At 62.8% G+C, this 56,838-nt stretch carries 47 protein-coding genes and 4 pseudogenes (1 of these 51 only partly in view); 26 read left to right on the forward strand and 25 right to left on the reverse strand.

What is annotated here, in order from left to right; genetic code table 11:
• Positions 1 to 456: 456 nt before the first annotated feature.
• Together EGJ22_RS02175 and EGJ22_RS02180 are read right to left on the reverse strand one after the other, a co-directional pair.
• Positions 457 to 1,620, reverse strand: a complete 1,164-nt coding sequence (locus EGJ22_RS02175) for a PAS domain-containing sensor histidine kinase (RefSeq protein WP_029885783.1) — start codon at positions 1,618 to 1,620, stop codon at positions 457 to 459.
• 10 nt (positions 1,621 to 1,630) lie between these two features.
• Positions 1,631 to 2,443 (reverse strand): alpha/beta fold hydrolase, encoded by an 813-nt coding sequence (locus tag EGJ22_RS02180; RefSeq protein WP_029885782.1) that lies wholly within the window; start codon positions 2,441 to 2,443, stop codon positions 1,631 to 1,633.
• Between the two features lie 581 nt (positions 2,444 to 3,024).
• On the opposite strand from EGJ22_RS02180, the gene EGJ22_RS26055 reads away from it, so the two are divergent.
• On the forward strand, positions 3,025 to 3,702 hold the full coding sequence (locus EGJ22_RS26055) for a DsbA family protein (protein ID WP_029885781.1): 678 nt from the start codon (positions 3,025 to 3,027) through the stop codon (positions 3,700 to 3,702).
• Positions 3,703 to 3,773: 71 nt separating this feature from the next.
• Here EGJ22_RS26055 and EGJ22_RS02185 read toward each other — a convergent pair.
• From EGJ22_RS02185 to EGJ22_RS02195, 3 genes and pseudogenes are all read right to left on the reverse strand, one after another.
• Positions 3,774 to 4,038: pseudogene (locus tag EGJ22_RS02185) on the reverse strand (AMP-binding protein); the annotation flags it as partial.
• 425 nt (positions 4,039 to 4,463) lie between these two features.
• Positions 4,464 to 4,721, reverse strand: a complete 258-nt coding sequence (trbK, locus tag EGJ22_RS02190) for an entry exclusion lipoprotein TrbK (protein ID WP_305955439.1) — start codon at positions 4,719 to 4,721, stop codon at positions 4,464 to 4,466.
• A 305-nt stretch (positions 4,722 to 5,026) separates the two neighbouring features.
• Complete coding sequence (locus EGJ22_RS02195) at positions 5,027 to 5,485, reverse strand: VOC family protein (protein WP_009686615.1); 459 nt, start codon at positions 5,483 to 5,485, stop codon at positions 5,027 to 5,029.
• 26 nt (positions 5,486 to 5,511) lie between these two features.
• Between EGJ22_RS02195 and EGJ22_RS26370 the strand changes: the two are divergent.
• From EGJ22_RS26370 to EGJ22_RS02210, 3 genes and pseudogenes are all read left to right on the forward strand, one after another.
• Positions 5,512 to 5,777: pseudogene (locus tag EGJ22_RS26370) on the forward strand (site-specific integrase); the annotation flags it as partial.
• 20 nt (positions 5,778 to 5,797) lie between these two features.
• Entirely contained in the window at positions 5,798 to 7,384 is a 1,587-nt protein-coding gene (locus tag EGJ22_RS02205; protein WP_029885780.1) for an ABC-F family ATPase, read from the forward strand.
• Between the two features lie 148 nt (positions 7,385 to 7,532).
• Positions 7,533 to 8,726 carry an MFS transporter gene (locus EGJ22_RS02210; protein ID WP_029885779.1) on the forward strand — a complete coding sequence of 398 codons (1,194 nt, stop codon included), beginning with the start codon at positions 7,533 to 7,535 and terminating at the stop codon, positions 8,724 to 8,726.
• Here EGJ22_RS02210 and EGJ22_RS02215 read toward each other — a convergent pair.
• Entirely contained in the window at positions 8,697 to 9,734 is a 1,038-nt protein-coding gene (locus tag EGJ22_RS02215; protein ID WP_029885778.1) for a dienelactone hydrolase, read from the reverse strand. The genes EGJ22_RS02210 and EGJ22_RS02215 overlap by 30 nt on opposite strands.
• A gap of 201 nt (positions 9,735 to 9,935) precedes the next feature.
• Between EGJ22_RS02215 and yghU the strand changes: the two genes are divergently transcribed.
• The 6 genes from yghU (at position 9,936) to EGJ22_RS02245 (ending at position 16,896) form a co-directional block, all read left to right on the forward strand.
• A complete protein-coding gene (gene yghU, locus EGJ22_RS02220) occupies positions 9,936 to 10,778 on the forward strand; it encodes a glutathione-dependent disulfide-bond oxidoreductase (protein WP_029885777.1) in 843 nt (280 codons plus the stop codon).
• 185 nt (positions 10,779 to 10,963) lie between these two features.
• Complete coding sequence (locus EGJ22_RS02225) at positions 10,964 to 12,667, forward strand: amidase (protein ID WP_029885776.1); 1,704 nt, start codon at positions 10,964 to 10,966, stop codon at positions 12,665 to 12,667.
• A 93-nt stretch (positions 12,668 to 12,760) separates the two neighbouring features.
• Entirely contained in the window at positions 12,761 to 13,429 is a 669-nt protein-coding gene (locus EGJ22_RS02230) for a transcriptional regulator (RefSeq protein ID WP_050492191.1), read from the forward strand.
• A complete protein-coding gene (locus EGJ22_RS02235) occupies positions 13,426 to 14,343 on the forward strand; it encodes a pyridoxal-phosphate dependent enzyme (RefSeq protein ID WP_029885774.1) in 918 nt (305 codons plus the stop codon). Before EGJ22_RS02230 ends, EGJ22_RS02235 begins: the two co-directional genes overlap by 4 nt.
• Before the next feature lie 177 nt (positions 14,344 to 14,520).
• Positions 14,521 to 15,618, forward strand: a complete 1,098-nt coding sequence (locus EGJ22_RS02240) for a carboxynorspermidine decarboxylase (RefSeq protein WP_009686603.1) — start codon at positions 14,521 to 14,523, stop codon at positions 15,616 to 15,618.
• 33 nt (positions 15,619 to 15,651) lie between these two features.
• Positions 15,652 to 16,896: a saccharopine dehydrogenase family protein gene (locus EGJ22_RS02245; protein WP_029885773.1), complete on the forward strand. Its 1,245-nt coding sequence runs from the start codon at positions 15,652 to 15,654 to the stop codon at positions 16,894 to 16,896.
• 60 nt (positions 16,897 to 16,956) lie between these two features.
• Here the strand turns inward: EGJ22_RS02245 and EGJ22_RS02250 are convergent, their stop codons facing one another.
• The gene (locus EGJ22_RS02250; protein WP_029885772.1) at positions 16,957 to 17,820 is read right to left on the reverse strand and encodes a type 1 glutamine amidotransferase domain-containing protein; all 864 of its coding nucleotides are present in this window, start codon (positions 17,818 to 17,820) and stop codon (positions 16,957 to 16,959) included.
• 152 nt (positions 17,821 to 17,972) lie between these two features.
• Between EGJ22_RS02250 and EGJ22_RS02255 the strand changes: the two genes are divergently transcribed.
• From EGJ22_RS02255 to EGJ22_RS02265, 3 genes are all read left to right on the forward strand, one after another.
• Positions 17,973 to 18,881 (forward strand): LysR family transcriptional regulator, encoded by a 909-nt coding sequence (locus EGJ22_RS02255; RefSeq protein WP_029885771.1) that lies wholly within the window; start codon positions 17,973 to 17,975, stop codon positions 18,879 to 18,881.
• A 100-nt stretch (positions 18,882 to 18,981) separates the two neighbouring features.
• A complete protein-coding gene (locus tag EGJ22_RS02260) occupies positions 18,982 to 20,202 on the forward strand; it encodes a putative DNA modification/repair radical SAM protein (RefSeq protein WP_009686599.1) in 1,221 nt (406 codons plus the stop codon).
• Entirely contained in the window at positions 20,193 to 21,035 is an 843-nt protein-coding gene (locus EGJ22_RS02265) for a TIGR03915 family putative DNA repair protein (RefSeq protein WP_029885770.1), read from the forward strand. The genes EGJ22_RS02260 and EGJ22_RS02265 overlap by 10 nt, the downstream gene beginning before the upstream one ends.
• A gap of 33 nt (positions 21,036 to 21,068) precedes the next feature.
• Here the strand turns inward: EGJ22_RS02265 and EGJ22_RS02270 are convergent, their stop codons facing one another.
• The 6 genes from EGJ22_RS02270 to EGJ22_RS02295 all read right to left on the reverse strand — a co-directional run bounded on the left by EGJ22_RS02270 (position 21,069) and on the right by EGJ22_RS02295 (position 30,291).
• Positions 21,069 to 21,326 (reverse strand): PAAR domain-containing protein, encoded by a 258-nt coding sequence (locus EGJ22_RS02270; RefSeq protein WP_009686597.1) that lies wholly within the window; start codon positions 21,324 to 21,326, stop codon positions 21,069 to 21,071.
• Complete coding sequence (locus EGJ22_RS02275) at positions 21,323 to 22,135, reverse strand: DUF6708 domain-containing protein (protein WP_318282550.1); 813 nt, start codon at positions 22,133 to 22,135, stop codon at positions 21,323 to 21,325. Before EGJ22_RS02275 ends, EGJ22_RS02270 begins: the two co-directional genes overlap by 4 nt.
• Positions 22,132 to 25,350: a T6SS effector BTH_I2691 family protein gene (locus tag EGJ22_RS02280; RefSeq protein ID WP_125920113.1), complete on the reverse strand. Its 3,219-nt coding sequence runs from the start codon at positions 25,348 to 25,350 to the stop codon at positions 22,132 to 22,134. Before EGJ22_RS02280 ends, EGJ22_RS02275 begins: the two co-directional genes overlap by 4 nt.
• Complete coding sequence (locus EGJ22_RS02285; RefSeq protein WP_029885767.1) at positions 25,347 to 26,270, reverse strand: hypothetical protein; 924 nt, start codon at positions 26,268 to 26,270, stop codon at positions 25,347 to 25,349. The genes EGJ22_RS02280 and EGJ22_RS02285 overlap by 4 nt, the downstream gene beginning before the upstream one ends.
• Positions 26,270 to 28,342: a type VI secretion system Vgr family protein gene (locus EGJ22_RS02290; RefSeq protein ID WP_029885766.1), complete on the reverse strand. Its 2,073-nt coding sequence runs from the start codon at positions 28,340 to 28,342 to the stop codon at positions 26,270 to 26,272. The genes EGJ22_RS02285 and EGJ22_RS02290 overlap by 1 nt, the downstream gene beginning before the upstream one ends.
• Positions 28,343 to 28,665: 323 nt before the next feature.
• A complete protein-coding gene (locus tag EGJ22_RS02295; RefSeq protein WP_029885764.1) occupies positions 28,666 to 30,291 on the reverse strand; it encodes a methyl-accepting chemotaxis protein in 1,626 nt (541 codons plus the stop codon).
• Between the two features lie 359 nt (positions 30,292 to 30,650).
• On the opposite strand from EGJ22_RS02295, the pseudogene EGJ22_RS02300 reads away from it, so the two are divergent.
• Positions 30,651 to 31,049 (forward strand): annotated as a pseudogene (locus EGJ22_RS02300) (hypothetical protein); the annotation flags it as partial.
• On the opposite strand, the gene EGJ22_RS02305 reads toward EGJ22_RS02300, so the two are convergent.
• A complete protein-coding gene (locus EGJ22_RS02305) occupies positions 31,006 to 32,151 on the reverse strand; it encodes an aminotransferase class V-fold PLP-dependent enzyme (RefSeq protein WP_125920114.1) in 1,146 nt (381 codons plus the stop codon). The pseudogene EGJ22_RS02300 and the gene EGJ22_RS02305 overlap by 44 nt on opposite strands.
• Before the next feature lie 155 nt (positions 32,152 to 32,306).
• Between EGJ22_RS02305 and EGJ22_RS02310 the strand changes: the two genes are divergently transcribed.
• The 3 genes from EGJ22_RS02310 to EGJ22_RS02320 are packed head-to-tail and all read left to right on the forward strand — an operon-like array spanning position 32,307 to position 34,458.
• Positions 32,307 to 32,654, forward strand: coding sequence for a metalloregulator ArsR/SmtB family transcription factor (locus tag EGJ22_RS02310; RefSeq protein WP_029885761.1), 348 nt, complete (start codon positions 32,307 to 32,309; stop codon positions 32,652 to 32,654).
• Positions 32,655 to 32,675: 21 nt separating this feature from the next.
• Entirely contained in the window at positions 32,676 to 33,959 is a 1,284-nt protein-coding gene (locus EGJ22_RS02315; RefSeq protein WP_029885760.1) for an arsenic transporter, read from the forward strand.
• A gap of 28 nt (positions 33,960 to 33,987) precedes the next feature.
• A complete protein-coding gene (locus EGJ22_RS02320) occupies positions 33,988 to 34,458 on the forward strand; it encodes an arsenate reductase ArsC (protein ID WP_029885759.1) in 471 nt (156 codons plus the stop codon).
• Between the two features lie 52 nt (positions 34,459 to 34,510).
• Here the strand turns inward: EGJ22_RS02320 and EGJ22_RS02325 are convergent, their stop codons facing one another.
• Genes EGJ22_RS02325 through EGJ22_RS02335 form a run of 3 tightly spaced genes read right to left on the reverse strand, consistent with a single transcriptional unit; the run spans position 34,511 to position 36,145 of the window.
• A complete protein-coding gene (locus EGJ22_RS02325; protein WP_029885758.1) occupies positions 34,511 to 34,960 on the reverse strand; it encodes a carboxymuconolactone decarboxylase family protein in 450 nt (149 codons plus the stop codon).
• On the reverse strand, positions 34,957 to 35,631 hold the full coding sequence (locus EGJ22_RS02330) for an FMN-dependent NADH-azoreductase (protein WP_029885757.1): 675 nt from the start codon (positions 35,629 to 35,631) through the stop codon (positions 34,957 to 34,959). Before EGJ22_RS02330 ends, EGJ22_RS02325 begins: the two co-directional genes overlap by 4 nt.
• Positions 35,632 to 35,662: 31 nt before the next feature.
• Complete coding sequence (locus EGJ22_RS02335; RefSeq protein WP_029885756.1) at positions 35,663 to 36,145, reverse strand: GNAT family N-acetyltransferase; 483 nt, start codon at positions 36,143 to 36,145, stop codon at positions 35,663 to 35,665.
• Between the two features lie 91 nt (positions 36,146 to 36,236).
• On the opposite strand from EGJ22_RS02335, the gene EGJ22_RS02340 reads away from it, so the two are divergent.
• Entirely contained in the window at positions 36,237 to 37,727 is a 1,491-nt protein-coding gene (locus EGJ22_RS02340; RefSeq protein ID WP_050492190.1) for a PLP-dependent aminotransferase family protein, read from the forward strand.
• A 55-nt stretch (positions 37,728 to 37,782) separates the two neighbouring features.
• Here the strand turns inward: EGJ22_RS02340 and EGJ22_RS02345 are convergent, their stop codons facing one another.
• The 4 genes from EGJ22_RS02345 to EGJ22_RS02360 all read right to left on the reverse strand — a co-directional run bounded on the left by EGJ22_RS02345 (position 37,783) and on the right by EGJ22_RS02360 (position 41,765).
• On the reverse strand, positions 37,783 to 38,259 hold the full coding sequence (locus EGJ22_RS02345) for a nuclear transport factor 2 family protein (protein WP_029885754.1): 477 nt from the start codon (positions 38,257 to 38,259) through the stop codon (positions 37,783 to 37,785).
• 60 nt (positions 38,260 to 38,319) lie between these two features.
• Positions 38,320 to 38,889: a TetR/AcrR family transcriptional regulator gene (locus tag EGJ22_RS02350; protein WP_029885753.1), complete on the reverse strand. Its 570-nt coding sequence runs from the start codon at positions 38,887 to 38,889 to the stop codon at positions 38,320 to 38,322.
• A gap of 122 nt (positions 38,890 to 39,011) precedes the next feature.
• Positions 39,012 to 40,223 carry a chromate efflux transporter gene (gene chrA / locus EGJ22_RS02355; RefSeq protein ID WP_029885752.1) on the reverse strand — a complete coding sequence of 404 codons (1,212 nt, stop codon included), beginning with the start codon at positions 40,221 to 40,223 and terminating at the stop codon, positions 39,012 to 39,014.
• A gap of 159 nt (positions 40,224 to 40,382) precedes the next feature.
• On the reverse strand, positions 40,383 to 41,765 hold the full coding sequence (locus EGJ22_RS02360; RefSeq protein WP_029885751.1) for a PLP-dependent aminotransferase family protein: 1,383 nt from the start codon (positions 41,763 to 41,765) through the stop codon (positions 40,383 to 40,385).
• A gap of 122 nt (positions 41,766 to 41,887) precedes the next feature.
• Between EGJ22_RS02360 and EGJ22_RS02365 the strand changes: the two genes are divergently transcribed.
• Positions 41,888 to 42,757, forward strand: a complete 870-nt coding sequence (locus tag EGJ22_RS02365; protein ID WP_029885750.1) for a DMT family transporter — start codon at positions 41,888 to 41,890, stop codon at positions 42,755 to 42,757.
• Positions 42,758 to 42,767: 10 nt separating this feature from the next.
• Here the strand turns inward: EGJ22_RS02365 and EGJ22_RS02370 are convergent, their stop codons facing one another.
• Both EGJ22_RS02370 and dapA read right to left on the reverse strand, forming a co-directional pair.
• Positions 42,768 to 43,661: a LysR substrate-binding domain-containing protein gene (locus EGJ22_RS02370; protein ID WP_029885749.1), complete on the reverse strand. Its 894-nt coding sequence runs from the start codon at positions 43,659 to 43,661 to the stop codon at positions 42,768 to 42,770.
• 131 nt (positions 43,662 to 43,792) lie between these two features.
• Complete coding sequence (gene dapA, locus EGJ22_RS02375; protein ID WP_029885748.1) at positions 43,793 to 44,659, reverse strand: 4-hydroxy-tetrahydrodipicolinate synthase; 867 nt, start codon at positions 44,657 to 44,659, stop codon at positions 43,793 to 43,795.
• A gap of 391 nt (positions 44,660 to 45,050) precedes the next feature.
• Here dapA and EGJ22_RS02380 point away from each other — a divergent pair, with 391 nt between their 5' ends.
• A complete protein-coding gene (locus EGJ22_RS02380) occupies positions 45,051 to 46,901 on the forward strand; it encodes an ABC transporter ATP-binding protein (RefSeq protein ID WP_029885747.1) in 1,851 nt (616 codons plus the stop codon).
• A 24-nt stretch (positions 46,902 to 46,925) separates the two neighbouring features.
• On the opposite strand, the pseudogene EGJ22_RS02385 reads toward EGJ22_RS02380, so the two are convergent.
• Positions 46,926 to 47,696, reverse strand: a pseudogene (locus EGJ22_RS02385) (IclR family transcriptional regulator C-terminal domain-containing protein).
• Positions 47,697 to 47,849: 153 nt separating this feature from the next.
• On the opposite strand from EGJ22_RS02385, the gene EGJ22_RS02390 reads away from it, so the two are divergent.
• From EGJ22_RS02390 to EGJ22_RS02405, 4 genes are read left to right on the forward strand one after another with little or no spacing between them, the layout of a single operon-like run.
• On the forward strand, positions 47,850 to 48,659 hold the full coding sequence (locus EGJ22_RS02390; RefSeq protein ID WP_029887306.1) for a shikimate dehydrogenase: 810 nt from the start codon (positions 47,850 to 47,852) through the stop codon (positions 48,657 to 48,659).
• Positions 48,660 to 48,663: 4 nt separating this feature from the next.
• Complete coding sequence (locus tag EGJ22_RS02395) at positions 48,664 to 50,397, forward strand: FAD-dependent oxidoreductase (RefSeq protein ID WP_029887307.1); 1,734 nt, start codon at positions 48,664 to 48,666, stop codon at positions 50,395 to 50,397.
• Positions 50,382 to 50,702 carry an NIPSNAP family protein gene (locus EGJ22_RS02400; protein WP_029887308.1) on the forward strand — a complete coding sequence of 107 codons (321 nt, stop codon included), beginning with the start codon at positions 50,382 to 50,384 and terminating at the stop codon, positions 50,700 to 50,702. Before EGJ22_RS02395 ends, EGJ22_RS02400 begins: the two co-directional genes overlap by 16 nt.
• 41 nt (positions 50,703 to 50,743) lie before the next feature.
• Positions 50,744 to 52,471, forward strand: a complete 1,728-nt coding sequence (locus EGJ22_RS02405; protein WP_050492241.1) for an FAD-dependent oxidoreductase — start codon at positions 50,744 to 50,746, stop codon at positions 52,469 to 52,471.
• Between the two features lie 8 nt (positions 52,472 to 52,479).
• On the opposite strand, the gene EGJ22_RS02410 is transcribed toward EGJ22_RS02405, so the two are convergent.
• Complete coding sequence (locus EGJ22_RS02410; protein WP_029887310.1) at positions 52,480 to 54,666, reverse strand: OsmC domain/YcaO domain-containing protein; 2,187 nt, start codon at positions 54,664 to 54,666, stop codon at positions 52,480 to 52,482.
• Between the two features lie 243 nt (positions 54,667 to 54,909).
• Between EGJ22_RS02410 and EGJ22_RS02415 the strand changes: the two genes are divergently transcribed.
• Complete coding sequence (locus tag EGJ22_RS02415; RefSeq protein WP_009686563.1) at positions 54,910 to 55,365, forward strand: (2Fe-2S)-binding protein; 456 nt, start codon at positions 54,910 to 54,912, stop codon at positions 55,363 to 55,365.
• Positions 55,365 to 56,838, forward strand: partial view of a molybdopterin cofactor-binding domain-containing protein gene (locus EGJ22_RS02420; RefSeq protein WP_029887311.1) — the 5' portion only. 776 nt of this gene lie beyond the right edge of the window; only the first 1,474 of its 2,250 coding nucleotides appear in the window; the start codon lies at positions 55,365 to 55,367; its stop codon lies beyond the right edge, outside the window. The genes EGJ22_RS02415 and EGJ22_RS02420 overlap by 1 nt, the downstream gene beginning before the upstream one ends.

The following is a 56,838-nucleotide window of genomic DNA, read 5'->3' on the forward strand; positions in this document are numbered from 1 at the left end:
CAAACAAGGCGGCCGCGCGCGCCTGTCACAGGCGTTACTGGCCCGAAACAAACGTAGGAGCGAGCGCAGCTCGCGATTGCGCCGCGCGGGCGGCGCTCGATCTCACAGGCGCTGAAGATGCTCCGGCTACCCTTGCCAGGAACCATAGAATCTCCCACAGGTACCGCAGGAGCAGGTTTGTTGTTTCAAAGCGCGTGGTCAATCAAGCTTTCGAGCACAGCAGAGCGACAGTCATGACTGTCACGCACATCACCATCATGGGCACAGCCTGCCAACAACAGGGTACTCACCCCAACCACACAGCGCCTGCCAGCGATTGGAATTTCATCATGCGACACGCTCCTGTTACCCCCACGAGAAACCGAGAACGTACTACCAGATAAGCCGCCTTTTTAATTGTCCTCGCGCCATCATACTCCCGAGTCTCACTCGGAAAAACTGACAGCTCAGAAGTGACTACGCCTCGGTGGCCGGGCGCTCCTTGTACAACTGAACCATGAAGGTGGTGCCATACACGGCATTGGAGGTCATGGAGATGTGCCCGCCGTGGGCGTGGGCAACTTCCTTGACAATGAACAGACCAAGGCCGATGGACCGCAGCCCTTCCTGGCGGTCGCTGCCGCGCGTCATTGGCTCGTACAAGGTGGGTATCACTGCTTCGGCGATGGCGGGGCCGTGGTTGTGCACGCTGATCAGCACGCTGTCCGCGAAACAGTCAGTGGTCACCGTAATCGGCTGGCGCAAGTCACCGTAGGCAACGCTATTGGCGACTAGGTTGCCGATCATTTGCTGCAGCCTGTCCTGATCCACTTCGAACATGGCCTGCCCGCGGGAAAGATGGCGAATACTGGCGTGGCAGAAGGTGATCCTCAGCTCGCTGACACATTGATCCACCACCCGCAACAGGTCGACTCGCTGACGCTTGATGCTGATGCCCTGGCCTAGCCTGACCGAGGCGAAATCCAGCAGGTCGACGATCATGCGCTGCGCGCGCTCGGCCGATGTGTTGATGCTGCCCAACAGGCGCCGGGCCCGCTCGCCCTGCGCATCACGCCCCAGCAGTTCGGTGGCCATCCGGATAGCGGTCATGGGGTTTTTCAAATCATGGCTGGCAACCGCCACCATCTGCTCGGCCAGTAGCGCACGCCGCTGGGCCTCGGCGTAGGCCAGCGCCAGGTCGTCCTGTGCGCGCTGCAGGGCATGCTCGGCGCTGATTTTTTGCGCCAGCAGTTCCTCGGCCCGTTGCATGGCCTGAAACACCGTGTGCTCGTTACGATCACGCTCGCTGGTACTGAACAAGGCCAGCTGAAAGCGAACCCCTTCAGCGGTTTCACGGCGCACGGCATTGAGCAGCATGGCCACCACGTGACCATCGCGGTGACGCAGGCCGACCTTCACCTCGGAAATCGAGCCCTGCAAGTTCAGCAAAGGCCCCCAGTGGGTAAGCTGGAAGGTACGGCCCACGGTGGTCAGCAACTGATCGAAACTGCGCTGTTTCAACTGCGCTACGTCATACCCCAGCCAGTTGCCAAAGGTGGCGTTGCAGCGCAGCAGTGTGCCGTCCGCCTCCATGACGACCAGGCCGCAAGGCGCATGCTCGAAGTAAGACGCGTCGAACATCACGGTCGGATCATTCACGGCCCAGCCCCAGGCGGGCGAAAAACCCGTCCATGGCCGCGGCGCAGGCGCTGGAGGCGCTGAGCTGCGGGTAATGGCCCATGTTGTCCACCAGTACAAGCTGGCTGCTGGGCATCACCCTTTCCAGGAACTCGCCCACGGCCACCGGAACTACCGGGTCCACTCTGCTTTGCAGGATCAGCGTCGGCACATTCAAGCCTTTCACATCCTCGCGGTGGTCGGACAAGAAGATCACGCGGGCGAAATGCCGGGCGATCTCTGCGTTGGTGCGACGGAAGCTGCTGGCCAACTCTTCCTGCATCGCGGGCTCACCCGACGCACCCATCAGCACAGGCGCCATGGTGCTGGACCAGCCAAGGTAATTCTCATCGATCATCGACAGCAGCTCCAGCACTTCCTTCTGACTGAAGCCGCCGTTGTAACCGTTCGAGTCGATGTAACAAGGCGACCCCCCGATCAACACCAGCCCCGCGATTCTGCCTGGCTGCCGTAGCTCGGCCAGCACACCGATCATGGCACTGACCGAATGCCCCGCAATAATGACCGGGCCCTGGCCGAAATCATCGATGATTGCGTTCAGGTCATCGGCATAGCCCAACAGGGTCGAGTATTTCGCTCTGTCGTAGGCAGCGAGATCGGACTGCCCAGCACCGACCAGGTCGTAGGTGATGACACGCATGTGTGGAATGAAATGCGGCGACAACGCCTTCCACATTGACTGGTCGCAGCCAAAACCGTGAGACAGAATCAGGGTAGCCGGGCCATCACCCTCGATATGTACATTGTTACGCTGCTGTACAGTCATACATATCCCGATTTCGGTCGACATTGCGCTGATAAAACCAACCAGTCCATGCTGCCTGAGAGCATAGTGGACTGCATATCAAGCTGCCTGTAGTGCTTGCTGAATGACATTGAGCGCGAAGCCAACCCACTTTCGAAGCCTTAAACCGGCACCATACAGGATGCAGATGGATAGTTCCGAAAAAACCATCGATCACGGAGCTTTTGTATGCCCTAGCGCTCGGTCAGGTGAACGCCGATAGCAAAAGCCGCCACGACCAGCACCACCTCGACCACGACATAAGCAACCAGGAATTCATCGGAAAACATGACAGGGTCTCTGAGACGCCGCAGCGCACAATGCGCTGTGGGAATGGCTCAGAGCCATCAACGCCGGCAAAAGTTCAGTCACGGTGCGGCGCTGCCCAGCAGGGGCTGGGGCGGCCGAAGCCGTGCACCGTTTTCGGGAAAAGGCTCGGCTGCGACAGGCAGGTTTTCGAACCGCATTTGCCCGGTTTGCGCACTAATCTGTGCGCTGTAATCGCCTATTCTCGCGCATACCAATCGAATAGTCTGGCGCCATCATATTCAAGGAGCCTGATGATGGCCGCTATGAAATTGCACTTTCTGTTCGACCCGCTCTGTGGTTGGTGCTATGCCAGCGCCGACACGCTGAGGCACCTGGCAGAGCGCTTCGCCGGTGAGCTGGAGATGCACCCTACAGGGCTTTTCGCAGGGCCAGGTGCACGGCAGATAAACGCTGAGTTTGCCCACTTCGCCCGGGCCAACGACTTGCGAATCGCTTCACTCACCGGCCAGCCTTTCAGCGAGTTATATTTCAAGCAGATTCTCGCTGGCCGCTCGCTGCGGTTCGACTCAATGCCGGTCAGCCGTGCGCTTACCCTGGCCCGAGGGTACGGCAAGGCGCTGGAGCCAAAGCTGTACGCGGCACTTCAAACAGCGCGCTACGTGGATGGCCTTGATACCTCGTCGCCCGACGTAGTGGCGGCCTGCACTGCCAACTTCCTGGGCCAGGAGGGTTTCACGGCCGATACGCAGGCACTGCTCGCGGCGCTTACCCAGCAAGAGCGACTGGCCAGCCAAACCTCGGCCCGCTTCACCGAAGCGCAGGCACTGATGCGCAAAGCGGGCGCAAATGGTGTGCCGCTGTTGCTGGTCGAGCTCGACCAGCGCATGCATGCCTTCAGCGGGCCAGACCTCTACAACCAGCCAGACCGCCTGATCGCTACGATCGAGCAGTTCAGGCAGGCTGCAGTCTGAAGCCGCCAAGCACGGTGTTTGCCGCCAGGCTGCACTAGAAGTTGGCGCCCACGCTGAACGGCAAAGTGCGCATCGGGTGATCAGTGCGACAGTGCAGGAGTCTTCCAGTACCCGCACCACTTCATCCACCGACAGCCGCGCATTGATCGGCACCTTGACCATCGTCGCCTTGTACAGCGCCACTTCCGCTTCGACCAGTTCCACGCGGTTGGCGGCAAGAATCGCCACATGCTCGCCAACGCCCACGCCAAGCGTACCCAGCGCTGATGCCAGGCGGTTGCTGCGCCGTTCCAACTGCGCGTAGGTCAGGCGCGTCTGGCTGACCGCCACGGCGATGTGGTCCGCCCACTAGCGGGCACTTCGGGTAATGATCGATCCAAGGTTCACGTTATTGTTCTCGTCGACAGAAAGACATCGACGATGCTAATCAGCTGTGCGCGCGCAGATGAAATACCAGATTCAGATGTGGGCCATGCCTTTATTGGCTGGCGTACCGCGAGTGGCCGCCGGCAGCTCGGTGATCGTCCGGGGGATTGCGGGCGCTCAGCTGTAATACTTCAAAGGAGGTGTCAGCGCTGATGAAGCGCTTTTGTCAGTAAAAAACAACGCCCCGCACAAGTCGGGGCGTGTAAGGCCGATCAGTGGGCTTTCACACAGCCTGACTAGCTCTGCTCCAGACGGGCTGATTTCTCCATAACGTCGTACGATCAAAGGTAAACCTGTATCGACGTGCAGAGCCGAGCACTGAATCACATCAGCGGTCAGAAATCGTCCGGTGGGCTCTTCTCGAACTTCCACTCTGTGTGTTTTCGAGCTTGGTTAAAACTCTTGCAGTTGAAAACGAATTCATTGCGATCAGAGTCTTTCGAAAGACTGGCGAGGATCTGATCATACGTGCTACCCGAACAATTCTTCTCGTTTGGGGCAGGTACTTTCTCATCCGCCTGTGCTGACAGGCTACACGCCATAACGATGGCTGCGGAAATTCCCACTATGTGTTTCATAACGTCCTCATTCATGACTCAGGGTAATCCGGTACCCTGACCTACCTAGGCACGAGTGACAGGAGGTCCTGAATCGCTCGCGCATTGCACAGTTTGCATGGGTTGCTGACCCCGGCAGCATCATAGCGGGTGGGGCGCCGACACTCCACCCCACTTCTCTGAGTGTCTTGGCAGGGGCAGCTTCAGGTCGGGAGCAGCCGATCACCATTGCCTTTCTCGGCCCAATGCGCACGCTTATGCCCGATGGCGGCATTACCGTTGGCTAGGTTGCCCATCATCACGATCAATGGCCTGAGATACGGGAGGCTGTTCGCAGCCCGCTACTCAGCCGCCTGCATCAGCTCCAGCGTAATGTTATCTGGCCCGGTCACATACACCACCAGCGTACCCTTGCGTGGGCCTGCGGGGATCGGTTGAGGCGTACCCCTGGCCTGCCAGCCCGCTTGCTCGATGCGACCGAGTACGGCGTGCATGTCTTGCACGCTCAATGCCAGATGCGCTGAGCCAATCGCAGATGCCGTAGGCGGAGTGACACCGTGGCGGGCACCCTGCGAATATTCCAGCAACTCCACTCGGCTGCCATCCGGCCCTTTCACTATCGCCGTTCGCACCTTCGGGTCGGCGGTGCCGGTTACATCGAGAATGAATGGTCCTCCCATTTCCGACTGGCGTTCGAGCGTGAAACCAAGCCCGATTGTCCAGAAGCGAATGGCTTCTTCCAGTGAGCTGACGGCGAAGCCAATATGATCGACGGCATAGACGCTGTGGTTGGAATTCATCAAGTCATCCTTCAAGGGGGACGGTCACGTCGGACCGGCATCAACCATGGCGGCCGATCCTCGCAGGTTTGGGGATCAGGTACCGCCCCCGTATAACTGCCGCCACACCTATGCGACAATACGCTCAATGTCTGGTCTCAACCCCACATTTATCGCCCAACAGCTCGGGCATGGCGTGCAGATGCTCTTATCGACTTGTGCGCGCTGGATTGACTCGTCCAACCACTGGTCAGAACTGGAAAAGCGCCAGACTGGTCCCAAATTGGTCCGCAGCTGCAAAGAAGCCACGTAAGTTATTGATAGGTAAGCTCCTTGATCTCCACCGCCAACATCACCATGCAGTTCGGCTCCAAGCCGCTGTTCGAAAACGTTTCTGTCAAATTCAACAACGGCAACCGCTACGGCCTGATCGGCGCCAACGGCTGCGGCAAGTCGACTTTCATGAAGATCCTCGGCGGTGACCTGGAGCCTTCGGGTGGCCAGGTCATGCTCGAACCCAACACCCGCCTGGGCAAGCTGCGCCAGGACCAGTTCGCCTACGAGGAATTCACCGTCATCGACACGGTGATCATGGGCCACGGCCAGCTGTGGAAGGTCAAGGCTGAGCGCGACCGTATCTACTCGCTACCGGAAATGTCCGAGGAAGACGGCATGGCCGTCGCCGAACTGGAAACCGAATTCGCCGAAATGGACGGCTACACCGCCGAGTCGCGCGCCGGCGAACTGCTGCTGGGCCTGGGTATTCCGCTGGAGCAGCACTTCGGCCCGATGAGCGAAGTGGCCCCTGGCTGGAAGCTGCGTGTGCTGCTGGCCCAGGCGCTGTTCTCGGACCCGGACGTGCTGCTGCTCGACGAACCGACCAACCACCTGGACATCAACACCATCCGCTGGCTCGAAACGGTCCTCACGGCGCGTAACAGCACCATGATCATCATTTCCCACGACCGCCACTTCCTCAACAGCGTGTGCACCCACATGGCTGACCTGGACTACGGCGAGCTGCGCCTGTTCCCGGGCAACTACGACGAGTACATGACGGCCGCCACCCAGTCGCGCGAGCAATTGTTGGCGGACAACGCCAAGAAGAAAGCCCAGATCGCCGAACTGCAGACCTTCGTCAGCCGCTTCTCGGCCAACGCTTCGAAAGCCAAGCAGGCCACTTCGCGCGCCAAGCAGATCGACAAGATCCAGCTGGCCGAGGTGAAACCGTCCAGCCGCGTCAGCCCGTTCATTCGCTTCGAACAAACCAAAAAGCTGCACCGCCAGGCCGTGGTCGTCGAGAAAATGGCCAAAGCTTTCGATGACAAGGTGCTGTTCAAGAACTTCGACCTTACCGTGGAAGCGGGTGAGCGCGTGGCGATCATCGGCCCCAACGGTATCGGCAAGACCACCCTGCTGCGCACCTTGGTCGGCGAAATGACCCCAGATGCCGGTTCGGTGAAGTGGACCGACAGCGCCGAAGTCGGCTACTACGCGCAAGACCACGCCCACGACTTCGAAGACGACATGACCCTGTTCGACTGGATGGGCCAGTGGACATCCGGCGAGCAGGTGATCCGCGGCACCCTGGGGCGCATGCTGTTCTCCAACGACGAGATCCTCAAGTCGGTGAAGGTGATTTCCGGTGGTGAACAAGGCCGCATGCTGTTCGGCAAGCTGATCCTGCAAAAGCCCAACGTGCTGGTGATGGACGAACCGACCAACCACCTGGACATGGAGTCGATCGAAGCACTCAACCTGGCGCTGGAAAACTACCCAGGCACCCTGCTGTTCGTCAGCCACGACCGCGAATTCGTTTCGTCGCTGGCTACCCGCATCATCGAGCTCTCGGCCGATGGCGTGGTGGACTTCAGCGGTACCTACGACGACTACCTGCGTAGCCAGGGTGTGTTGGTCTGATTGAGCGGTAAGGCCTGGCCGCCTTCGACGGCCAGGCCTTGCGCCACAGCGCAGGCCTCTCGACGAAAAATTCGTTAGCCTGCTTTCATTTCCTTCGCGCAACGGCCATGATGGATTCACGCCCAACCGCCCGCCCGCGAACGAGCCCATGACCGCGCAACAACCTGCTCCCCCCAGCGATAGCTTGCACATAACCCTGCAAATCCTGTCGATTGTCTTCTACACCTTCATTGCCTTCCTCTGCATCGGCCTGCCGATCGCTGTACTGCCCAGCCATGTGCACGATCAGCTGGGCTTTGGCGCCGTGATAGCGGGTGTGACCATCGCCTTGCAATACCTGGCCACCCTGCTCAGCCGGCCATTAGCCGGCAGGGTGGCCGATACCCTGGGCGGCAAGCGGGCAATAGGCTATGGCCTGCTGGGTATAGCCGGCTGCGGTGTGCTGACCCTGCTGTCCGCCTGGGCGCTGAACCTGCCAACCCTCAGCCTGGGCCTACTGCTTGCCGGGCGCCTGCTGCTGGGCATAGCCCAGGGGTTGATCGGCGTAGCGACCCTGAGCTGGGGAATCAGCCAGGTCGGCCCTGAACACACCGCCCGGGTCATTTCATGGAACGGCATCGCCTCTTATGGTGCCATCGCCATCGGCGCGCCGGTGGGGGTGCTGGCCGTAGACGGGCTGGGCTTCAGCGTGCTGGGCCCGGCGCTGCTGGGGTTGGCAGCCATTGCCCTGCTGGTGCTGCGCAAACGCCCCGACGTGGCGGTGACGCGCGGCGAGCGCCTGCCCTTCTGGTCGGCGTTCGGCCGGGTGGCGCCGTGTGGTGTTGGCCTGACCCTGGCTTCCATCGGGTACGGCACCCTGACCACCTTTGTCACCCTGTATTACCTTGAGCGTGGCTGGGCCGGCGCAGCCTGGTGCCTGAGCGCGTTTGGCGTGTGCTTCATCATCTCCCGGCTGCTGTTCGTCAACGCGGTCAACCGCTTTGGTGGCTACAACGTCGCGGTCGCCTGCATGGCCACCGAAGTGCTCGGACTTGGCCTGCTGTGGCTGGCGCCCTCACCACCGTGGGCGTTGCTGGGCGCCGGACTGACCGGCTTTGGGCTGTCGCTGGTGTACCCGGCACTGGGCGTCGAAGCCATCAGGCAGGTACCCAGCAGCAGCCGGGGTGCCGGGCTGAGCGCCTACGCGGTGTTCTTCGACATGGCCCTGGCCCTCGCCGGGCCGGTAATGGGGGCGGTTGCCGCGCACCTGGGCTATGCCTCGATCTTCTGCGTGGCCGCCCTGCTGGCACTGGCCGGCGTCGGGCTGACGCTGCTACTGGCGCGGCGTGGCCGTGGCCGCTGAGCGCTCGGCCAATTGCGGCGCCCCCAGCGCCTCGCTGAAGAACGCTGCGGTTTCACGTTGCAGTGAGTGGTGGATATGCCGACGGTCAACGCCTTCGGCATCCTTGCACAGCACCGGCATGCGCTGGTATTGCTCGGCATCGCAACGGGCCATGAACACGAAATGCCCGGCACCGGCCAACAGCCGGTAATCCGGTGTGACTGGCAGCTTGCGGGCCAGCGCTGCGGCGTTGCGGTCCACGGCCACCAACTGGTCGCTGTCGCCGCTGTAGATCAATGCCGGCACCTGCACCCCGGCCAGGGCATGCCGCCCGAACAGCAGGCTGAGCGGCGCCATCAACATCACCGCGCCGACACGCGGGTCGGCCTTGGGGCCAAGCTCACTGCGGTCGGCTATCAATATGCCGTGGGTCTTGCAGGCGTCGGCGTCGTTCGGGCGTTCCAGGCAGTACTGGCGCAAACGCTCCAGGTCCGGGTGCGCGCCAGACAAGATCAACGCCGTTTCACCACCCGCCGAGTAGCCGATCACACCCACCTTGCCGTCCGTCAGGTACGGGCCCACCACGCTGTCTGCGCGGGCCGCGGTGATCGCGGCGCTGAGCTGCAACGGCCGGCCATACAGATTGCTCAGGGTGCCCAGGCGGCTGTGGTCGCGGGTGTTGTCCCCGGGGTGGACCACCGCCACCACCACGAACCCTGCGCGCGCCAACGCCGTAGCCAGGTAATGCAACGCCAGCGGGCTGCCGGTATTGCCGTGCGACAGCACCAACAGCGGGAAGCGCCCCATGGCGATGGGGGCCTCTTCGGCCACGTCGAGCGGGTAGCCATCGATACGGCTACTGCGGGCCGGGCCCAGCGCTGGGTAGAACGCCAGCGCCTGCATGGGCCGGTTATCGACCGGGTCGGTCAGGGTCATGTGATGCAGGCCTGCTGCCCATTGCGCAGCCTCGGCATGGGCCAGCAGGCAGGCGCACAGCGCCAGCGTCAACACGCAACGGGGGAGAGTCATCGGCCAGCGGCTCCTTGCGTGGCAATGCGATAACCCAGCATAGGCCTGGCCCCGCAGGCGCCGCATGAAAACTGGATGAAACCGGCGTTATGCCAGGCCTGCACGCGCACCCTGCATTTGCACCTGGCGGCGAACCCGTGGCATAGATGACGGTCAACGGTTTTATCTGACCGCTTCAGCGCCCTTGAAGGAGTTTCATGCATGAGCAAATCTGCCTACGTGCCACCCAAGGTCTGGCGCCCTGACGCTGCATCCGGGGGCCAGTTCGCCAGCATCAACCGCCCCGTCGCCGGCCCTACCCATGACAAGGACCTGCCCAAGGGCAAGCAACCGCTGCAGCTGTATTCCCTGGCCACACCCAACGGCGTGAAGGTCACCATTGCCCTGGAAGAGCTGCTTCAACTCGGCCACGCTGGCGCGGAATACGATGCCTGGCTGATCCGCATCGGCGAAGGCGACCAGTTTTCCAGCGGCTTCGTTCACGTCAACCCCAACTCCAAGATCCCCGCGCTGCTCGACTGCAGCCAGGAACCACCGGTGCGAGTCTTCGAGTCCGGCTCGATCCTGTTGTACCTGGCAGAAAAGTTCGGCGCCCTGCTGCCGACAGCGCCTGCTGCGCGCACCGAGTGCCTGAACTGGCTGTTCTGGCAGATGGGAGCGGCGCCCTACCTGGGTGGCGGCTTCGGTCATTTCTATGTGTACGCGCCGGAGAAGTTCGAGTACGCCATCAACCGCTTCACCATGGAGGCCAAGCGTCAGCTCGATGTGCTTGACCGGCGCCTGGCCGAAAGCCGATACCTGGGCGGTGAGGCATACAGCATCGCCGATATTGCCGTATGGCCCTGGTACGGCCAGTTGGTACTGGGCAACCTGTACGGCGCAGCAGAGTTCCTGGCGGTGCACGAGTACCCGAACGTACAGCGCTGGGCCCAAGAGATTGCCCAGCGCAAGGCAGTGCAACGCGGCACCCGGGTGAACCGCACCTGGGGCGACGAAGCCAGCCAGGTGCCCGAACGGCATTCGGCTGCGGATCTGGACAACTGATACAACGCGCGCCGGAGGTGGCCCTGTGGTGATACAGGGCCGCCGCTGCCAATGCCTGCCGCGTACTCGGGCATGACAATGCCCACCTGCACAAAACCGTTTGCCCCTGCGCAAACCTGCGTCCGCGTAGCCCTTCTTGTACACTCCCCGCAATAGCCCCCACCTGTACATTGTTTGGTGAACGCATGATCGAGGTAACCGAGGTTTCCATTGCCGAGCTGCGCGACGCGCTCGAATCGGGCCGCACGACGGCGGTCGAGCTGGTCAAGGCCTACCTGGCCCGCATTGATGCCTACGACGGCGCCGACACGGCCACCGCCCTGAACGCCGTAGTGGTGCGCAACCCGCAGGCGCTGCAAGAAGCCGAGGCCTCCGATGCCCGCCGCGCCAAGGGCCAACTGCTGAGCCCGCTCGACGGCATTCCCTACACCGCCAAGGACAGCTACCTGGTCAAAGGCCTGACTGCGGCATCGGGCAGCCCGGCCTTCAAAGACCTGGTGGCCCAGCGCGACGCTTTCACCATCGAGCGCCTGCGCGCCGCCGGGGCCATATGCCTGGGCAAGACCAACATGCCGCCCATGGCCAACGGGGGGATGCAGCGCGGTGTGTATGGCCGCGCTGAAAGCCCGTACAACGCCCATTACCTGACCGCGCCGTTCGCCTCGGGCTCTTCCAACGGCGCCGGCACGGCTACCGCCGCCAGTTTCAGCGCTTTCGGCCTGGCCGAAGAAACCTGGTCCAGTGGCCGCGGCCCCGCCTCGAACAATGGCCTGTGCGCCTACACGCCCTCGCGTGGGGTGATTTCGGTGCGCGGCAACTGGCCGCTGACGCCGACCATGGACGTGGTGGTGCCCTATGCGCGCACCATGGCCGACCTGCTGGAGGTACTCGACGTGGTGGTCGCCGATGACCCCGACAAGCGTGGCGACCTGTGGCGCCTGCAGCCGTGGGTGCCGATCCCCGCGGCCTCCGCGGTGCGCCCGGCGTCGTACCTGGACCTGGCCACCGATGCCGGCGCCCTCAAGGGCAAACGCTTCGGCGTGCCGCGCATGTACATCAATGCCGACGACGCAGCCGGCACTTCGCAAAAGCCCGGTATCGGGGGCCCTACCGGCCAGCGCATCCACACCCGCGCCAGCGTTATCGCCTTGTGGCACCAGGCATGTCAGGCCCTGGAAGCGGCCGGCGCGCAAGTGGTGGACGTCGATTTCCCGCTGGTGTCCAACTGCGAAGGGGACCGCCCCGGCGCACCCACGGTGTACAACCGCGGCATCGTCAGCAAGGAATTCCTGCACGACGAGCTGTGGGAGCTGTCGGGCTGGGGCTTCGATGATTTCCTGCGCGCCAATGGCGACCCCAAGCTCAACCGTCTGGCGGATGTCGATGGGCCTCAGATTTTCCCGCACGACCCGGGCACCCTGCCCAACCGCGAAGACGACCTTGCAGCCGGCATGGACGAATACGTCAACATGGCCAAGCGTGGCTTGAAAACCTGGGACCAGATCGAGACCCTGCCCGATGGGCTGCGCGGCCTGGAGCGGACCCGCAAGCTGGACCTGGAAGACTGGATGGACGCCCAAGGCCTGGACGCCGTGCTGTTCCCCACCGTGGCCGATGTCGGCCCGGCCGATGCCGACGTCAACCCGGTATCGGCGGACATCGCCTGGAGCAACGGCGTATGGGTGGCCAATGGCAACCTGGCGATCCGCCACCTTGGCGTACCGACCGTGACCGTACCGATGGGCGTCATGGCCGACATCGGTATGCCGGTGGGCCTGACCTTCGCCGGGCGGGCCTACAGCGACAATGCCCTGCTGACCTTTGCGGCCGCCTTTGAAGCGACCGGTTCGCGCCGCATTGTGCCGCCGCGCACCCCCGCGCTGGGTTGACCCCCCCACGGCAACGCCCTTCAGGCAACCGTCGCTAAAATCAACGATTCGTGTAAATATACACAAATCGTTGATTTTAGCGGCTCGTTGCCCATGACACCCACTGCCGAGCGCCAGCTCACCCTCACCGTGCTCAAGGCCGCCATCCAGGCCTTGGGCAGCGTTGCCGCGCGCAACATGGAAATCCTCCTGCACGACCTCGACCATCCCGAGCACTCGGTGGTGGCTATCGTCAATGGCCACCTTTCCGGTCGCAGCATCGGCAGCCCGATCCTTGCCGCCCCGGAACAGGACCAGGGTTTCAAGGCCCTGATGCAGGCCTCGGCCGACCAGCAGGGTTGTGAGCCGGTGGTGCTGCCCGACTACCCCACTACCCTCAAGGGCCGCACGCTGCGCAGCGCCACCGCGATATTCCGCGACAGCAGCGGGCACCCGTTTGCCAGCCTGTGTGTGAACACCGATGTTACCGGCCTGGACGCGGCCATGCAGTTCCTCCAGCACTTCCAGCCCCTGGGCGCTACGCCGACCGCCACCGAGCCTGCCGACATGGCGCTGCTGATGAGCGAAATCATCCAGGGCGCACTGCAGCGCAACGGCCAAGGGCGAATGAACAAGCAGGCCAAGCTCGAAGCTGTGCGCGTGATGCAGGAGCGTGGCCTGTTCATCGTCAAGGGCGGCGTCGAGAAGGCCGCCAGCGCACTCGGCGTGACCCGCTACACCATCTACAACTACCTCGAACAACTGCGCGGAGCCAGCCTATGACCTTGCACATCCCTACGCCCCTGATCGAATCACGCCCGCTGTCGCTGGCTGCCGGGCGCAACATCTGGCTCAAGCTTGACGCCCTGCAGCCTTGTGGCTCGTTCAAGCTGCGCGGGGTGGGCCACGCCTGCGAGGTTCATTACGCGCAGGGTGCCAGGCACCTGGTGTCGTCCTCGGGGGGCAATGCCGGCCTGGCGGTGGCCTACGCCGGGCGCAAACTGGGGGTGCCGGTGACCGTGGTGGTGCCCGAGACCACCACCGAACGGGCCAAGGAACTGCTGCGCCTGGAAAATGCCAAGGTACTGGTACACGGCAGCTCGTGGCAGGAAGCCAACGAACTGGCACTGACCCTGGTAGGCGCTGGCGATGCCTTCATTCACCCCTTCGACGACCCGCTGCTGTGGGCCGGGCATGCCAGCCTGGTCGACGAAGTGGTTGCGACCGGCTTCAAGCCCGATGCGGTCGTGCTGTCGGTGGGGGGTGGCGGGCTGCTCAGCGGCGTGGTCGAGGGGCTGCAACGCAATGGCTGGGCGGACGTGCCGGTGCTGGCCGTGGAGACGACCGGCGCTGCCTCGCTGCACGCGGCCATGCAAGCCGGGCACACCGTGGCGTTGCCGCGCATTGCCTCGATCGCCGGCTCGCTGGGTGCCAAGCGGGTGGCCGAACAGGCGCTGGCCTGTACGCGTCGGCAACCGGTACACAGCCACCTGGTCAGCGACCGTGCCGCGCTGCAGGCTTGCGAACGCTTTCTGCAAGACCATCGGCTACTGGTGGAGCCCGCCTGTGGCGCCGCGTTGGCGCTGGCCTACGACGCCAGCGCCATGGCGCGTTACCCGAACGTGCTGGTGGTGGTATGCGGGGGTGCTACCGCCACTTTGGAACAGATACAGGCGTGGTTGCGACAGGTCGACTGATACGGGCTGTCATCTGTCTGTTTCCTTTGCCGTGTATCACTGAACCCGACACTGCCGGCGACTCTGCCCGGCAGTGGCAGCCACGCAAAGGAAAAATGCCCTGCGCCCTTTCGATCTGCGGCAAGGGAAGGCACAATGCGTGTCCTTTTTTTGGCCGGCCTGGCCGGGGGCCTTTAAATGATCAAGACGCCGTACTACCTCATCGATAAAACCAAGCTGCTCAGCAACATGGAGAAGATCGCCTACGTGCGCGAACACTCCGGTGCCAAGGCACTGCTCGCCCTCAAGTGCTTTGCCACCTGGTCGGTATTCGACCTGATGCAGCAGTACATGGACGGCACCACCTCGTCTTCCCTGTTCGAGCTCAAGCTCGGCCGCCAGAAGTTTGCCGGCGAGACCCACGCCTACAGCGTGGCCTGGGCCGACGACGAGGTCGAGGAAATGCTCGAGAACTGCGACAAGATCATCTTCAACTCGATCGGCCAGCTGCAACGCTTTGCCGACCAGTCCGAAGGCAAGGTGCGCGGCCTGCGCGTCAACCCGCAGGTCAGCAGCTCCGACTACTTGCTGGCCGACCCGGCCCGGCCGTTCAGCCGCCTGGGCGAATGGGACCCGGCCAAGATCGAGCAGGTGATCGGCCAGATCTCTGGCTTCATGTTCCACAACAACTGCGAGAACGGTGACTTCGGCCTGTTCGACAAGATGCTCACGCACATCGAAGAGCGCTTCGGCCACCTGCTGCACCAGGTCGAGTGGGTCAGCCTGGGCGGCGGCATCCACTTCACCGGTGAAGACTACGCAGTAGACGCCTTCTGCGCGCGCCTCAAGGCCTTCGCGCAAACCTACGGGGTGCAGGTGTACCTGGAGCCTGGCGAAGCCGCCATCACCAACAGCGCCTCGCTGGAAGTGACCGTGCTCGACACCTTGTACAACGGCAAGCACCTGGCCGTGGTCGACAGCTCGATCGAAGCGCACCTGCTCGACCTGCTGATCTACCGCCTGAACGCCAAGATGGCCCCCAACGACGGCGAGCACACCTACATGGTCTGCGGCAAATCGTGCCTGGCCGGTGACATCTTCGGTGAGTACCAGTTCGACCGCCCATTGGCCATTGGCGATCGCCTGTCGTTCGTAGACACGGCCGGTTACACCATGGTCAAGAAAAACTGGTTCAACGGTTTGAAAATGCCGTCCATCGCGGTCAAGCAACTCGACGGCAGCGTCGAGGTCGTCCGTGAGTTCGGTTTTGAAGACTACGTTTCCAGCCTGTCGTAAGGCCGGCTTCCCAAGTAAGGAGCAACAGGTAAATTGAAGAAGAACGTTCTTATCATTGGTGCAGGAGGTGTCGCCAAGGTGGTGGCCCACAAGTGCGCGCAGCATAACGACGAATTGGGTCGTATCGCTATCGCGTCACGGAACATCTCCAAATGCCAGGCCATCATCGACAGCGTCAAGGCCAAGGGTAGCCTCAAGGTTCCCGCCGACATCCAGGCCTTCTCGCTCAATGCCCTCGATGTCGAGGCGACCAAGGCGCTGATCCGCGAGACCGGGTCGCAGATCGTGATCAACGTCGGTTCCGCCTTCCTCAACATGTCGGTGCTGCGTGCCTGCATCGATACCGGTGTCGCCTACCTGGACACCGCCATCCACGAAGAGCCGGGCAAGATCTGCGAGACCCCGCCGTGGTACGGCAACTACGAGTGGAAACACCTCGAAGAGTGCCAACAAAAGAACATTACCGCCATTCTCGGGGTCGGCTTTGACCCGGGTGTGGTCAACAGCTACGCAAAACTTGCGCAGCAACAGTATTTCGACAGCATTGATTCGATCGACATTCTCGACGTCAATGCCGGCTCGCATGGCAAGTACTTCGCCACCAACTTCGACCCGGAAATCAACTTCCGCGAGTTCACCGGGCAAGTGTGGAGCTGGCAGAATAGCCAGTGGACCAGCAACACCATGTTCGAAGTCAAGCGTACCGACGACCTGCCGGTGGTTGGCTCGCAAAACCTGTACCTCACGGGCCATGACGAAGTTCACTCGATTTCGAAGAACCTCAACGTGCCGAATGTGCGCTTCTGGATGAGCTTCGGCGAGCACTACATTAATGTGTTCACGGTGCTGAAAAACCTTGGGCTGCTCAGCGAGCAACCGGTGAAAACGGCCGAAGGCCTGGAAGTGGTGCCGCTGAAAGTGGTCAAGGCCGTGCTGCCAGACCCGGCCTCGCTGGCCCCGGGCTACACCGGCAAGACCTGCATCGGCGACCTGGTCAAAGGCACCAAGAACGGCCAACCGCGCGAAGTGTTCATCTACAACGTGGCCGACCACGAAGAGGCCTACGCCGAAACCGATAGCCAGGGCATCTCCTACACCGCAGGCGTACCGCCAGTGGCTGCGGCCCTGCTGGTTGCCCGTGGCGAGTGGGATGCCAAACGCATGGTCAACGTCGAGGAACTGCCAGCCGAGCCGTTCCTCAAGGCGCTGGACGTGATGGGCCTGCCGACCCGCGTCAAGGATGAAAAAGGTGATCGTCCTTGGGACGCTGAAGCCTAAGCGGTAACAAGAAGGGGCGCCACTGTGGCGCCCCTTCTGCTTTCGCTGGCCGCTTACGCTTCAGTTGGCCTCGGCCGTGAGCTTCGCGCGCTCACCGAGTTTTTCCAGCAGCGCCTTGGCCAGGGCCTTGTCCGAGAACGGGTTTTGCCCGGTAATCAACTCGCGATCCACCACCACATTCGGTTGCCAGGCCTTGGCATAACCCATGTCGCCTCCGGCCATCGCCATCGCGTTCGCCGGGTAGAACAACAAGCGCTGGTCCTTGAGCGAACGCTCGAACACCTGCTCCTCCGGGTCAGAGAAGATGGTCATCTTGTAGCCCTGGTACACCCAGTCTTTGGCTGCAGCCGGCTCCCCACGCGCCAGCGCGGCCTGGTAGCCGACCGGGTCCTGCTGCGCCGACAGCAAAGCGATCGGGCCGTGGCAGATAGCCGCTGTGGGTTTGCCTGCCTGGTGGAAATGCCGCAACAAGGTGCCGACATCCGGGTTATTGGCCAAGTCGATCAAAGGCGCGTGGCCGCCGGGGATGAACAGCCCGGCATAGCGGTCGAGGTCGCCAGCCAGCACTTCTTTCACCGACAGGGTATCGCCGATGTCTGGCAGGCCCTGCACCACCTTTTCAATCCGGCGCATCTCTGTGGCATCACCGGCGAAATACTGTGGGTCGACCGAGCGCGGATCCACGCGCGGGGCATTACCCTTGGGTGTCACCAGCACCAGGCGGTAGCCAGCCTTGAGCAATTGGTCGGCGGGCACACCGAACTCATTGAGATAATAGCCGGTGGCGTAGTGTTCGCCGTTCTGCAACGGCAGCTGGTGTTCGCTGGACAGCAGCACCAGTACTTCGCCTTTGGGCGCCGATTGGGCACCACCGGCAAGCAACGCGCCGGTGACTGCCAGCGCCAGTGTGGTCAGCTTCTTCATGCGTCAACTCCTGATCAGGCAAGCGCCTGCAATACCAAAGTGGCGGAGCGCAAGGTGTAATTGGCAGCTCCGGGTCAGTCATCACTGGGGGAATCCTACCGCTACGGCTATGATTCGATAATTCTAAAGTGATCATGGCTGCCATTCGGAATATGAATATCGCCAACAAGGACTTGAACCTGCTCTATCTGTTCCATGTGCTTTACCAGGAGCGCAGCGCCACGCTCGCCGCCCAACGTATGGCGCTCAGCCAGCCCGCACTCAGCCACAAGCTCGGCAAATTGCGAGACCAGCTTGGCGACCCCCTGTTCGTGCGTGCGCCCAGAGGGCTTACCCCCACACCGCGGGCGCATGAGCTGGCGCCTGAGGTAGAACGCCTGGTAGCGGGCCTGGAAGGCTTCTATGAACGCTGCGAGGGGCAAGACTTTCTCGCCCGCCCTGCCCGCGTACACCTGTACAGCACCGATTATGTGGAGCAGACACTGCTGCCCAGGCTGTTACCAATACTGCGCAGCCAAGCGCCCAACCTGACGCTGGTTACACACAACACCCGGGGCGCGTTACCCCGAGAAGCGCTGGAAAAAGGCACCTGTGACCTGGCTGTCGCCGGCTTCTACACCGACCTGCCCGACACCTTCCATCAGCAGCGGCTGCTCAGGGAGCAGTTCGTAGTGCCTGCCTCGCGCAACCATCCAGGCCTGGGTTGCGGCCTGGACCTGGACACATTTCTGGCCAGCGACCATCTGCTCACCACCCTGACCGGTGACCTTGATGGGCTGGTTGATCGCGCCCTGCACAGCCAGGGCAAGCAACGCCGGGTGGTGGCAGGCCTGTCCAGCTTCATCGCACCCATGCGCTTGCTGCGGGGTACCGACCTGCTTCTGACCTGCCTGCGCTCGCTGGCCCTCGAAGCTATCGACCGTGACGAGGACCTGCGCATGTTCCCGCTACCGCTGGAGCTGCCGCCCGTGGAGGTGATGCAGATCTGGCATGCGCGTACCCATGCCGATCCCTTGCGGCGCTGGCTTCGCCAGCAGCTGTGGACCGTGGCCCAGCAATAGGGATGTTTCTGACGAAAGTAGTCGGGTATGGCGAACAACCTCTTGCAATCCGTAAGATCTCAAAATACTGTATGAATATTCAGTACAGCGAGACGCCCCCATGCAACTCATCGCCAAACTCGGTATTTTGGCCGACGCTGCCAAGTACGACGCTTCCTGCGCCAGCAGCGGCGCGCCCAAGCGCAATTCGCGCGGTGGCGATGGCCTGGGTGCTACCAATGGCATGGGTATTTGTCACAGCTATACGCCCGACGGCCGCTGCGTGTCGCTGCTGAAGGTGCTGCTGACCAATTTTTGCCTATACGACTGCCAGTACTGTGTCAACCGCCGCTCCAGCAACGTGCCTCGGGCACGTTTCAGCCCGGAAGAGGTAGTGCGCCTGACCTTGGATTTCTATCGACGCAACTGCATCAGCGGCCTGTTCCTCAGCTCTGGCATCATCCGTTCGGCGGACTACACCATGGAGCAGCTGATTCGCGTGGCCCGGCTGTTGCGCGAAGAACACAACTTCCGCGGCTACATCCACCTGAAGACCATCCCCGACGCCGACCCGCTGCTGATCGAAGAAGCCGGGCGCCTGGCCGACCGGCTCAGCGTCAACATCGAGCTGCCGACCGACGACAGCCTCAAGCGCCTGGCACCCGAAAAGCAGGCACACACCATTCGCCAGGCCATGGGCGTCATTCACCAGGGGCAGCAAGCCGTAGCCAATGAACCCAGGGCACCGCGCTTTACCCCGGCGGGGCAAAGTACCCAGGTCATCGTCGGTGCCGACAGCACCGATGACAGCACCTTGTTGCGCAATGCCGAATCGCTTTACCAGGGTTACGGCCTCAAGCGGGTGTACTACTCCGCGTTCAGCCCGATCCCCGACAGCCCAGGCAGCGTGCCGTTGGCCGCCCCCCCACTGTTGCGCGAGCACCGCTTGTACCAGGCTGACTTCCTGCTCCGGGGCTATGGCTACAAGGCGGGTGAGCTGCTGGGTCAGCACGGTAACCTGGCACTGGACATCGACCCCAAGCTGGCCTGGGCGCTGGCCAACCGCGAGGTATTCCCCTTGGACGTGAACCGCGCCGAGCCGGCGCTGCTGGCACGCATACCCGGCATAGGCCTGCGCAGCGTGCAGCGCCTGGTGGCCTTGCGCCGGGAACGGCGTATCCGCTATGACGACCTGATTCAGCTGCGCTGCGTGCTGGACAAGGCGCGCCCGTTCATCGTCACCAGCGATTACCGCCCGGCACAGGCCGAACTGCGCAGCGGGTTGCTGCGTGCACGCCTGCGCGAACCGCAGGCACCGGTGCAAATGGGGTTGTGGGGGTGATTGCGCTCGACTGCGACGACCTGTTCGCCACATGGCGTGAACAGGCGCGGGTGTTACTGGGGCATGGCATCGACCCTTCGGAAATCACCTGGAACCAGGGTCCCATGGCGGATTTGCTGGCTGTACCCTCAGCGCTGCCTGCCGGCCCTGGCCCCTTCCGGGCCAAAGTCCCGGCCCAGTTGTTGGGGCAGTTGGAACTGGCCTCTCGCTACCGTGGCGAGCAACGCTGGAACCTGCTGTACGAAGTGCTGTGGCGTGTCGCCCACGGCGACCGCACCGCAATGCTGGCGGGGGACCGCCTGGGCAGTGAGTTGCAACGGCGCATCAAGCAGGTAACGCGCGAAGCCCATCATTTGCATGCTTTTGTGCGCTTCGTGCCGCTGCCCGAAGCGGTGGCTGGGCAGTTGCAACTGGACCTGGTGGCTTACCACGAGCCGGCACATGATGTTCTGCAGAGCGCCAGTGCACACTTCGCCGACCGCCTGGGCAAGTTGCGCTGGCTGATCGCTACGCCTCAGGATGGCATTCGCTTCGACGGTGCCGGGTTCGACTATCAACGACGCTGCCCGGTGCAATGGCGGCAGTGGGCGCGCAGTGCCGAAGACCCAGGGGCCGAGCTGTGGCGCACCTATTATCGCCATACGTTCAACCCTGCCCGCCTCAACCCTGATGCCCTGCGTCTGCACATGCCGGGGCGGTTCTGGCGGCACTTGCCGGAAGGCATGCTGATACCCCAGCTCGAGGGCCTGGCACGCCAAGGCAAGCAGCGGGACGGCCAGGCGCTGGAAGTGGCTGCGCAGGCCGGCAAAAAGATCAGCAAGGCTGGGCGGTGATGCACGCCAGCCATGCTGTGCGCGCAAATCGCCTCACTCCAGCAACCAGCCTGCATCGCCTTCATCCAGCACGCCGCCATGATCAGTCCTGTCCCCCTTGCGCGCGACGGCAGCCCCCTCGATCAGGAAGTGCTCGGCCCCGCTTTCGATTACCGCACCGCAGGTAGTCCGGTCCCCCACCCTGGCCACTGCGCTGCCGTTGAATGTATACCCAGCACTCCCGCTCTCGACCTGGTTAGCGCCATGCAATGGGCAGAGATGTCGATGACCGACAAGCACAACAGGTTTCATCGCGCTTCGCCTGCGTGCGGTGCGGTACGTGATTCGCGATCAATCGCCACTGGCCAGTAAACCTTCGGCGCCAGGCAGTGCATGTGGCTCAGACCATCATCATCATTCCAGTCGCGCGCGGGATGTACGAACTTCGGGAGGGCCTCGGGGCCTTGCTGCATGAACAGTCTGGCGATGGCCCAGTAGGCTTCGCCGTGGTAGAGGTCGTGGCTGAAAAACACGCGGTCAATGACTTCGCTGGTTTCCGGGTTACGGACCGACAGCATGACGTTTTCGATCAGACCGCCATGGCCGGGGGCGTAGATTCGGTAAACCTCGGCGGTAACGTCATCCCAGTTGTAGGCAACGGGTTTCACGCCCCAATGCTTTCGGCTGCAAACAAAGAATCGATTGAACCTGTATTGGTAAAGATAAATTCTTCGGCGCAGTCTATTGAAACGAATGGGCTCGTCTCTTGGAAGCACAAAATCAAGCTTGATGTAGGGCGATAGCACCCACGCCACGAGTAGCGGCGCAAGCAAGATAACAATATTCGTTATCCAGTCCCCCTGCCAATTGTCGAAAACCAGCCAATACGTGAACAACGTCATTCCACCACCCGCAATAAGAGCGGCAGAGCCTATCAGCGCACCTAGCCCCCGCGGACGAACAGTAGCCCTTGGCAACTCCAAATAGACATTATCGTAATAATTGGGCGGAGGGTTAATTTTTTGTGGTTCATGCTTGAACGTTGGCCTTTCTTCGATACCGGGTAAATCATGACTCCAACCCAATTGCCGATATGCTAATGGTCTGTGCTTGACGCTCATGCATTCTCCGCCTGCACCCGACTTTCGAGGCGTGCGCTTGAAATATTTTTATCTGGCCAATACGCAACCGTCAGTGTGGCCGATTTAATGGTGTGCGCACCAGCGGTCGGCATTAGCGCTATCACACCAGTCAATTCTAATGACGGCGCGCTTTCTGGATGCGCATGCACACTTTCCATCAATGAAACATCGGGGCGATAGTCCGGAAAACGTGGAGCGGCGAAATTTGAAAACTTGTTTGTTTGGGTGAGAAACTCCGGGCAATCAGAATTATAGCTGCCGGATGCTACCAACTCTCCACTATGGCAGTCAGGAAACTCACCATCACCTGCGCGATGTACTAGTAACGTCCAATCGTACCCTGAATTGACCTCGTCATACCGGGGCAAGCTAATTTGAAATTTTATTTTTTGCTCAACAACCAAGCCGGCCATCCCACCGACTTTGCGCATTGCGATATCGCTGACCAGAACCGAGTCGAAATTCAGTCCAATTTTAAGTCCAAGAGTTGCAGCATTAAGCTCCGCAATGGCTATATCTGCCCACGCCACCGAATCCCAACGAACGTTAGGAATTTCACCACCCTTGCCAAACAAACTACGACTGAGCCATAACTCAAGAGGGTTGAGCTCGTTGTTTTCCGCCATCCTTCTATAAGTGTAAGCGGAGAGTGTCAGTACTATCGCAACGCCCAAAGGCCCTGCAATCAAAGGTGACGCGACCGCCAGTGCAAACGCTGCAGAACCACCCAGATAAAGCACGCCTGATAGAGCGTATTGTTTGCTCGACATAATGCTACCCGACTTGACGGCGCGTTTTGATGCGGCAAACGCTTGGGCAACGTCAAACACCCCAGCCACTGAACTTATCAATGCGCCTAAACTTATGAGGAAACCTCCTACAACGGCGGCTCCCCTCGCCCAGGGCGCTTGCAGATGACGAATGCTCGTTCGCAGAACAAGCCCCACGAATTCGATTTGCCCCCCAAGCACACCCAGTTGCGAACCCTGCAGCGCCAATTTGGCCTCGTAAGCCTTGGGCCCAATCTCTGCCTCGGCCTTTTCTTGATTCCTGGTCAGGCTGTCATACTGCAAATACAACCCACCGATCCCGAGTAGTACCTCCCAACTGCCTGCAACCCCGCGCAGGCCTGAGAAACCGCCACGCACCAGCTGGCTGGCCTGGTGCGCAGTTATCTTCATCCCGTCAAGCAACTTGCGGGCATTGCTGTCGAGGGTACCTGCCGCGACCGAGATATCCACCATGGCCGCGTGCGCCGCACTGCTCGCCTGAGTCAGCTTGATGCTGGCCGCTTCGACTAACCGGCCATGCACTTGCGCAGCCGTGCCTTCGACCCAGACCGTGACACTGATCACGGTGTTGGTCAGACGAGGGTCGAGCAGCGCAAGGCTCATCAACCCGTGCTGCAGAATCGGCCGGACCTTGCGCATCGCCTTGAGCGAACCAACTTCAAAGTCATCGACACTGCGATACATACGGTCTCTCGCCTCAGCGAGGGAGGCATTTGCGCGGTGCTGCAACTGGCGTAAGTGCGCACTTTGCAAGGCGTAGTACTCGCCCAGCTTCATCTTCACTTCAAGCTCGATCAGTTGCACCCCGTTGTAAAGAAACTGGATTGCGCTGTTCAGGTGCCGAACAGCGTTGTGAATGCCTGGCCCGAGGCTAGGCGCCAGGCGTTGACTGGCGGCATTCACCGCGCTCTGCGTTTCGGCGATGGCCTGCTTCAAGCTATTTCGCATGCGTAAACCGGCATCGTCGCTGGCGATGACCTTGCTCAACATGCCGAAGAGCTTGTCGCTGTCGTTCCAGTTGATTGCCTGGTCACCTGAAAAACTGGGGAACAGCGCGGCCAGCAAAGCGTTGTCACGCATCAGCAGCGCGCGGTAGGGAGGGCTGTCGGGGTTTTGTAGCCATACCTGCCACAGCCGTTCGCTGGTACCGGCTGGTGGCTGGCGGGGTTCAAGGCTGGCCACCACGGCCTCTGTGACACCACCGCCCAAGCACAGCCCCATGGTCTTGGTATAGGCCACACCGGACTCGCGATCACGGCCGTCATAGTCGTGGCGCTCGGCCACCTTGAACATCGGGGTATCGAATAATGCAACATAGGCCTGCGCGTCCTGGTCGATGTAGCGCTGGAACTCGGCATCCTGCGCCTCGTACTCAGCTTGGAAAGCAGCCCGCTGCGGCTCGTGGTAGCGCTCTTCTAGACGGGCATCACTTTCCAGCTGCGCACGCTCGACCAAACGCTGTCGCTCGACTGCCGGGTCCACGAAAATTGGTGGCCCGTCGCCGGTCACCGGCTGCAGCGACGGCACCCCTTGTGCCGCCCACTCCCGGTGCGTGGCGCGGATCACCTGTACTATCTGCGACGTCTGCAACTGGTACGCGCGTAGTGGGTCCTCACGCCAGACCTGGCGCTTCACTACCCAGCTCAGCCGTTGGTGGTTATATTCCTGGATGAGACCTACGGTGTCGTCCAGCACCAGCGCCAACACACCGTTTGCCAACTGGTGGCGGTCCGATGCATTGACCACGTAACCACGCAGGGCAAACCTGCGCAGCCAACGACTGTGGAAACCATGCACGCTGTCGAACGGTGCGCACGCCTGCTGGCTGTACTCGAACACCTGGGTGTCAACTTGCAACTGGTCGGCCGTCATCGCCAGGCCCAGCAATTGCGGATGGGTACGCGCCTGGGTCAGATCAATCCCTACGAAGCGGTGCCTTGGTGCCACGCCTTGCTTGTAGGCGTTCAGCACACTCACCGGCCAGGCATCACTGGAAAAGGCCAGCCAGGCACTGTTGTATTTGTCGGTGTCGATCGTGACGAAGGCCGCGGGAATATCGTGGTTTTCCTGCGCACATTTTTCCGGCAGTGGCCCAGGTGGGCCAGCTGGGGGCGCATAGGGGTCAAAGCGTCGCAGATGGCCCTGTGCGCTGACGGCGTAGGCTTGCCAGACCTGCTGGTCAAGCAAGACATACAGGTAGCCCATGGGTAACGTGCGCAGGCCAGGCTTGGCGCAGATGTGCAAATGCCCCGCCACGGTAGTGACGCACTCCGGTCGGGTATCCGGGACCAGCGCACGGCGCAGGGGCAGAATGGGCAGCCCCTGGCGCTGACAAGCCATGCAGTGGTCATCCGGCAGCCCTGCTTCAGCGACAGCCAGGGCGATTCGTTGACTGATGGTCATGCAAGGCGCTCCGCTTCCGGCAGGGATTGGATCAGGTGCCGCCAATGCGCCTCGGAGTAGCGGGCAAGCAACGGCGCTAGCGCGCGCTGCTCTTGGCAGGCTACATCTATCAGGCCGCGCACGGCGGCAAGGGAGGTTAGCTGGGGATGAATGCACAGCTGGTGCAGGGCCAGCACCACGATATCTTCGGGGTTGGTCAAGCCCAAGGCGCGCGCTTCCTGGATATGGTTGCCGGCTCGTACAGCCGCAAACGACGGTATCTGACACTGAAAGCTATTGTTCACGCCTGCTCGCAGAGCGCTCAAGCTCCGCAATACGCGCTCGACCAATGCTCCATCCGCTTGCATGCGCCAGACAGACGCGGGCAGCAGACAGCGCTGCCCGCTCTGCCCCTTGAGGTTCAGCAACTGCCCACTGCTGTTGAGGAACAACCAGCGGCTGATGGGCCACCACGGCGCACGCTCCCCTTGCTTGAACGTTGCCGCAAGCAGCTCCAGGCGTATCGGCTCGTAGACCGGATAGAAGCTCAGTGCCTGGGCCCTGTCGTGTAACCGGCACAAGCGACTGAGGTGAGCTGCGATGTCGGCTGCTGGCTGTTCACTGAACACCCAGCCGCATACGTAGCGCCTTGGCTGAAACAACCCACGCACGGCTGCCCGGGCGGTCAATTTCAATATTGCGCGGCTGGGCAGCGCACCGGGCACAGCCAGGCATACCAGTACAGGATGCAGGTGCGGCACATGCGCCAGGTCGGGCCTGGGTACATGCATCAAAGCGCTCGCCCCCAATGCCTCGCGAAGCTGGGCGAGCAAGGCTGGATCGCCTTTGTCCTCGGGCGCGAGGGGGTCGACCAACACATAGCTGTACAGGGTGGGCGCATGCTGCTGTTCGATCACGTGGGCCAGTTCATCAGCCGTCATCAGAGCTTTCCCTCACAGGTGCTGGCAGCGTTCGGCGTCAATGTCAGCGACGTAGCGCTGCCTGCCCCCTGCGCAGTCGCCTGGGTTTGCCCCATCAGGTTCAGTGTCTGGCCATTGAGGGTGATACCGCGCCGGTCCAGCACGATGCAGCCACCTGGGGTTTTCAACTCTATGCGCTCACTGGCATGCAGCTGATACACCGTAGTGCGCTGCTGCATGCCGTTGCCGACTTCGACCCGTTGAGCACCTTGGACCACCAAGGCGCTGTCCTTGCCGACGAGAACCTGCTGACAGCCCAGGGTCGCTTCACTGCGGTTGTTACCGACCTGGTGCGTCAGGTCATGCTTGATCTCGACCTGGCAGTTCTGCCCGATAAACTGGTTGTGGTTGCCCCCGGTTTCCTGGCGATAGTGGTTACCGATGCTAAGTTGCTGATCATTGCCCACCTGCTCCAGCCGATTGCGCCCGACACGCGTGGTTTCGTCGTTGCCGACCACCGTTTTGTAGTCGCGCTGGGCATGAATGAACACCTCCTCCCTGCCCAGTTCATCCTCGAAGCGCAGCTCATTGAAGCCATTGCCCTTGTGGGTCTGGCTCTTGATGGTCATGCGGGTTTTGTGCTCCGGCAGGTCATACGGCGGAAGCTGATCACCGCAGTAGGTACGCCCGATGATCAGCGGCTGGTCGGGGTCGGCATTGACGTACTGGATGATCACGTCCTGGCCAATGCGCGGGATGGCCATCGAGCCCCAACTGCCGCCTGCCCAGCTTTGCGAAACCCGGACCCAGCAAGAGCTGAACTCATTGCCCTTGCTCTCCCGATCCCAGGGAAAACTGACCTTGACCCGGCCCCACTCGTCACAGTAGATCTCTTCGCCGGGCGGGCCGACCACGGTGGCCATGTGCGGGCCATCGATACGGGGTTTGGCCAAGGGTGCCGGGCGCCATTCGCGAGTGCCCGGCACCAGCATGGCACGCTGCACGTAGCGGGTGCCCTGGTCGGCGCTGCCTGCCTCTTCCTGCAGGCTGGTGAACTGCACGCCTTCATGGTGCACGCGGATCGGCCGCCAATGCACGTTCAGGTCTGCGCGCGGGTGCCCGACAAGCGTGAAACTCAGCCCTGGTTGCAGGCGCACATCATCGCCCTGCACCTCGGCAACATGCGCGTCGTGGCGCAGCGCCGCGAGGCGCGTGGCCGTGAACGGTACGCCGACCGCGTCCCGCTTGTAGCGCCCAGGGTAGTCGAAACGCTCGTAGGCCAGCGTTTGATGGGGGATGCTGCTGTCAGCGGCCCGATGCTCCTGGCGGTAGCGCGGGTGGGTGAAGGTGTAGTCCCGCTGCACCTGCCGGGTGCTGCGGACCTGCTCGCTGTAACGCAGGCGCCGCAGGCACGGCACGGCCTGATCACCACCGCTGTTGGCGTGATACAGCACGTGGTCGGGGCCGATATCACCCTCATCTACCGCTTGTGGATCATCGGCCCGGACCGCGCCCCGGTTGATAGTCCCAAACGCCAGCAGCCGATCGGTAATGACCAGGCGGTGCTGTTGTGGCGTGTGCTCGAAGCGGTAGACAAAGCCCTCTTCGGCTGCCAGCCGGGCGATGAAGTCGAGGTCGGTTTCACCGGCCTGGACGCAGAATTCGCGGACCTGATGATCGCCGAGGCTCTTGATTGCGAAGCGGTTGATGCCCTGGCGCTGCAACATCAGTTCAATAATCTGCGGCACAGTCTTGTGCTGGAAGATGCGCCAGTTCGAACGCAGCCTGGCGCGGGCCAGCTGCGGCTCTACCAACGCGTGGTAGTGGGTACGAAACCTGCCGGTCTCGCCTTGGCTGAAACTGCTGACCAGGCCGTGCACATGGCGCAGCGGCTGCTCGCCACGCCAGACCGTGAACAGCACGGGCTTGTCGAGCAGCAGGCCGAAGTCGACATCTGCGTCGAAACTGATCAGTTCCAGATGCAGTTGGAACGGCGCGCTGATGGCCTCGTCGAGTTCGAACGAAACCACTTCGAACTCAACCCGGCCGGCCAGGGCCTCGAAGCTGAACCGCAGATCGGACTGGCTAGGCATGCGGACTCCCGGCTACCACCTTGAGACAAGGCTGTCGAGCGACTGCAGCACTCCGGCGCTGCTCAGCGCTCAGGCGAAATCGGTAGCAACAGAAGGCCCCGCGTCCTTGAGGTGGGTGGTGCATGAAGAGGTCCTTGTCTTCCGGCAAACTGAAGACATGAACGCTATCGGGGAACCGATTCTGCGAGAAGTCCAGCACTTCCCGGCGTAACGTAGGAAATGTCGACTGAGTTTTGGATGACAGGCGCGTGCCGAGAGACCGAGCGCTGCGCGAGGGCCGCTCGATCTCTGCGAGGCTCGTAAATGTTCTGGGCCGAAGGCGTTCAAAGCTTGAACTGCCCGACCAAGGTCGTCATCTCCCCCACCAGGCCCGACAGTGCCTTGCTCGCAGCGCTGGTCTGCTGCGCCCCGGCCGCCGAATGGTTGGACAGTTCACGGATGTTCAGCAGGTTGCGGTCCACTTCGCGCGCAACTTGCGCCTGCTCTTCGGCGGCGCTGGCGATGACCAGGTTGCGTTCGTTGATTTCGCCAATCGCACTGTAGATACCCTCCAGCACCTGCCCCGAGGCCAGGGTCACGTCCAGGGTCGATTGCGCACGGTGGGTGCTGGCCTGCATCGACGCCACTGCCGCTTCCGTGCCGGCCTGAACGCGGCCGATCATCTGCTCGATTTCCTGGGTCGACTGTTGCGTGCGGTAGGCCAGCGTACGCACTTCATCGGCCACCACGGCAAAGCCGCGGCCCGCCTCCCCGGCACGCGCCGCTTCGATGGCGGCGTTCAGCGCCAGCAGGTTGGTTTGCTCGGAGACCGAGCGGATCACTTCCAGCACCTTGCCGATATCGCGCACCTGCCCCACCAACTGCTCCAGGTGGGTACTGCTGGTCTGGATCTCGCGGGTCATGGCCTCGGTGCCGTCGATATTGTCGCTGACCTGGCGGCGGCTTTGCGTGGCTAGCTGATTGGACTCGCTGGTGGTCTGCGAGGTGCTGATCGCATTGCGTGCAACCTCCTCCACGGCGGTGGTCATTTCGGTCACGGCAGTGGCTGCCTGTTCCAGCTCCAGCCCCTGTTGGCGCAGGTTGTTGGCGCTTTGCTCGGTTACCGCGTCCAGCGCAGTGGCGGCTTCGTCCAGTTGCCGGGCACAGCGCCCGATCTGGCCCAGGGTGTCGCGCTGGCTTTGCTGCATGCGCTGCAACTCGTGGAACAGCTGGCCGATCTCGTTACTGCCTTGTGTCTGCACTGGCACGCTCAGGTCGCCCCCGGCAATACGCTGGAAGTGCTGGCCGGCCTCACGCAGGGGGTGCAGCACTCGCTGGGCGATGAAGCCCCAGCACAGGGCTGCCAGGGCCAAGGTCAGCGCCAGCAGGCCGAGGCTGAGCAACTGCGCACGGGCCAGGCGGCGATCGGACTCGAGCATGATCTGCTGGCCACGCTGGCCCAATTCGCCAACCAGTTGCTGGCGTAGCGCCTGCAACCGGCCCATGGCGTTACCGGCGTCAACGTTGACCTTGAAATATTGCTCCAGCGAGCGCTGGCGGGTGGCCTCACGCTGCCCGGCCACCGCGGCGGCGTATTCGGCGAAGGTCGCCTGCAACTCGGTCGCCAAAGTGCGCAGGGCCGGCTCGCGGCTGTTTTCGACGAATTCGGCGACCAGCTTCTGGCTTTTTTCGTTCAACTCGAGCGACAGTGCCATGCGCTTGGCAGCACTGTCGTCGTGGCCGCCGAGTTGCTCGATGAAGCCCGACGACACGTTGGCGCTGGAACGAATGGCCATCAGCAAGGCATTGTTCAAGCGGTCCGACTGGTGCGCAGTCTGGTCCAGTTCGGTGATCTGCTGGTCACTGCCAACCGCCGCTCGCCAGGCACTGAGGGTGGAAAACAGCAGGGTCAGGCTGAACAGCGACAATACCCAGAACATTCCGGTGCGGATCTTCAAGTTGGCAAGCATGCGGGCAGTACTCCTGGTTGGCACCACTTCTGATCGATGATTCGACGGTGGGTGTGCTGCTATCGGAGCGGCGCGGCGCCGGCTTGAGGGGCTCAGGCATGCTTGTGGGCGGTAACCGAACAGATGTTGCCTGCAAGCGGGGCCTCGCCAAGCAACCCGCGCGGTGCCTGGCAGCGCATGCGTTGGCGGGCTCGGCAGGGAAAGCCTGGGTTTGCCAGCCAAGCCGCGATGCGGTTAAAGTCGAGCCCTGGCGCTGGCTGCGCCTGCGGTCCGCGCAAAGGGGTTACCCGAGCCATGCGATAACCTGTTTCCATACCAGCTCCAGGCTTGTCGGCGGACCGAGCCTCAAAGGAGTTGGCATGCCCACCATCCATGCATCCCGCCACCATGGCCTGCTCGATCTTGCCGCTTTGCGCAAACGCGCCAAGCGTTTGCTCAACGCCCTGAAGCACCACCAGGCCGACGACGCCCGGGAACAGTTGCGCACCCTTGGCCTGCCTGGCCCCCATTATCGCCTTGCCGATACCCAATGGCTGGTGGCCCGCGAAGCCGGCTTCGCCAGCTGGCCCAAGCTCAAGGCGCATGCCGATGCCGTAGCGTTCGCCGCACGCCAGCCTGGCTTCGCTGCCGATGACGAAGCCGCCGTGCAGCATTGGCGCTGCGGTAACGATATTGCCCACAGCTTGCGGGTTGCGGGGGGGTTGGCGGGAACCCTTATTCCGCCAGCACCTCCTCCAGCGCCTGCTCCAGCGCCTGCTCCAGCGTGCTGACGGTGCGCTCGATATGCTGCAGTTTTTCCAGCCCGAACAGGCCAATGCGGAAGGTCTGGAAATCTGCCGGCTCATCGCACTGCAGCGGCACCCCAGCGGCGATCTGCAGCCCGTGGTCGGCAAATTTGCTGCCGTTCTTGATGGCGGCATCATCGGTGTAGCTCACCACTACACCCGGGGCCTGGAAACCGCTGGCGGCCACGCTCTTGATGCCTTTGCCGGTCAACAGGGCGCGCACCCGCTTGCCGAGGGCCTGTTGCTCGGCCCGCAGTGCGTCGAAGCCGTAGGCGCGCATCTCGTTCATCACGCCGTTGAACCGCGCCAGCGCATCGCTGGGCATGGTCGCGTGGTAGGCATGCCCGCCCTGCTCATAAGCCTGCATGATCTGCAGCCACTTTTTCAGGTCGCAGGCAAAACTGCTGCTCTGTGTCTGCTCGATGCGTTGCAGGGCCAGGGCACTGAACATCACCAGGGCGCAGCATGGGGAAGCACTCCAGCCCTTCTGCGGCGCGCTGAGCAGCAGGTCGACGGCGCATGTGTGCATATCGACCCACACCGCGCCGGAGGCGATGCAGTCCAGCACGAACAAGCCGCCCACTGCATGCACGGCCTCACCCACCGCGCGCAGGTAATCGTCGGGCAGCATGATCCCGGATGACGTTTCGACATGCGGGGCAAAGACCACCTGCGGTTTGTGTGCTGCAATCGCCGCCAGCACTTCATCCAGCGGCGGTGGCGCATAGGCCGCCTGGCGCCCGGTTTCCACCGGCCTGGCTTTCAGCACCGTGGTAGCCGCCGGAATGTTGCCCATCTCGAGAATCTGGCTCCAGCGATAACTGAACCAGCCGTTGCGGATCACCAGGCACTGCTGGCCAGTGGCGAACTGCCGCGCCACTGCCTCCATGCCAAACGTGCCACTGCCCGGCACCACGGCCACGCCCTGGGCGTTGTACACCTGTTTCAAGGTGCCGGAGATGTTCTTCATCACGCCCTGAAATGCCTGTGACATATGGTTGAGGGAGCGGTCGGTGTACACCACCGAGTACTCGATCAAACCCTCGGGGTCGACACTGGGATAAAGCTTTGACATGGGCTGGCTCCTTTGGCAGAGACGTCATTGCCCTCGACCCCTGCCTCAAGCCCCGGCAAATGACAAGGCGCGGCCGCGGCGGCAGCTCACAAATCCGCTTGGACAATACATATGGAAATACGTATATTCGGATTTCCATATGTAAAGACCCTGCCATGATTACCCCACCTGAAGTGTTCAAATGCCTGGCCGACGAAACCCGTGCCCGCGCCACCCTGCTGATCGCCAGCCTGGGTGAACTTTGCGTCTGCGAGTTGATGTGCGCGCTGAACGACAGCCAGCCGAAGATAAGCCGCCACCTGGCCCAGCTACGCAGCAGTGGCCTGTTGCTGGACCGACGCCAGGGGCAATGGGTGTATTACCGCCTCAACCCGGACCTGCCCACTTGGGTCAACGCGGTTCTGCAGGCGACGCTACAGGCCAACGAGCAATGGTTGGCACACAACACCCAACGCCTGCAGAACATGGATGGCCGCCCTGTCCGGGGCTCTGCCTGCTGCTGATCAACAACGAGAAAGAACCCTATGCTGGTCGCCATTGCAGTCTTCGTTTTCACCCTTACCCTGGTCATCTGGCAGCCCAAAGGGCTTGGCGTTGGCTGGAGCGCCGCGCTCGGCGCGGTCATCGCCCTTGCCACAGGTGCCGTTTCGCTGCACGACATCCCGGCGGTCTGGGGCATCGTCTGGAACGCCACGTTCACGTTCATCGCCGTCATCATCATCAGCCTGCTGCTCGACGAAGCCGGCTTTTTCGAATGGGCAGCCCTGCATGTGGCGCGCTGGGCAAATGGCAGCGGCTACCGCCTGTTCGCCTTTTGCGTACTCCTCGGTGCTGCCGTGTCGGCCCTGTTCGCCAACGACGGTGCGGCGCTGATCCTCACCCCCATCGTAATGTCGATGCTGCTGGCACTGCGTTTCTCGCCGGCTGCGACGCTGGCTTTCGTCATGGCCGCCGGCTTTATCGCCGATACCGCCAGCCTGCCGCTGGTTGTCTCCAACCTGGTGAACATCGTTTCGGCCGATTACTTCGGGTTGGGCTTCGCCGAGTACGCTTCGGTGATGGTGCCGGTGAACCTGGCCAGCGTCGCCGCGACGCTGGTGGTACTGTCGTTGTACTTTCGCCGTGACATACCGCAGCACTACACCGTTGCAGCCCTGAAAACGCCCGGCGAAGCGATCCACGACCGTGCCACCTTCACGGTCGGGGGTTGGGTGTTGCTGGCATTGCTGGTGGGCCTGTTCGCCCTTGAGCCACTGGGTATCCCGATCAGTGCAGTGGCAGCCGTGTGTGCCGCCCTACTGTTCGCGGTCGCCGCGCGCGGGCAGCGCATTGCGACCCGCCGCGTGCTGCGCGAGGCCCCCTGGCAGGTGGTGATTTTCTCGCTCGGCATGTACCTGGTGGTCTACGGGCTGAAAAATGCCGGCCTGACCGACATGCTCACCCAACTGCTCGACCGCCTGGCGCAACAAGGGCTGTGGAGTGCCACCCTGGGCACCGGGTTGATCGCAGCGTTGCTGTCTTCGGTCATGAACAACATGCCCAGCGTGCTGGTCGGCGCGTTGTCGATCCAGGCGAGCGAAGCGCAAGGCCTGGTGCGCGAGGCGATGATCTACGCCAATGTGATTGGCTGCGACCTGGGCCCGAAAATCACCCCTATCGGCAGCCTGGCAACACTGCTCTGGCTGCATGTGCTGGCGCGCAAAGGCGTGCGTATAACCTGGGGTTACTACTTCAAGGTCGGCATTTTGCTGACCCTGCCCGTGCTGTTGATCACCCTTTCGGCTTTGGCACTGCGCCTTAGCCTCTGATAGTCCGCCAGCAAGCGGAGGAGCCCCCATGCGAGTTCTGTTCATGTGCACGGCCAACAGCTGCCGCAGCATCCTTTCCGAGGCCGTGTTCAATCACCTGGCGCCTGACGGCTTTGAAGCCGTCAGTGCCGGCAGTTTTCCCAAGGGCCAGGTGTTGCCTCGCAGCCTGGCCACCCTGCAGCAGGCCGGGATTTCGACCCAGGGCCTGAGCAGCAAGGGTAACGAGGCATTCGAGGGGTGCCCGCCCGACATCGTGGTCACCGTGTGCGACAAGGCCGCCGGCGAAGCCTGCCCGGTGTACTTCGGCACGGCACTGAAGGCGCACTGGGGCCTGAAGGACCCGTCCGATGTAGAGGGCGATGCAGCGACCGTCGACGCGGCTTTCCACGCCACGTTGGCGCGGATAACAGCCCGTTGCGAAGCATTCTTCGCCCTGCCCTTCGACACGCTGCAACGCGATCAGCTCCAGCAAGCGCTGGCTCGCATCGGTACGCTTTAAGCATCACGGGCAGGAGGTCGCCGCTACAGGCCTGAACCCCTGCCACCAACCCTCACGCTTTTGCGGCCGGTCGCAAGCGGAAGCTGACACCCATGCGGTTGAACGCGTTCATCGCGGCAATGGCCGCGGTGAGCTCGACCAGGTCTTTTTCTGTGAACGCGGCCGACGCGGCGGCGTAGGCCTCATCCGATACATGCGTCTCACTGACCCGGGTCACTTCCTCTGCCCAGGCCAGGGCCGAGCGCTCCTGCGCCGAGAACAGGTAGTGCGCTTCATGCCAGACCGGCACCAACAGCAGTTTATCCACCGACATGCCGGTCTTGAGCAGATCACGCGAATGCAGGTCAATACAGTGCGCACAACCGTTGAGTTGAGACACCCGCAGAAAAACCAGATGAATCAAGGGTGCCGGTAGATCGGTCTGCGTTGCCACGAACTGATGCAACCCAGTGAGGGCTTTGGCGGCCCCAGGCGATGCGGTAAACCAGTTCAGGCGACTCATGCGTGTTGCCCCTGCGGTAGCGGCTTGGAAGAAGCGGCGAAGAACGCCTGCACTTCAGCCTGTGCAGTGGCCCTGGCCGCTTGCAGAAACTCCGCCCCTCTGGCGGTGCCCTCGAGGGTGAAGTAATTGACCTGCTTTAGGCCAATCGTGGCAAGTACGGCGGACAGGTATGGCCGGAGAAAGTCGGGTTGGCGGGCATTCGGCCCGCTGATGTAGCCCCCGGAGGCTACGGCCACATAAACCGGCCGATCCACCACCGTGCCCACCTTGCCTGCCGCGGTGCTCAGGAACGTGATGCCGACCCGTACCACGTGATCGATCCAGGCCTTGAGCGGTGCTGGCACGCTGTAGTTATGCATTGGCGTGGCAATCAGCAGCAGGTCGCAGGCCTGCAACTGGCCAATCAGTTCGTCGGAACGGTTCAATGTGCCGTCTTGCGCTACGGCTTCAGGCCCTTCCGGGTTGGCCAGGGCCTGGGCATATCCGGCGTCGACGGGCGCCAGGTCATTGAGGTCGAAATCGGTGACCTGGATACCGCGTCTGCCAGCCTGCACGGCCAAGCCGAGCAGAATGTGCTGGGACAGTTTGAAGCTTTCTGATGCCTGACCGTTCGGGCTGGCGATCAGGCGAAGAATGCGCAAAGGCGCCCTGGGCTGCTCTGACGACGTCATGAAGTTACCTCGATGAGAGACGTGCTGCCGCTCAAGGCGCAGCGAACTGTTTTTGGAAGCGCGTGGCACTGTTGTGCAGGCCTTCACGGGAATAGAAGTGTTGGGCGCGGGTATTGGCCAACCCGGTATCGAGCACGAGGCGCGCACACCCCGTGGCCTGGGCCAACCGCTGCAAGGCAGCCAGCAATCGTGCGCCCCACTGCTGGCCACGCTGCGTTTCGGCGGTGACCAGGTCGTCCACATACAGGAACCGCCCGTAGACCAGGTTTTCCTGAAGGCGGTAACCTGCCAGCGCCACGAGTTGGCCTGAGTCGAAGCCCCCGAGCAGCCGATAGCCTTCAGCGCGCATACGCTGGACGCGGCCGATGAAGTCGGCCTCGCCAGCCAGGTGCGGGCGCAGTTGCTGCATGACCGGGAGCGCGAGATGCAGGTCATTCTCGCCGTCCAGATGGCGCAAGTCCGAATCTGCCAGGTCAAGCTCGCGCGGTACTGAGGGGGTCGGGGTGAACGTCATGGTGGCAAAGCTCGCTCGATGGGTGACGGGGCTATGATGAACCACGTTCAACCCATTTGAATGAGCCAAGAAAGGGTATATGAACTAGGCCATGATGACCTTTTCTTCTCCATCCTTCGCACCGCTCGGTGAGCGCTCCGCCGCGCCGCTCTACCGGCAACTCTACAACCGTGTGCTCGCCGCGATAGCAGCAGACACCTTGGCGCCGGGTGACCGCTTGCCGTCTGCGCGGGCCATGGCCAAGGAGCTGGGGGTGGCACGTGGCACCGTCGAGCTTGCCTATTCGTTGCTCACCAGTGAGGGCTACCTGCTGGCCCTTAAGCAGAAAGGCACCGTGGTCAACCCTGAGCTGCGCCCGCCCGCAGCCGCGGCGACAGTACAGCCCCCGGCCAGTGATGGTCCCGAGGACACGGACGCCCTGCAGCGCCCGCCACAGCTTTTGCCATTTCAACTGGGCTTGCCAGCGATGGATGCCTTCCCGCGCAAGATCTGGGCGCGCCTGGGTGCTCGCTACCTGCGCGGGATGCAGCCGGGTGACCTGGACTACCCGCCGCCCCTCGGGCTGCCAGCACTGCGCAGCGCGATTGCCTCGTACCTGCAGATGTCGCGCGGCATCGCTTGCACGGCCCAGCAGGTGTTCATCACCAGCGGTTGGCGCAGCAGCCTGTCGCTGGTGGCGCAGACGTTGTTGCGCAACGGCGAGCGTGCCTGGGTTGAAGACCCGGGTTATCCGGTCACGCGCCAGGTACTGCGCCAATTCGGGCTTGAACTGGAGGGGGTGGCAGTGGATGCCGAGGGCATGAATGTCGAGCAGGCTATCGCCAACGCCAGGGCGGCGCAGGTCGCCATGGTCACACCGGGCCATCAGAGCCCCCTGTCCATGGCCTTGTCGCTGCCGCGACGGCAACTGCTGCTGGACTGGGCCGCCAGCACCGGGGCCTGGATCGTGGAGGACGACTACGACAGCGAGTACCGCTATGTCAGCCGCCCGCTCCCGCCGCTTGCCAGCCTGGATCGCCATGGGCGGGTGCTGTATGCGGGCACCTTCAGCAAATTGCTGTTCCCCGGTATCCGCCTGGCCTACCTGGTGGTGCCCCTGGCTCAGGTTGCAGCCTTCGAGCGGGTCGCCCACGCACTGTTTTCCGGCGGTTCACCCTCGATGACCCAGGCCCTGGTGGCGCAGTTCATTGCCGAGGGCCATTTCACCCGTCATATCCAACGCATGCGCCGGCTCTACAACGAACGCCGGGCCTTGACCCTCGGCGCACTGGAGCGGAGTTTGCCCAAAGGTTGGCATGTCGAGCGGTCCCCAGGCGGCATGCACTTGCTGCTGCGCCTGCCGCAGGGGGTAAGCGACACCCTCCTGGCGGAGCAATTGCTGGCCAAGGGGTTCGCGGTGCAGGCCCTGTCGCCCTGGCATCTGGCGCTTCCCCGCCGTTCAGGGCTGCTGCTGAGCTTCACCAATTGCGCCAGCGCTGCCCAGGGCGAGCAGCTCGGCGCATTGATCAGCGAGAAGCTAAGCCACTCGCCGCGGCCCCTCGCACCGGCTGCAAATCTTCTGGCAAACAACCGTGAGCCCTGATGCGTTCTGTGGGCAGGGCTAGCTCGCCGACGAAGACGCTCAGGCGGAAGATCACTTACAGCCCGAGCTCGCTCAGCCCAGGGTGGTCATCCGGGCGGCGGCCCAATGGCCAGTGGAACTTGCGCTCGCTTTCCTTGATAGGCATATCGTTAACGCAGGCGAAGCGACGGTGCATCAGGCCATCCGCTTCGAATTCCCAGTTCTCGTTACCGTAGGAGCGGAACCAGTTACCGGAATCATCATGCCACTCGTAGGCGTAACGCACGGCGATGCGGTTATCGGTAAACGCCCAGAGCTCTTTGATCAGGCGATAATCCAGCTCTTTTTTCCACTTGCGGGCCAGGAAACCTTTCGCTTCTTCGCGGTTGGTGGCGAACTCAACGCGGTTACGCCATTGGGTATCCAGCGTATAGGCGTGCGAGACTTTCTCCGCGTCGCGGCTGTTCCAGCCATCTTCAGCGAGTCGAACTTTCTCGATGGCTGTTTCACGGGTAAAAGGTGGAAGTGGCGGCCGAGTTTGGGCATTGGACATGATCATGACTCCAGTCGAGTTGGGCAGCAAAGTGTGATTACAACTTCAGGCATTCAAACGTCAGGGCGCAAACTCTTTCAGCAAAAGTTGCGCAACTTCCATGGCATCATCAGCAGCGTGATAATCCCCCATGACACGCGCCGTGGTGATCGCGCCCTCGATCAGGACAAACAACTGCCTGGCCAAGACCAACGGTTGCCGAACATTCAATTGCTCAGCCAGTTCAAGCGTGTAGTCCAGGAGTTTCTGCTTGTGCAACTTGGCGATCTGGCGAATGGGATCTTCAGGGTCCCCGACCTCGCCTGCCGTGTTGATGAATGCACAACCGCGAAAACCATCCGACTCGAACCAGCCTTTCAACACAGTGAACATGCTCAGTATGCGAGCGTGGGGCGTGGCTGCTTTATCGCATTCAGTCCTGAACCACTGCATCCAGCGTACGTCGCGGGCACCCAAGGCCGCAGCGGCAATATCATCTTTGGTGGCGAAGTGGTTGTAGATGCCCTTTCTCGACACGCCCGAAGTTTTCACCAGTAAATCCATGCCCGTTGCATGAATCCCGTTTTCGTAGATGAGTTTCTCGGCGGTCGCCAAGATCTGGTCTTTGTGATCTATCGTTGGTCTGCTCATGGGGCCAATGTAGAACGATCGTTCTCTCCGGTCAAGCACCTTTCGGTGATTTATGTTTTCAGGGCAGCGGGGCACTGACGCAAAGCTCCGGGCAATCCCCCCGCGATTGCAGACATCAGCAATCAGCCTGTCAGGGCGATATCCAACAGCCAGCCCAGGCCACCGCTGCCGAGTACAACCAGCCACGGCGGCAATTTCCAGAACATCAAGGCAACCAGCGCCACAAGGGCCAGACCAACGTCATGTGGGGCGCGAATCGCGCTCGTCCATACGGGCTGATACAAGGCGGCAAGCAATAGCCCTACCACTGCCGCATTGATGCCCAGCAGTGCCGCTTGGGTGCCGCTGTTGCGCAACAGCCGCTGCCAGAACGGCAAGACACCCACAACGAGCAGGAACGCAGGCGCGAAAATCGCCACCAGGCAGATCAGGCCCCCCACCCAGCCGCTGGGCGCCTGGTTCATCGAGGCGCCAAGGTAGGCTGCGAAGGTGAAAAGCGGCCCTGGTACGGCTTGAGCCACGCCATAGCCAGCCAGGAATGCGTCTTTGTCGACCCACCCAGATGGCACGACTTGCGCCTCCAATAGCGGTAGCACCACATGCCCGCCACCGAAGACCAGCGAGCCGGAACGATAGAAAGCGTCCAGCATCGACAGCATCTGACCGGGGAACAACGTTGCCAGGAGCGGCAGGCCCAGCAGCAAGGTCAAGAACAAGGCGAGCCAGCATAAGCCTGCGCGACGGCGAATGCTGATGGGCAGTGAATCATGGCATGCCCCTGGCTGGGGCTTGAACAGCAATAGACCGATGAGTGCGGCAACGCCAATGACGCCCACTTGCCCTAAAGCGGACGGCAGCAGCAGCACGAAACAAGTGGCTGCCGCCATGATGGCCATACGCGGTGCATCGGTGCACGCATTACGCGCCATACCCCATACCGCCTGTGCGACTACCGCCACCGCTACCACCTTCAAACCATGCAACACGCCGGTGGGCACCGCATCGCCATAGCTGGCCAGGCCCTGAGCGAAGAGGATCAAGGCAATCGCCGACGGTAGGGTGAAGCCCATCCAGGCAACCAGTGCACCGCCATAGCCCAAGCGGCTCAGCCCAAGCGTGATGCCGACCTGACTGCTTGCAGGCCCGGGCAGAAACTGGCAAAGGGCGACCAAATCCGCATAACTGCGCTCGCTTAGCCATTGTCGACGCACAACGAATTCATCCCGGAAATAAGCCAAGTGTGCGACGGGGCCGCCAAACGAAGTCAGGCCCAATCGCAAAAAAATCAGGAAAACAGCCCAGTGGCTACGGTCGGCCTGGAGGGTATCGCTCATATTCGTTTGATCCATGACTGGCGATTGCGCCAAACGATAATCCAAAATCCGAACGCCACAGCATGAACCTGGCATTGCGACCTAATGAAGCAGATGCCACTGAACCTTACGGGTCACCGCCCGGCCGGGCAACGGGGATGGCGCCGGGCCCTAGACCTCTCAACCGCGCAACGCCCGCGCCAACACGTCCCAGATTCTGTCATCTGCACATTGGGCCACGTTGAAACGCAGGAAATCACCGGCAGTACCGGCTTGGCTGAATGCATTGCCAGGGGCCAGTACCACGCCTTCGCTCAAGCAGGCCTTGGCCAGCGTGGCGGCATCTTTCCCGTGGGGCAACTGGCACCACACGTACATGCCTGCCTGGGGCGTTATCCAAGGCTCGATGCCCAGGGCGCGCAGCCTGGCGACCGTTGTGGTCATTGCCTGGGCCAGGCGCTGGCGAACACCCTCCATGTGTTTGCGGTAGCCACTGTCGGTAATGGCCTGGTAAATGATGTCTGCACCAAGGCGGCCACCGCCGAAGGTGGTGGCAATCTTCAGATCGACCAGGCTCTCGATCCATTCACCACGCGCAGCAATGTAGCCGCAGCGAATGGAGGCGGAGATGGTCTTGGAAAAGCTGCCGATCTGGATGACCCGCGAAAGCCCGTCGAAGGCCGCCAGGCGAGGCGCCGGCGTGGCCTCGAAATCCGCGAAAATCTCGTCCTCCACGATCACCAGGCTGGAGCTGTCGGCCAACTTCAGCAGCCGGTGTGCCGTGACCGGCGACAGGCTGGCGCCGGTCGGGTTGTGAATGCCGGCATTGGTGATGTACAACCGTGGCGCATGCTCACGCAAGGCAGCACCGAACGCCTCGATGTCCGGGCCTACCGCCGTGTAGGGCACACTGACGATGTTCACCCTGTGCGCCTTGAGCAGGGCGTGGAAATTGAAATAGCACGGGTCGTCGACCAGCACCGTGTCACCCGGCTGCAGCAGAAAGCGGCAAATCAGGTCAATGGCGTGGGTGCCGGACTCGGTGAGCATGATGTGGTCTGCCGGGGCTTCGATCCCGGTCCCCGCCAAACGCCGCGACAAGAACTGCCTGAGCGGCGGATGCCCAAGCGGTGAGGCGTAGTCGGTCAGCTTCACGGTGTCGGAACGCGCCAGGGTGCGCAACGCTTTGCGCATGCCCGCCTCGTACATCCAGGCGGCAGGCAGCCAACCACACCCCGGTTTCATCGCGTCGCTGGCAGTTTCCAAGGACTGGCGCGAGATCCACAACGGGTCCACTTCCCGGTCGAGCCTGGGCGCCAGTTCGGTCAGCACCAATGGCGCGACCGGCCCGGCGACGTAAAAGCCGGAGCCCGGGCGGGAATTGAGCAGCCCCTCGGCCATCAACCGTTCATAGGCTTCCAGCACGGTAGACACCGACAACTGCAGGGCCCGCGCCATGGCCCGCACCGAGGGGATTCTGGCACCAGGGGTATAGGTTCGCGAGGCTATCCGCGATTTTATTTCGCCCATCACCGCATCAATCCGCGTTCCGTTCCGGCTCATCACACCCTCGACTGTACTGGTTTCATAGGCATAACAGTTCGGTTCAACTGTACTGGATTGTACATGGCCTTCCTCGTGTTGTCGGTGCTGTACTGGGGCCTGAATGAACGAAGGGTATGGCCATGGAAAAAACAACAAGCGGGTGGATCAATGGGTTTATCGGCGTCGCCATCTTTGCCGGCTCTTTACCGGCAACACGGGTGGCTGTGGCGGCTTTCGAGCCCACCTTCCTGACCTGCGCCAGGGCGTCCATCGCCGGCCTGCTGGGTGCGCTTGTACTGATCTTGCTGAGGCAGCCTCGCCCGCAACGCGCTGACTTGCTGCCGTTGGCCGTGACCGCACTGGGCGTGGTGATCGGGTTTCCGCTACTGACGGCATTGGCCCTGCAGCACATCAGTTCTGCCCACTCCATCGTGTTCGTGGGGCTTTTACCCCTGTGCACCGCCGGGTTTGCCGTACTGCGTGGCGGGGAGCGGCCGCGGCCGTTGTTCTGGCTGTTCTCGTTTGCAGGTGCCGGGCTGGTCGCAGGCTACGCATTGTTCAATGGCGCCGAAGCGTCGGCAAGCGGTGACCTGCTGATGTTGGCGGCGGTGCTGGTTTGCGGGTTGGGTTATGCCGAGGGCGCGCGCCTTTCCAGAAGGCTGGGGGGCTGGCAGGTGATCAGCTGGGCCTTGATCGTGGCGCTGCCGCTGATGCTGCTGCTGACCATCGCCAACCTGCCAACCGCGGATGTGTTGGCCGGGGCAGGCGCGCCTGCATGGTTCAGCTTTGGCTACGTGTCCCTGTTCAGCATGCTGATCGGCTTCGTGTTCTGGTACCGGGGGCTGGTGCAGGGTGGCATTGCGGCCGTGGGCCAACTGCAACTGCTGCAACCCTTCATGGGGCTTGGCCTGGCAGCCTTGTTGCTGCACGAACACGTCAGCTGGATGATGCTGGTGGTCACGCTGGGGGCGGTGATATGTGTCGCCGGGGCAAGGAAGTACGCCCACTAGCCGAACCGGCTCAGCGAGGGCCGGCCTGGTCCTTGAGCCATTGCAGCACGGTACCAAGCGCCTTGGGTTGCTGCAGCTTGCGTGGCCATACCAGGTAGAACGACTTGTCGAGCCGCAATTCATGGTCGAACACCTGGCTCAGCCTGCCAGCGGCGATGTCCTCGTTGACAAAGGCCAGGCTGGCCAAGGCAATGCCCTGCCCGCTGAGGGCGGCGTCGATAGCCAGCGAGGTCTGGTTGAAGCGCAGATTCCGGGCGCTGGGTTGACCGTGCTGGGGGAACAACTCGGCCAGGAACCTGGGCCAGAAATCGTGGGCGTCGTGCAGCATGACGAACGCTTGCAATTGCGCGAAGCTAGTAGGCGCGTGGGCCCCCTTGAACAGGGCCGGGCGGGCTACCGCGACAATCCGCTGCTCCATCAACCGTTCACTGTTCAGCCCCGCGCCGACGTCCGGGTTGCCATAGCGCACGGCAACATCCACGCTGTCAGTGCCGAAGTGCGACAACCGATCGGTCGCCAACACCCGCAAATCGATGTCTGGGTGGCGCTGGGCAAACGCGCCGAGCCGGGGTATCAGCCATTTCGAGGCAAAGGTCGGGGTCACGCTGACCGTCAGGTGGGCAGCCTGTGGCCGGAGCAGGCGCGTCGCCTCATCGATCATGGCCAGGGCGTTGCGGATGCTGGCGCTGTAGCCCAGGCCCGCATCGGTCAGCGCCAGGCCGCGGGGCAGGCGCTCGAACAGGCGCAGGCCAAGGCTCGCTTCCAGCCCGCGTACCTGTTGCGCAACAGCGGCCTGGGTCACGCCCAGCTCCTCGGCCGCCAGCCGGAAGTTCAGGTGGCGAGCGACCACTTCAAAAACACGTAGCGCGTTAAGCGAGGGCAACGCTGGGAAACCGTCTGGCATGGCTGTGGCAAGGCTACCGGGTCGAGGGGGGCGTGATGCCTTCTGACACAGCCCCCAGGTCGAAAACCTGGACGCTGTGAAGGCGCATGGGGCCGATGCTACTCCCCGTGCCCCCGTGAAGATACCCTGGCTCAGGCGCCGAGTGCGGCCAGCACCTCTTGCAGCTTGCCCCGGGTCGCCGCCGTGCACGCCTGCATAGGGGCGCGCACCTCATCGCCAATCAGGTTCTGCAACATCAATGCCGCCTTGACCACAGCCGGGTTGGGCTCGGCAAAGGCCATTTTCAGCCATGGCAGCAGTTGGTAGAAAGTGCCGCGCGCGGCCGCCCAGTCACCTGCGTCCACCTGGCGCAGCATGCGCACGTAAAGGTCCGCCCGCACATGCGCCGAAGCCGAAATGGCCCCCGCGCCCCCCAGGCACAGGTTGTTGAAGATCTGCAGGTCTTCACCGGCCAGCACTTGGGCGTTACCGTCCTGGATCAGCGCCAGGGTGGTTTCCAGGTCGCCACTGCAGTCCTTGACCGCAGCAATGCGCGGGTGGCGCACGATACGCCGCAGGGTTTCCTGCTCGATGCGTACGCCGGTACGGTAAGGTATGTCGTAGACGATCACCGGCACGCGGGCTGCATCGGCGACGGTGTGGAAGAAGGCTTCGATACCCGCTTGCGAAGGGCGGATATAGCACGGTGCGGGAACCAGCAGCCCGCCCAGCGGCCGCTGCTGGACCTGCGCCTGGAAGGCCAGCAGTTCATCCAGGTTGTAACCCGACAACCCCATCACCACCCTGCCCGGCTCAACCCAGCCCAGCACGGCATCCAGCACCGCCAGTTGCTCGGCCTTGGACAGCGCCGCAGCCTCGCCCGTAGTACCGCACACCACAAAACCGGCCACGCCCTCTTCGAGCAAATGCTTCACCAGCTTTTCCAGCCCGGCGAAGTCGATTTCATTCGCGCATATGGGCGTGACGAGGGCGATCCAGATACCACGGAAATTCGACATGCAAAAACTCCTGATGTTGACCGAAAGTCAGCGTCAGCAGGGCGAAGAGTGGAGGGAGTCGGGCGGGGTTGCCTGGCGCCTTCTGTCTCGTCAGCCCACCTGACGAGACAGCGCGCCTCGGTCAGATGAGCGGCTGTTTCTTGGATTTCTTGGCAACGGCAACGCACGCACCAGCCTGGGCATTGAAGCCCGAAGCGAAGATGGCGTGGTTGGTCATGGACATGCTGGCAAGCCCGTTGCGTGGAGATGGCTGGATAATGGGAGGGGAAGCAGACACCTGTCAAGCCCGCCGGCTTGATCGAATGTGCGCCGCAGGTGTCTATTGGCAGGCGGATTGCGCCCAGTGCTGTATGGTTACCGGTTACGCAAAAGCAGATGCCCGGAGACAAGCATGCTTCGTATTTTTGAGCGCAGGCTCGACCCCTTCCCGCCCGACGAGGTGCCGCCGCCGCCCATGGGGCTGTTGCGCTTCATGTGGGCCTGTACGCGCGGCGCCCGTGGTTACATCCTGGTGCTGGCATTGCTCAGTGCCGGGGTATCGGTCTATGAGGCCTGGCTGTTCGCCTTCCTTGGCCAGGTAGTGGACCTGCTGGCCGCCTGGCAGGCGGGCAGCACCGTCAGCCCCGAGGAAAGCCGCGTGCTGTGGGGCATCGGTATCGTGCTGGTGGTCAGCGTCGGGCTGGTGGCCTTGCGCACCATGGTTCAGCACCAGGTGCTGGCAATCAATTTGCCGCTACGGTTGCGTTGGGACTTCCATCGGCTGATGCTGCGCCAGAGCTTGTCGTTCTTCTCCGACGAATTTTCTGGCCGGGTCACCACCAAGGTGATGCAGACAGCACTGGCAGTACGCGACGTGTTGTTCACCCTTATCGAGATCCTGCCCGGGATCGGCGTGTACTTCATCGCGATCATCGCCCTGGCCGGTGGTTTTGCCCTGAAACTGATGCTGCCCTTCATTGCCTGGGTGCTGTTGTTCGGCCTGGCCATGCTCTATTTCGTCCCCCGCCTGGGCAAGGTCGGGCAGGAACAGGCCAACGCCCGCTCGTCGATGACCGGGCGGGTTTCCGACGCCTACACCAACATCACCACGGTGAAACTGTTCTCACATTCAAACCGTGAAGCGCATTTCGCGCGTGCCGCCATGGAGGATTTCAAGCAGACCGGCTTTCGCCAGATGCGCCTGGTCAGCCTGTTCGAAATCGTCAACCAGGCGCTGGTCGTGGCCTTGATCATGGGCGCCGGCGGTTATGCACTGTGGCTGTGGCACCAGGGCGAGGTCGGCGCCGGTGCGGTAGCCGCGATCACTGCCATGGCCCTGCGGATCAACGGCATGTCGCACTGGATCATGTGGGAGATCACTTCGCTGTTCGAGAACATCGGTACCGTACAGGACGGCATGGGCACCCTGACCCGCGGCCCCAAGGTGCAGGATGCAGCGGATGCGACCACGCTGGTGAGCAAAGGCGGCGCGGTCAGTTTTGACCAGGTCAGTTTCAACTACAACGGCGAGCGCCAGGTGCTCAACGACTTGACCCTGCACATACGCCCCGGCGAGAAAGTCGGCCTGGTGGGGCGCTCGGGTGCCGGTAAGTCCACCTTGATCAACCTGTTGCTGCGCTTCTATGACGTGGACCAAGGTGAAATCCGCATCGACGGGCAGAACATCGCCAAGGTCACCCAGGACAGCCTGCGCAGTGCGATCGGCATGGTCACCCAGGACACCTCACTGCTACACCGCTCGATTCGCGACAACATTGCCTATGGCCGCCCGGATGCGACCGACGCGCAGATCCGCGCCGCCGCCGCCAATGCCCAGGCCGACGGGTTCATCGACCAGCTCAGCGACCGCCAGGGCAACAGTGGTTACGACACGTTGGTGGGCGAGCGCGGCATCAAGCTGTCTGGTGGTCAGCGCCAGCGCATTGCCATTGCCCGGGTGATGTTGAAGAACGCACCCATCCTGCTGCTGGACGAAGCCACCAGTGCGCTGGACTCGGAGGTGGAAGTGGCGATTCAGGAGAGCCTGGATGAAATGATGCAGGGTAAGACGGTCATCGCCATTGCCCACCGCTTGTCGACGATCGCGGCCATGGACCGGCTGATCGTGATGGATGAGGGCCGCATCATCGAGCAAGGCACGCATGCCGAACTGCTGGCCAAGCAAGGGGCCTACGCCCGGCTGTGGCAGCACCAGAGTGGCGGCTTTCTGGGCGAAGACCAAGTTATGGCCGACGCCCTGTAGACCCGGCGGCCTGCGGTGCTGGGCTCAACCCAGCACCGGCCGCAACAATGCCTGGGCCTCGTACAGGGCCGGTAGATAGCGCAAGCGGATTTCATCCATGCTCAAGCGTGAGGCGTGGGTGGTAATGGTCAGCGTCGCCTGCAACTGGCCGGCGCGGTCCAGCAACGGCACACCCAGCACGCGCATGCCGATTTCATATTCCTGGTCGACAATGCAGAACCCTTGCGCCTTCACCCGCTGCAGCTCGGCCTGCAGCAGCACAGGGTCAGTCTGGGTATACGGCGTCAACGCCTGCAGCGCGTTGCGCGCAAAGTATTCAGCCTGCGCGCCCTCCCCCAGCCAGGCCAGCCACACCCGCCCCCCGGCCGTGCAATACATCGGCACCCGCGAACCTGGCCGGATCGATAACGACGCCACATGGCTGTAGCGGCTGCGCACCAGGTGAATGATTTCGTCCCCATCGCGGGTGCCTACCGACACATGCTCCTGGGTCTGCCGCGCTACCTGCTCAATGATCGGCCGCAGCATGCGCGGCAATTGCGCCGAGTCGACATAGGCCTGCCCAAGGCGCAAGGCCTTGGGCGTAAGCCAGTACTCACGGCTGTCGGTCTGGGCGAAGCCCTCATGCACCAAGGTCAGCAGAAAACGCCGCGCAGCGCTGGGGGTGAGACCTGACAGGCGGGCGGCTTGCGGCACACTGAGGCGCGGCTGCTAGGCACTGAACACCTGCATCAGGGCCAGGCCCTTTTGCAGGCCGGCGATAAGGTCGCGGGGATGAATGACGGGGGTGGGCATGCCTTACCTCAGTGCTGGAAGCTAATCGGGCCGATCAATGCGATAACCGGAGCATGGCTGCGATTATCGCATCAACTTGCCGCCAAGCGCATTGTTGTCTGCGTTTGACTACCTCAACCTTGGCGCCACAACAACGCCAATAATGAGGTCAGCATGATTCGTGGTTCCACTGAACTGGTCGCCATCGTCGGTGCCCCCATCGCCCAGGTGAAGTCCCCGGAAAACTTCAACACCTGGTTCGCCAACCACCACCGCGATGTCGCCATGCTGCCCATCGACTTGCACGGGGCAGCGCTGGACAGCTTTGTCGGTGCCCTGCGCGGTTGGCAAAACCTGCGCGGTTGCGTGGTCACCGTGCCGTACAAGCAGGCCCTGGCCAAGCGCCTGGATGCCCTGAGCGAACGCGCTGCGGCCTTGGGCTCGGTCAATGTGGTGCGCCGCGAGCGCGACGGCCGTTTGCTGGGTGACAACGTTGACGGCGCCGGCTTTCTCGGGGCTGCGCGCAAGCACGGCTTCCTCCCTGCGGGCAAGCGTGCATTGGTGATTGGCTGTGGTGGTGTCGGCAGCGCCATCGCCTATGCCTTGGGCGAGGCCGGCATCGCCAGTATTACCCTCAGCGACCCCAGCAGCGAGCGCCTGGGCGCACTGTGCGACCTGCTTGGCACTGCCTTCCCCGGGCTCACGGTCCACACCGCGTTCAATGGGCTCGAAGGCTTCGACCTGCTGGCCAATGCCTCTCCGGTAGGCATGGGCAGCCGTGCCGAGTTGCCATTGTCCGCCGCCTTGCTGGCCACCTTGCTGCCCGAAACCCTGGTAGCCGACGTGGTCACTGCGCCCGAAATCACCCCGCTGCTCAACCGCGCCCGCCAGGTTGGCTGCAAGATCCAGACAGGGCCGGAAATGGCCTTTGCCCAACTCGGCCATTTGGGCGCCTTCATGGGCGTGACGCCGCTGGAGATCTGAAGCCATGGCGACTCATGAAGCAGCTTCACATAGCTACGACCTGGTTGTGCTGGGCAGTGGCGCCGGCGGCTTTGCCACCGCCGTTACGGCCGCCTACCGTGGGCTGAAAGTGCTGGTGGTGGAGAAGGCCGGGCACTTCGGTGGCACTTCGGCCATTTCTGGCGGCGCCGTGTGGCTATACGGCACCGACCAGGCGCGCGTGGCGGGGGCCGAAGACTCCCCCGAGGCCATGCGCACCTACCTCAAACACGTGATTGGTGAAGGCTACGACGCAGCCCTGGCCGACGCCTTTATCGAGCAAGGTCACCAGGCGCTGCGCTGGCTGGAGCAACACACCGAATTGCGCTATTCCCTGCGCCCGCACTCGCCGGATTACTACCCGCACGCCCCCGGTGCCACCGAGTTTGGGCGCGCGCTGGAAATGGTCGAATACGACGGCAGGCGACTCGGTGCACATTTCAAAGCGCTGCAGATGCCACCGCCGGGCATGCTGCTGTTCGGCGGCATGATGGTCAACCGCGTGGACATCCAGCACTTTCTCAGCATGCGCCGCTCGCCCCGGTCACTGTGGCACTGCCTGAAGCTGTTGGCCCGCTATGGGCGGGACAGGCTGCAGCACCCGCGCGGCACGCGGCTCACGACCGGCAACGCACTGGTCGCCCGGCTCGCCACCAGCGCCTTCGCCCATGGCACGCAACTGTGGTTGAACAGCGAAGCCGTGGAGCTGATCACCGAGCGCGGCAGGGTCACCGGCGTGGTGGTACAGCGTGACGGGCGCTGCGAACGGGTAATGGCCCGTGGCGGCGTGGTGTGCGCCATGGGTGGGTTCGCCGCTGGCGCGCTGGCCGCCAGCTACCGCCCAGCGCAAGCGGGCGCGCACCTGAGCATGTCACCGCCGAGCAACGACGGTGCCGCACTGCGCCTTGGCCAGGCAGTGGCCGCCGCGGTTGGCGACGGCCTGGCGGCGAACTTCTTCTGGGCACCGGTTTCCGAACTGCGCCATGCCGACGGTCGCCACGAACGTTTCCCGCACCTGGTGACCGACCGCGCCAAACCGGGCGTGATTGCGGTAGACGCCAGCGGCCGGCGCTTCGTCAACGAATCCGACTCATACCACCATTTCGTGCAGACCATGTTCGCCAAAGGCATCAGCAGTTGCTGGCTGGTCTGTGATGGCCAGGCGATGCACCGCTACGGCCTGGGCCTGGCGCGGCCCAGCCCCGTGAACAACCAGGCGCTGGTCGACGCCGGCTACCTGTACCGGGCGACCACAGCGCAAGCCCTGGCCGAGGCCATCGGTGTGGATCCGGAGGGGCTTGCCCGCACCCTCGAGCAGTTCAACCGTGATGCCGCCACGGGCACCGACCGTGCGTTCGGCAAAGGCGGCAACAGCTACAACCGCTACATGGGCGACCCGCAGCACCAACCCAACCCCTGCCTGGCGCCGCTTACCCGCGCGCCGTTCTATGCCATCCGCCTCCACACCGGCGACCTCGGTTCGGCCTGCGGCCTGGTCACCAACACCGATGCCAATGTACTGAACCGCAACGGTCAGCCCATCGCCGGGTTGTACGCGGTTGGCAACGACATGAACTCACTGATGAAAGGCACCTACCCCGGGCCCGGCATCACCCTGGGCCCTGCCCTGACGTTCGGCTGGCTCGCTGCCAACCACATCGCTGCGCGCCTGCAGGCGCCCAGCACCCCCATGGAGACCCCAGCATGTACTACGAACTGAGAACCTACACCCTCGACCCCCTGAAAATGGCCGACTGGCTCGCGCTGTACCAGAGCCACGCGCTGGAGGTGCAAAGCGAACATTTGGGCAACCTGGTGGGCTTTTTCACCAGCGAGTTCGGCGACGTCAACCAGGTGGTGCATATCTGGGGCTATAGCAGCCTGGACGAGCGCATGGCGCGCCGGGCGGCCATGGCGGCGGACCCACGCTGGGCGGAATTCTCGCGGCGCAACCGGGAGCTGGGGGCAGTCGTGCGCCTGCACTCACGGTTGATGCGGCCAACCGGTTTTTCGCCCTTGCAGTAAACCCTGCACACCCCTTCTCACCGCCCTTACGGAACAACGCCATGCAACCTCTGCAATGCGACGTATTGGTCATCGGCGCTGGTGCCGCTGGCCTGGCGGCCGCCGTGACTGCCGCGCACCATGGCCAGCAGGTAATCATCGCCGACAAGGCCACCCACCTGGGTGGCACCAGCGCCTGGTCGGGCGGCTGGCTGTGGATACCCCGCAACCCGCTGGCAGTTGCCGAGGGCATCGTCGAGGCAGGCGACGCCCCGGAGCGCTACCTGCGCGCGCAAACCCATGTCAGTGAACTGGATCCGCGCCAACTGGCGTTTCTGCACCACGGCCCGGAAATGGTGGCGTTTTTCCAGCGGCACACTGCCGTGCAGTTTCAAAGCGGCAGCCGCATGCCCGACATGCACGCAGGTGACGGCAGTGCGCACGGCGGCCGCTCGCTGTGCGCACTGCCCTACGACGGGCGCCGGCTGGGGCCTTGGCTGCACAAGCTGCGCCCGCCGCTGGACATCGTCAGCCTGGCCGGCATGGGCATTGCCGGGGGCGCCGACATGGCCGCCTTCTTCAACGCCACCCGCTCGCCCAAGGCGGCCATGCATGTCGGCAGGCGGCTGCTGCGCCATGGCCGCGATCTGCTGCTGCACCGTCGCGGCCAGCAGCTGGTCAATGGCAACGCGCTGGTGGCACGCCTGCTGCGCAGTGCGCTCGATCTGGGCGTGACCGTGCTGACCGGCAAAGCGGCCACGCGCCTGCTGGGCTCAGGCCGGGTCGGCGGCGCACAGTTTGCCGACGGCCAGGTGATTCACGCGCGCCGTGGCGTGGTGCTGGCTTGCGGGGGCTTTCCGCATGATCGTCAGCGTATTGCGCAACTGGTGCCGCATGCGCCGCAGGGTCACCAGCATTATTCTGCCGCGCCCCGGGAAAACACCGGGGACGGCTTGCGCCTGGGCGAACAGGCCGGTGGCCAGGTACATAGCTGCGGTGACCATGCCGGGGCTTGGGCACCGGTGTCGCAGGTGCCACGCCGCGATGGCAGTCATGGCCACTTTCCACACCTGGTCGACCGCGCCAAACCCGGTTTCATTGCGGTACGCAGCGATGGCCGGCGCTTCGCCAACGAGGCCGATTGCTACCACGACTTCATGAATGCATTGTTCGCCGCCACCCCCCAGGGCGAGCCGGCGCAGGCCTGGCTGATCTGCGACCATGCCGCGCAACGGCGCTATGGCATTGGCTGGGCCAAACCCTTTCCGTTCCCCACCCGCATCTACCAACGCTGTGGCTACTTGCACAAGGGCGACAGCCTGGCCCAGCTGGCACAGCGCTGTGGCATCGATGCGGCGCAGTTGCAGTGCACGGTGGCGGCGTTCAACCAGCATGCGGCCCAGGGCCTGGACCCCGTTTACGGCCGCGGCGCGTCAGCCTATAACCGCGCCCAAGGGGAACCGTTGCACGGGCCCAACCCCTCGCTACGGCCCCTGCTGAACGGGCCGTTCTACGCGGTCAAGCTGTTGCCCGGCAGCCTTGGCACTTTTGCCGGCCTGGCGACAGACGCGGCGGCCCGGGTGCTGAACGATCAGGCGCAGCCTATTCCCGGGCTGTATGCGGTGGGCAACGATATGCACAGCGTGATGGGCGGGCACTACCCGAGCGGCGGTATTACCCTGGGGCCGGGCATGACCTTTGGCTATATCGCTGGCATGGCGTTGAGCAGTTCCGGGGCGGGTTTGCCCGACCTGCTGCATCCCTTGCCAGCGCCATTCAACGCTGCCTAAAGCCGCTATCAGGCCAAGCGGGCCCGCGCCGCATGCAGCTTCTTGTAGCTCTCGATCAACCGCAGGTGCCGGTCAAGGCCTTCGAGCTTCATGCTGGTCGGGGTCAGGCCATGGAAGCGGACACTGCCGTCAACCGAGCCCAGCACCGCGTCCATGCGCGCATTGCCGAACATGCGGCGGAAGTTGGCCTCGTAGTCGCCCAGCTCCAGTTCATCATCCAGTTGCACCTCCAGCACCACATTCAGCGCCTGGTAGAACAGGCCACGTTCGACGGTGTTGTCGTTGAACTGCAAGAACGCCTCGACCAGCTCCTTGGCATCTTCGAAGCGCTGTACGGCCAGGCAGATCAGCAGCTTGAGTTCAAGAATGGTCAGCTGGCCCCAGGCAGTGTTCTCGTCGAACTCCACGCCGATCAGCGTGGTGATGGTGGTGTAGTCATCGACATCGCAGTTGTCCAGGCGCTTGAGCAGCAGTTTCAGCGAGCGGCTGTCGAGGCTGTGCAGGTTGAGGATGTCGGCACGGAACGCCAGGGCGCGGTTGGTGTTGTCCCAGATCAGGTCTTCGACCGGGTAGATCTCGGAATAACCCGGCACCAGGATACGGCAGGCTGTGGCGCCCAGGTTGTCGTACACCGCCATGTACACTTCCTTGCCCATGTCTTCCAGAATGCCGAACAGCGTGGCCGCCTCCTGCTGGTTGGAGTCTGCGCCGTGGCCAGAGAAGTCCCACTCGACGAACTCGAAGTCGGCCTTGGCGCTGAAGAAACGCCACGACACCACCCCGCTGGAATCGATGAAGTGTTCGACGAAGTTGTTCGGTTCGGTCAGCGCATGGCTTTCGAAGGTCGGTTGCGGCAGGTCGTTCAGGCCCTCGAAGCTGCGCCCCTGCAGCAGTTCGGTAAGGCTGCGTTCCAGCGCCACTTCCAGGCTTGGGTGGGCGCCGAACGAGGCGAAAACGCCACCGGTGCGCGGGTTCATCAGGGTCACGCACATGACCGGGAACTCACCCCCCAGCGAGGCATCCTTGACCAGTACCGGGAAGCCCTGCTCTTCCAGACCCTGGATACCCGCAAGGATGGCCGGGTACTTGGCCAGGACTTCGTGCGGCACATCCGGCAGGCACAATTCGCCTTCGAGGATTTCACGCTTCACCGCCCGCTCGAAGATTTCCGACAGGCACTGCACCTGCGCCTCGGCCAGGGTGTTGCCAGCGCTCATGCCGTTGCTGAGGAACAGGTTTTCGATCAGGTTGGACGGGAAGTACACCACTTGCTGGTCAGACTGGCGCACGAACGGCAGCGAGCAGATCCCGCGCGCCGTGTTGCCCGAGTTGGTGTCGTACAGGTGAGAGCCGCGCAGCTCGCCGTCGGGGTTGTAGATTTCCAGGCAATGCGCATCGAGAATCTCGGCCGGCAGCGCGTCGCGCGGGCCGGGCTTGAACCACTGCTCGTCGGGGTAATGCACGAACGCGGCATTGGCCAGGTCTTCGCCCCAGAACTGGTCGTTGTAGAAGAAGTTGCAGTTCAGGCGTTCGATGAACTCGCCCAGCGCCGAGGCCAGTGCGGCCTCCTTGGTAGCCCCCTTGCCGTTGGTGAAGCACATGGGCGACTGCGCGTCGCGAACATGCAGCGACCACACATTGGGGACGATATTGCGCCATGAGGCGATCTCGATCTTCATCCCCAGCCCGGCGAGAATGCCCGACATGTTGGCGATGGTCTGCTCCAGCGGCAGGTCCTTGCCAGGGATGCAGGTGCTGGTATCGGACACCGGCATCAGCAAGCCCTGCGCATCGGCGTCGAGGTTGTCGACCACCTCGATGACGAACTCCGGGCCGGTCTGCACCACTTTCTTCACCGTGCAGCGGTCGATGGAACGCAGGATACCCTGGCGGTCCTTTTCGGAAATGTCCTCGGGCAGTTCCACCTGGATCTTGAAGATCTGGTTGTAGCGGTTTTCCGGGTCGACAATGTTGTTCTGCGACAGGCGGATGTTTTCTGTCGGTATGTCACGGGTCTGGCAGTAAAGCTTGACGAAGTAAGCCGCACACAAGGCCGAAGACGCCAGGAAGTAATCGAACGGGCCCGGGGCCGAACCATCGCCTTTGTAGCGGATCGGCTGGTCGGCGATCACCGTGAAGTCGTCGAACTTCGCTTCGAGGCGAAGATTGTCGAGAAAGTTAACCTTGATTTCCATGCGGGATTACCGTGATTTAAGCGTGCAAGACGAGATTGGCCGGCATTATCCGGGTTTTTACCGCGCACGTCCTGCCTGGCTGTCCAGTTGCGCATTCCAACGGATTACTTGCCTGATTCTCTGAACCTGCCACCGGTTCAAACCGGTGGCCGCTGGCCTGTGCTAGCGTTTCCCCACCGGGGAACAATGTATTCCCCACCCGACATGACCCCGCGACAACAACCGATGACTGGCAGGTGAACCATGGAACTACGCATCAACCAGAAGACCTACCAGGTCGAGGCGGACGCCGACACGCCCCTGTTGTGGGTGATCCGCGATGACCTAGGGCTGACCGGCACCAAGTATGGCTGCGGCCTGGCCCAGTGCGGCGCGTGTTCGGTACTGGTCGACGGCAACGTGGTCCGTGCCTGCGTCACCCCGGTGGCCGGCGTGGTCGGCCGCGAGGTCACCACCATCGAAGCGATCGAAGCCGACCCGGTCGGCCAACGGGTGGTCACGGCGTGGGTCGACCACCAGGTGGCTCAGTGCGGCTACTGCCAGTCCGGCCAGGTGATGGCGGCCACCGCGCTGCTCAAGCACACGCCCAAACCCAGCGCCGAGCAGATCGACGCAGCCATGGTCAACCTGTGTCGCTGCGGCACCTACAACGCCATCCATGCCGCCATGCACGACTTGGCCCAAGGGGAGCAGGCCTGATGAACACACCCGTCGATACCCCTGCCGAACTGCTCGGCCTGCAGCGCGGCGAAACGGTCAACCTGTCACGCCGTCGCTTCCTCGCCGGCACTGCCGTGGGCGCACTGGTGCTGGGCTTCGGCCTGCCGGTGGGCGTGCCGCGGGTGCAAGCCGCCGCCGTGGCCACAGCAGAACGCGGCACCCAAGTGCCGGCGTTTCTGGAAATTCGCCCAGACGGTACGGTGCGCCTGCTCAGCCCGTTCATGGAAGGCGGCCAGGGCCCGTTCACCGCCATGGCCCAGATCGTTGGTGAAGAGCTGGACGTGGACCCCGCGCACTTCGTGGTCGAAAGCGCGCCACCCGGCGAAGCCTATGTGGTGATGGAAAACGGCATGCGGATTACCGGCGGCAGCATGTCGGTACGCATGAGCTACCCCACCATGCGCCGCTTGGGCGCCCTCGCCCGGGCCATGTTGCTGCAGGCTGGCGCCGAAAAGCTGGGGGTGCCAGTGGCCGAACTGTCGAGCACCCCGGGTAACGTGGTACATACCACGAGTGGCCGCTCGGTGCCTTACGGCGAACTGGCCGGGCGGGCCATGGACCTGCCGGTACCCGACCCGGCCAGCGTCAAGCTGCGCGACCCTGGCCAGTTCCGCTGGATCGGCAAGCCGGTTCGGCGCCTGGATGCCTACGACAAATCCACCGGCAAAGCCCAATACTGCATCGACATCAAGGTGGACGGCATGCTCCACGCCGCCGTGCAGCATGCGCCGCGCCTGGGCATGACCGTTGGCAGCCTGCGTAACGAAGGCCAGGTCAAGGCAATGAACGGCGTGCACTCGGTGCATCAGTTGCCAGGGGCGGTAGCGGTGGTCGCTGAACGTTGGTGGCACGCCAAGCGCGCCGTCGAAGCCCTTCAAGTCGACTGGCAAGAGCCAGCTGCCGACAGCACGCTACGGGCGATGCCGGCTGATTTTTCCAGCGACGGCTGGCGCGAGCACCTGGCCACGGTCGACGGCCCGGCGCGCGATGAAGAAAACGAAGGCGATGTAGCGGGTGCCTTGGCCAATGCCAAGACCCGGGTCGAGGCCAGCTACCACAACCAGTACCTGAACCATGCCCAGCTGGAGCCACCGTCGGCCCTTGCCCGCTTCAATGCCGATGGCACGCTGGATGTCTGGCTGCCCAACCAGGCCCCGGACATGTTCCGTGACGACATCGCCCAACGCACCGGCCTGCAAACCAGCCAGATCAACCTGCACTCGCCTCTGTTGGGCGGCTTCTTCGGCCGCCACTTCCTGTACGAATCGGCCAACCCCTACCCGCAGGCCATTGCCCTGGCCAAGGCGGTGGGCCGGCCAGTCAAACTGATCTGGAGCCGCGAAGAAGAGTTTCTGCGTGATGTACTGCGCCCGGTCGCCGTGGTGAAGTTCCGCGCTGGGCTCGATGCCGACGGCCTGCCGGTGGCCATCGAAGCGGTCAGCGCCACCGAAG

The organism is Pseudomonas sp. p99-361 (assembly GCF_003935475.1).
Lineage (GTDB): Bacteria > Pseudomonadota > Gammaproteobacteria > Pseudomonadales > Pseudomonadaceae > Aquipseudomonas > Aquipseudomonas juntendi.

Bases quoted from the DNA above. Each gene is read 5' to 3' on its own strand.
- EGJ22_RS02320 (WP_029885759.1), top strand. From the start codon at position 33,988: ATGCGAGTTCTGTTCATGTGCACGGCCAACAGCTGCCGCAGCATCCTT.
- EGJ22_RS02310 (WP_029885761.1), top strand. From the start codon at position 32,307: ATGATTACCCCACCTGAAGTGTTCAAATGCCTGGCCGACGAAACCCGT.
- EGJ22_RS02390 (WP_029887306.1), top strand. From the start codon at position 47,850: ATGATTCGTGGTTCCACTGAACTGGTCGCCATCGTCGGTGCCCCCATC.
- EGJ22_RS02365 (WP_029885750.1), top strand. From the start codon at position 41,888: ATGGAAAAAACAACAAGCGGGTGGATCAATGGGTTTATCGGCGTCGCC.
- EGJ22_RS26055 (WP_029885781.1), top strand. From the start codon at position 3,025: ATGGCCGCTATGAAATTGCACTTTCTGTTCGACCCGCTCTGTGGTTGG.
- EGJ22_RS02215 (WP_029885778.1), bottom strand. From the start codon at position 9,734: ATGACTCTCCCCCGTTGCGTGTTGACGCTGGCGCTGTGCGCCTGCCTG.
- EGJ22_RS02395 (WP_029887307.1), top strand. From the start codon at position 48,664: ATGGCGACTCATGAAGCAGCTTCACATAGCTACGACCTGGTTGTGCTG.
- EGJ22_RS02315 (WP_029885760.1), top strand. From the start codon at position 32,676: ATGCTGGTCGCCATTGCAGTCTTCGTTTTCACCCTTACCCTGGTCATC.
- EGJ22_RS02340 (WP_050492190.1), top strand. From the start codon at position 36,237: ATGATGACCTTTTCTTCTCCATCCTTCGCACCGCTCGGTGAGCGCTCC.
- EGJ22_RS02290 (WP_029885766.1), bottom strand. From the start codon at position 28,342: ATGCCTAGCCAGTCCGATCTGCGGTTCAGCTTCGAGGCCCTGGCCGGC.
- dapA (WP_029885748.1), bottom strand. From the start codon at position 44,659: ATGTCGAATTTCCGTGGTATCTGGATCGCCCTCGTCACGCCCATATGC.
- EGJ22_RS02295 (WP_029885764.1), bottom strand. From the start codon at position 30,291: ATGCTTGCCAACTTGAAGATCCGCACCGGAATGTTCTGGGTATTGTCG.
- EGJ22_RS02405 (WP_050492241.1), top strand. From the start codon at position 50,744: ATGCAACCTCTGCAATGCGACGTATTGGTCATCGGCGCTGGTGCCGCT.
- EGJ22_RS02345 (WP_029885754.1), bottom strand. From the start codon at position 38,259: ATGTCCAATGCCCAAACTCGGCCGCCACTTCCACCTTTTACCCGTGAA.
- EGJ22_RS02240 (WP_009686603.1), top strand. From the start codon at position 14,521: ATGATCAAGACGCCGTACTACCTCATCGATAAAACCAAGCTGCTCAGC.
- EGJ22_RS02370 (WP_029885749.1), bottom strand. From the start codon at position 43,661: ATGCCAGACGGTTTCCCAGCGTTGCCCTCGCTTAACGCGCTACGTGTT.
- EGJ22_RS02255 (WP_029885771.1), top strand. From the start codon at position 17,973: ATGAATATCGCCAACAAGGACTTGAACCTGCTCTATCTGTTCCATGTG.
- EGJ22_RS02380 (WP_029885747.1), top strand. From the start codon at position 45,051: ATGCTTCGTATTTTTGAGCGCAGGCTCGACCCCTTCCCGCCCGACGAG.
- yghU (WP_029885777.1), top strand. From the start codon at position 9,936: ATGAGCAAATCTGCCTACGTGCCACCCAAGGTCTGGCGCCCTGACGCT.
- EGJ22_RS02175 (WP_029885783.1), bottom strand. From the start codon at position 1,620: ATGTTCGACGCGTCTTACTTCGAGCATGCGCCTTGCGGCCTGGTCGTC.
- EGJ22_RS02285 (WP_029885767.1), bottom strand. From the start codon at position 26,270: ATGACGGCTGATGAACTGGCCCACGTGATCGAACAGCAGCATGCGCCC.
- EGJ22_RS02280 (WP_125920113.1), bottom strand. From the start codon at position 25,350: ATGACCATCAGTCAACGAATCGCCCTGGCTGTCGCTGAAGCAGGGCTG.
- EGJ22_RS02195 (WP_009686615.1), bottom strand. From the start codon at position 5,485: ATGAATTCCAACCACAGCGTCTATGCCGTCGATCATATTGGCTTCGCC.
- EGJ22_RS02325 (WP_029885758.1), bottom strand. From the start codon at position 34,960: ATGAGTCGCCTGAACTGGTTTACCGCATCGCCTGGGGCCGCCAAAGCC.
- EGJ22_RS02225 (WP_029885776.1), top strand. From the start codon at position 10,964: ATGATCGAGGTAACCGAGGTTTCCATTGCCGAGCTGCGCGACGCGCTC.
- EGJ22_RS02350 (WP_029885753.1), bottom strand. From the start codon at position 38,889: ATGAGCAGACCAACGATAGATCACAAAGACCAGATCTTGGCGACCGCC.
- EGJ22_RS02270 (WP_009686597.1), bottom strand. From the start codon at position 21,326: ATGAAACCTGTTGTGCTTGTCGGTCATCGACATCTCTGCCCATTGCAT.
- EGJ22_RS02330 (WP_029885757.1), bottom strand. From the start codon at position 35,631: ATGACGTCGTCAGAGCAGCCCAGGGCGCCTTTGCGCATTCTTCGCCTG.
- EGJ22_RS02415 (WP_009686563.1), top strand. From the start codon at position 54,910: ATGGAACTACGCATCAACCAGAAGACCTACCAGGTCGAGGCGGACGCC.
- EGJ22_RS02275 (WP_318282550.1), bottom strand. From the start codon at position 22,135: ATGAGCGTCAAGCACAGACCATTAGCATATCGGCAATTGGGTTGGAGT.
- EGJ22_RS02180 (WP_029885782.1), bottom strand. From the start codon at position 2,443: ATGACTGTACAGCAGCGTAACAATGTACATATCGAGGGTGATGGCCCG.
- EGJ22_RS02250 (WP_029885772.1), bottom strand. From the start codon at position 17,820: ATGAAGAAGCTGACCACACTGGCGCTGGCAGTCACCGGCGCGTTGCTT.
- EGJ22_RS02335 (WP_029885756.1), bottom strand. From the start codon at position 36,145: ATGACGTTCACCCCGACCCCCTCAGTACCGCGCGAGCTTGACCTGGCA.
- EGJ22_RS02400 (WP_029887308.1), top strand. From the start codon at position 50,382: ATGTACTACGAACTGAGAACCTACACCCTCGACCCCCTGAAAATGGCC.
- EGJ22_RS02305 (WP_125920114.1), bottom strand. From the start codon at position 32,151: ATGTCAAAGCTTTATCCCAGTGTCGACCCCGAGGGTTTGATCGAGTAC.
- EGJ22_RS02410 (WP_029887310.1), bottom strand. From the start codon at position 54,666: ATGGAAATCAAGGTTAACTTTCTCGACAATCTTCGCCTCGAAGCGAAG.
- EGJ22_RS02230 (WP_050492191.1), top strand. From the start codon at position 12,761: ATGACACCCACTGCCGAGCGCCAGCTCACCCTCACCGTGCTCAAGGCC.
- chrA (WP_029885752.1), bottom strand. From the start codon at position 40,223: ATGAGCGATACCCTCCAGGCCGACCGTAGCCACTGGGCTGTTTTCCTG.
- EGJ22_RS02260 (WP_009686599.1), top strand. From the start codon at position 18,982: ATGCAACTCATCGCCAAACTCGGTATTTTGGCCGACGCTGCCAAGTAC.
- trbK (WP_305955439.1), bottom strand. From the start codon at position 4,721: ATGAATGAGGACGTTATGAAACACATAGTGGGAATTTCCGCAGCCATC.
- EGJ22_RS02360 (WP_029885751.1), bottom strand. From the start codon at position 41,765: ATGAGCCGGAACGGAACGCGGATTGATGCGGTGATGGGCGAAATAAAA.
- EGJ22_RS02235 (WP_029885774.1), top strand. From the start codon at position 13,426: ATGACCTTGCACATCCCTACGCCCCTGATCGAATCACGCCCGCTGTCG.
- EGJ22_RS02210 (WP_029885779.1), top strand. From the start codon at position 7,533: ATGACCGCGCAACAACCTGCTCCCCCCAGCGATAGCTTGCACATAACC.